Below are 57,671 nucleotides of genomic sequence, written 5' to 3'. Positions count from 1 at the left end.
CGATTTCTCCTGCGAATTCATGTCCGGGGACATGGGGCAAATGAATGTCTGAATCATGTCCCATCCAGCCATGCCAGTCACTACGGCATAATCCCGTCGCTTTGACTTTTAGAATTACGCCGTCCTCCGGACATTCTGGATCAGCAACGGATGCGATTCTCGGGCTTTTTTTGAACTCCTCTACCAAAAGGGCTTTCATAGATTTTTAATTTCTTGAAAATTAATCCTAAGCCCTGAAAAAAGAAATGATCATACGGTAATCGCATGATCATTTCCACTTTTAATTCAACAAAATAGCCCTAAACCTCAAATCCTTGTCGGTATTGTCTACCTACAAATTGGTTGGCTTCTTCCAGGTTGGTGATTCGCATGTTTTCACCATCCCAAAGGAGTTTTTTCCGTGCAAAGAACTCTTGTTGACCTCTGCTATTCTCACGACGAAGCATGTAGCTTCGAATAGCAAGATTTCCCATCAATACCGTTTCCGTCATAGGGCCAGCATAATCAAAGGAGGAAGTTAAACCTTGATGTTCCGGTGAGTTGAATCCAGCCTTGCAAGCTTCTACCCAAAGTCGCTGATGTCCGTATTCACGCTCAAATCCTTCCTCACTTTGTGGGCCTTCTTCTTTCGTTCCATCATTTAGATAGAGTTTTGGCATGAGCGGTGAAGAGTCATTGATATTGGTAGAAATAATTCCTTTTTCTCCGATGATCAAAACTCCATTGGCAGAATTAGCTCCACCGATATCGTCATTCGCCGGAATGATGTCCGGATGAGAAGGTCGGATACCGCCATCCATCCAAGTCATTTCGATAGGGGACTTGCTCTTGGTAGTCGCATCAAAATGCAAAGTGATGAAGGAGGATGCTGGACAACCTTCCGGGTGGTAATCCGGAGTCCACATTTGACTGAAGACAGATCCTACACTACATTCTGCATCTTTTGGATAATGAAGACCTAAAGTTCGGAATGGGATGTCAATCAAGTGGCAGCCCACATCTCCCAGAGCTCCCGTTCCATAATCCCACCATCCTCTCCAGTTGAATGGGTGGAGGTTTGGGGTAAATGGAATTTCAGGAGCAGGTCCTAACCAAAGGTCCCACTCAAGGGCATCTGGTTTGGAGCTTGGATCAGCTTTTGGGAAGGCGCCTCCTTGAGGCCATACAGGGCGGTTGGTCCAGATTTGAACTTTGGAAACGGGGCCGATTCGATCTTCGTCAATCCATTGCTGAACCAACTTCAAGAGCGGGTTTGAACCACCTTGGTTTCCCATTTGAGTGACTACTTTCTGGGAACGGGCCATTTCGGTCAGCATTCGAGCTTCCCAAATATTATGGGTCATTGGTTTTTGGACATAGACGTGCTTGCCTCGTTCCATTGCGTATTTAGCAGCAGGACCATGGACATGGTCAGGAGTTGAAATAGTTACTGCATCGATGTCTTTTTCTTTGTCTAACATCTCACGGTAATCAGCATACAGTTTGGCGCTTGGGAATCGCTCGACAGACCGCTTGGCTGAACCGGAAAAATCAACGTCACAAAGTGCGGCTACCCGCTCTCTCCCTCCTACAGAGGCTAGCTCAATGTCGCTTGCGCCTTTTCCTCCTGCGCCAATTGCTGCAAGCACGAGTTGATCAGATGGAGCTATGAAGCCTACACCTCCAAGGACATTTCGTGGTACAATAAAAAAGGAAGATGCAATGGCTGCATTCTTTATGAACTCTCTTCTGGATTGTCCAGAATTGGGATTTTCGGGTTTTTTCATTAGTAATGTTATTAGGGTTTAAGAGTCATTTTGATTGAATTCTTAAGATAATTGCTCCTGCTCAAATTCTAAAATTTTATAATTTAAATGGTATATGAAAGCTTTTTTGAATTTGAGAGGGAAAAAGGTCTGATCTTTTCGTGATAGTTATCTAAAATGGTAAAAGGCTTTTTTGACAAACTCCAGGAAAATACTCCAATCCTCCCAAGTAAGGCCATGTTCTCCTTCCCTAATGTGATATCCTAGATTTTCGGAATGGATAGGGCCTTTGAGTTCTTCAAATGAAGTTTTAAATGGACTCTCTTGGTCATAAATTTGAGAAAATACCTGACTTCCTATCTGCAAGCTGAGATATTCACCTTTGGGATCTGCCCATTGATCATCTTTGGAGCTTGCAAAATAGACAGCTCTTGGGGCAATCAAAGCTGGAAGCATGTGCTGATCGAGAGGTAATGAGTCTTCAGAGCCATTGTATTTTTTGAAATTTTCGGCAAACCAATGTGGGAAGTTTTTATTGATGACTTCAACTGTTTCCCCAAATTTTCTTTTTGAAAGAGCTGCTCCGCCACAACCCGATTCGTTTGCATAAGTGATCGCCCAGCGAGGGTCGTTAGCAGATGTCCAAAGGGCAGATTTTCCAGACCGGGAATGTCCTACCAAAACAGATTTTTCCGCATTGATAGTTTTATGCTGCTCAAAATAATCCATAGCTCTCATGGCTCCCCATCCCCATGCACCAAGGGCTTTGAGTCCATCTTTTTGATCCAATTGCTCAGGGTAAAGATTAGTCAAGACTCCTTCGGTAAACCTTACTTTATCATCAGGTGCTACGGTCTCTGCGTGAAAAGAGGCTGTTGCAAATCCTCTTTGAATCAATTCTGCCACGGGCCAATAGCCTTTTTCTGCCAAAGAACCGTCTTCTGATTTTTGACGATGGTTGATGAGCAAAATGATGGGAAAAGGTCCATTGATGTTTTTGGGTAAAAATACATTCAGTCTCATGGTGTGACTTTTTTCACCTCGCATGATTTTAATATCAACCTCCTCTAGATACGCGATTGAGTCAAATTGATGATTTGGGATTTTGGAAACTTCAAAACTTACTTCATCTAAATCTTTTGGGATTTGACCATAAACCTCACCTTTGAAAAGCCTGAAAATCTCTGGTTTTCGGATATTTTCCCAGTCCTCTTTTGATGTGATGATTTCACCTTTTTCACTGATGAATAGAGAAGGCAGATGTAGGGGTGGAACCTTACTTTCGTCGTAGTTTATCTGAGATTGGGCCATGGTTGTATTAAATGAAATTAAAATACCGAGTGCCAATAATTTCCAGCGTGCCTTCATTTCATCTGAGTTTAGTTTACTGCAGCTTCAACCCGCTGTGGTTCAAAAGGCTCATAAGGATAGTCGGTAGGTAGAATTTCTATTCCGGATGTCACTTTTAGAGGAGTTTCTCCTGCAAATGTCAATTCAACAAAGTAGCCTCGGAATCCTTCTTCAGGCTCTTGCATGTTCACTGAAAGTTCTCCGCTGGCAGGCATAGGAATTTCTTCTGCTACCCAATTCGGGCCAAATTCATCCACTCTGAAGTCCCGGGCAAGTGGGTTGTAGGCAGACCATAATTTGACGGAAATAGGCATTTTTTCAGGATTTACCTTCACATGGATTGTGTTTCCTTCCACGTTCCAGCTGTAGTCTGGTCTAGCGGTGTTTTCCAAAACAGAATTATAAAAGGAAATCAAATTGGGTAAAGCATCGGATTCACTTAAATCGTGCCCAAAGTTTGGAACGTATTGAATATGCTTTTCACCTTTCAGGTCATTCCAGTAAAACTCCCAGCTATCGGGTTGGAAAAATTGATCCCCTGCGGCGTTTATCAGAAGTTTTGGGATATCCAGTTCATCGACAAAGGAATAAGGTTCGGTAAGTTCCAGCATTCTGTCAAATTCAGGGGTTCCCATCCAGTTCATGACACCTTCCCGCACATAATCAGTCACCGCTGGAGCCCAAAAGCCATAGTTTCGCCAATGGTGCATGAATGACGGCTCAATATTCAACAAATCAATTACTACTGGCGCCATGGCAATCACCCGATCATCCGTAGCCGCAGTAGTCCACGTGGTCCAACCTCGCTTCGAAGCGCCAGCCACAAAGAAGTTCTTCAGGTCTTTATTATAATTTTCTTTGGCTACCTGCTGAACGGCATCCATAGCCAACTTCACAGCTTTGGTCATGGGGAATCTGGCTAACCAAATCGCATCTTCATCCTTTGCCCCTCCTTCCAGGAATTTTCGCCAACCATAGGCGATGATTGCATCTTCATAGCGCTCTCCAAATTCATCATTCGCAAAGGTCAACGGTTGAAAAGGAACATTGTGGATTTCAGCAACAATGGAGTTGGTCTGGGCTGCAGCGGCTTCCAGTAGAGGGGATGGCTTTTCAGGCATTTCAGTGTCTCGGCTCCCTCCGCCTATCCACATCATTCCTGTTTGATAGGGACTGTTTTTTGGTACGATTATCGAAACCCAATGCCACCACAAGGTTTCGTCCACGATACTATCCGCAAGCCATCGCTGTGAATACATTTTCAGCACATGAAAATCAGAGTTTTCTCCAGGGACAGAATGAACAATTTCAAAACTAAAATCCGGTGAGGGAGCTTGAACATAAGCTTTTAATAAATCATCGGAGGAAGCAGTGCTCACATTTTCTTCAGTGGATTTGGTGTCAGGGTTTTGACATCCGACTGCCAAAAAAATCCACATTGCTGATAAAAGGAGCAGGGATCTTGGGTTTGATTGATTCATGATTTGTATTTCTTCGTACAATAAATTCTGTAAAAACTAATAATTTTAATTTCGGTCGGCAACATTGCCGGTAAAAAGCTTTTCTGAAATTGAAAATTTATTAATTAATCATGCATTTGAAATACCGTTTTTTACTCCTTTTCCTTGGTTGGTTTGGGTTTGTTTCGGCTCAGGAAATTTCTTCACCCAATGGGGAATTACAAATGGCTTTTGGGCTGGATGCCAGTGGAGCGCCAACCTATCAGCTTTCTTATAAAAATCAAGCTGTTATTCAATCAAGTCGATTGGGTTTTGACCTCAAAAATGATTCGATAGACCTCATTCAAGGTTTTCGAATGGTAGATTCTGAAGAATCACTGAAAGATGAAACTTGGAAGCCGGTGTGGGGAGAGGAAAGTAGTATCCGTAACCATTACCGGGAATTGATCGTCCATCTCGAACATTTGGCCAGTAAGCGGAAACTGAATATTCGATTCCGACTTTTTGACTCAGGTTTGGGGTTCCGATATGAATTTCCGGTGCAGGAAAATATGGGGCACTTCGTAATCATGGAGGAGCTGACTCATTTTGCTATGAATGGCGATCATACAGCTTTTTGGATTCCAGGAGATTACGATACGCAGGAATACGATTATACGGAATCCAAGCTCTCCGAAATTCGTGGATTGATGGAAAAAGCCATCACCCCCAATGCTTCACAGACGCCATTTTCGGATACTGGTGTCCAGACTGCCTTGATGATGAAATCCGCTACTGGATTGTACATCAATATTCACGAGGCGGCTCTGATCGATTATCCGGCGATGCATTTGGAATTGGATGATGAGCGAATGGTTTTTGTAAGTCATTTGACCCCGGACTCACAAGGGGATAAGGGCTACTTGGTAACCCCTGCCCAGTCTCCATGGCGCACGGTATTGGTGAGTGATGATGCTGGAGAAATTCTTGCCTCTCGCATAACCTATAATTTGAATGAACCCTCCAAAATCGAGAACACTTCCTGGATTAAGCCCATGAAATATGTTGGAGTTTGGTGGGAAATGATTACGGGTCAAAGTTCCTGGTCGTACACCGATGAACTAAAGGCGGTAAAATTAGGAGTGACTGACTTTTCCAACGTAAAGCCGAATGGAAAGCACGGAGCTTCTACGGAAAATGTGAAGAAGTATATTGATTTCGCTTCAGAACATGGGTTTGACGGGGTATTGGTTGAGGGTTGGAATGTTGGCTGGGAAGACTGGTTCGGCAACTCCAAAGATTATGTTTTTGATTTTTTGACTCCTTATCCCGATTTTGACTTGAGGGGAATTGCTACCTATGCAAAAGAAAAAGGCGTGCAGATGATTATGCATCATGAGACTTCTTCCTCTGTTCGGAATTATGAGCGGCACCTGGATCAAGCCTATCAGTTGATGAAAGATTATGGATATCCAGCTGTAAAAAGTGGCTATGTAGGAGACATTATCCCAAGAGGGGAGTATCATTACAGTCAATGGCTGGTTAATCACTACCAATATGCAATTGAAAAGGGGGCTGAATACCAAATCATGGTTAATGCCCACGAGGCTGTTCGTCCTACGGGGATCGCTCGAACTTGGCCGAATTTGATTGCTAATGAATCTGCACGAGGAACAGAATATCAGGCTTTTGGAGGGAATAAGGCAAACCATGTAACGATTCTTCCTTTTACCCGTCAAATCGGAGGTCCAATGGATTACACACCGGGGATTTTCGAAATGGATGTTTTCAATGGTTCTCATGTAAATAGCACCTTGGCCAATCAATTAGCCTTGTATGTAACCATGTATTCTCCACTTCAAATGGCTGCTGATTATCCGGAAAATTACATGCGCTTCCCTGATGCCTTTCAGTTTATCAAGGATGTGGCCTTGGATTGGGAAAAGAGCATTTACCTTGAAGCAGAACCAGGGTATTACTTGACGATCGCTAGAAGAGCTAAGGATAGCGGGGAATGGTTTGTAGGAAATGTAAATGGATTTGAAGGGCGCACAGGTGAGGTGAAATTTGACTTTTTGGATGAGGGGAAAACTTATTTGGCGGAGATCTATTCAGATCAAGCAGAGGCTCACTTTAAAACCAATCCGCAAGCCTATGAAATTCGGAAAGTCGCTGTAGATTCAAAATCAGTTTTGAAGCAATATTCTGCTCCGGGAGGAGGTTATGCTATCCGAATTCGTGAAGCGAGTAAGGAAGAACTAAAAGGAGTCAAAAAATTGAAATAATCAGGTCAGAAAGGGGAGCTAAGCTTCCTTTTTTCTTTTTCCAAAAAAGGAAAAGCCATGCTAAATGGGTAAATTCAAGTATTGCAATTCTATTTCCCATGCAGCAGCTCAGCGAAAATGCGATCAGAGTTTTGGAGGAGCGATACTTGGTTCAGGATCATTCCGGAAAGGTAGTCGAATCTCCGGAAGAATTATTTCATCGGGTTGCTAAGAAAGTCGCCAGCGCCGAATTGAACTGGGGAGGAAAAGCAGAAGTAGAATATTGGGAAGAGCAATTTTTTAAAATGATGTCCGAATTGGACTTTTTACCCAATTCAACCACGTTGATGAATGCAGGAACCGGATATGGACAGTTGAGCGCCTGTTTTGTTTTACCGATTCGGGACAGTTTGGGTGGAATTTTTGACACCCTAAAAATGGCTGCTTTGGTGCAGCAAAAAGGTGGAGGTACCGGCTTTAATTTTTCAAAACTTAGACCTAAGGGAGATCGGGTTAGTAAGCATGGAGGTACTTCTTCAGGTCCTGTTTCATTTCTGGAGCTTTTTAATTTTTCCAGTGATCATGTCAAGCAAGGAGGGAAGCGCTTGGGGGCAAACATGGGGATTCTAAATGTCGATCATCCCGATATTTTCGAGTTTATCCGCTTGGGATCCAATGAAAACCGAGTAAGGCATTTCAACTTGTCAGTAGGTATTTCGGATCGCTTCATGAATCATCTTGAGACCAACAAACCTTGGAGTTTGGTAAATCCTCGCATTGGGCAGGTTTTAAATCAAGTTTCTCCAAAAGCAATTTGGGATGAATTGGTATTTCGAGCATGGGAATCAGGAAATCCTGGAGTTATTTTTTTAGACACAATTAATTCCAAAAATCCAACTCCAAATCAAGGAGAGATTCAAGCCACAAACCCATGCGGGGAGGTTCCATTATTACCTTATGAATCTTGCAATTTGGGATCCATTAATCTCTCGCATTTCTTAAAAAAAGAAAAAGGGATCCAACAACCTGACTGGGAAAAACTGGGAGCAGTTATCTCTCAGGCAATTCGCTTTTTGGATAATGTAATTGAGGTAAATCATTTCCCTAATGCAAAAATTAAAAAAGCAACCCTTTCAAATCGTAAAATTGGATTAGGAGTAATGGGATGGGCGGACTTTTTGATTCAATTAGGCATCCCATATGCAAGCCAGGAAGCGGTGGATTTAGGGGCCGAATTGATGCAGTTTATCAATGAAAGAAGCTATCAGGCTTCTCAGGAATTGGCGAAAAAAAGAGGGAGTTTCCCAGCTTGGGATCAAAGTGTTTTTGCTCCTTCTACTCCCATTCGAAATGCAACATTGACAAGTATAGCACCGACCGGTACCATTTCGCTGATCGCTGATACTTCGTCCTCGATTGAGCCACTTTTTGCCCTTGCCTTTGAGCGGAGAAATGTATTAGGAAAGCAAACGCTTCCTTCGGTCCAGCCACAAGTTTTGACTTATTTGAAACAAAAAGGACTTTTCACCAATGAATTGTTGGAAAAAATTACTCATGCTGGATCCTGTGCCGGCTGTAAAGAATTGAGCGAGGAAGTGAGAGCCATTCTATTGACCGCAACTGAAATTGATCCCATCTGGCACCTCAAGCATCAAGTTGCCTTTCAAAACTATACGGATAATGCCGTTTCAAAAACCATCAATTTGCCTGCTACTACCACCCCTGAAGAAGTGGGAGAAATATATCTCAAAGCCTGGAAACTAGGCGCGAAGGGGATTACAGTTTTCCGCACGGGATCCGGAAGGGAACAAATGCTTTACCCCGGTGTAAAAACCGTCAAAGACAAGAGTTTTTCCTGCTGATAGACTCGGGTTTTTACTGAAAATGATCTTTGATCATGGCAAGCAACTGATTGAAGGTCATCTTATCCGCATCTTTCAGGAGGATTTTCATTTCATTAAAGTGTTTGTTATCCCGAATTTGCTTGAAGAATTGGCCTTTTGTTATTCCAGGACCCATTAATAGGAGGTCTTCAATTCCTTGGATTTTATCTTCCAGAAGTTTGAAATACTTTCTCAACTGGGCCTCCTCAATGTTATTCTTTTTCTTTTCGTTGTTGGATGATCCTCCTTGAGAATTCATGAAGCGGGTCTTATCGCTTGTTTCTCCTTCATAGCGAACATGACTTTCGATAGGGGAGTCAATTTGTTCCACGACGAAGGGTTTGTTTGGGAAATAGCCAATCAAAATCGCATGTTCTTGATCCATCCAAATCCCTGCTTGTTTCATATTTATAGTTTCCATTTTTTTAGTATTTGGGTCTGTAAATTGTTCCATCTTTTGCTTCGACTTAAGAAGCTTTATTGGGTGTTAAATTCTTGTTCATATTTTTTCAAGAATTCAAGCGTCTCTTCATCGCTCAAATTTGAAAAGCTGACATATCCCTGGGATACAGCCCTGAAATCCTCGGGTGTCTCTAAAATCAGGACTTGGTCTGCGAGTTGTTTCAATTCCCTGCATGCGTGCATTCCCGAAATCGGGGCGGCTACCACGAGTTGTTTGGGTTTTTGTTTTTGGCAAAGTTCGAGAGTTGCAAAAAGCGTGGAACCGGTTGCAATTCCGTCATCAACGACAATGACTACTTTCCCTTCCATAGAAGGAAGCGCTTTTCCATTTCGAAGTAATTGCACTCTTCGGAAGATTTCTTTTTGCTCTTTGTTTTTTACTTCTTCTAGTTCCTCTTGACTGATTTCGGAGCGGGCCCAAGGTGCTAAGTAATAGCTACCGTCTTCAGCAATGGCTCCCATGGCATACTCGGGTTGCTGAGGATGTCCTAATTTCCTTGAAACAACAGGGATCAAGGGAGCGTTGAGCTCCTTGGCTACATAATAGGCGGTCTCAATTCCGCCTCTGGGAATCCCGATGACGATAGGGTGCTCATCTTTGTACTTGGCTAATGCTTTTCCCAATTCAATTCCGGCTTCTTTTCGGTCTTCAAACATGGCCGCTGGAGTTTGGTATTTTCTTTTTCTTGCCTGGATTTTTTGCATCCTGAAGCACTTTAAAAATCCAATCGGTAGATTCTTCCGCTACTTGTTCGAGTTTTCCAGGTTCTTCGAATAAGTGTCTGGCACCGGCAATTATGCGGAGTTCATTTCCTTCTGGAAAATGCTTGTAACAGGCCTGATTCAATCGCAAAACTTCATGATCCAAACTACCTACTAGCCATAACATGGGGCAGCTGACTTCAGGGATGTAATCCACCGCAAAATCCAATCTTCCTCCCCTGGAGATGATTCCCGAAATGACAGATTTTAGTTGGAAAGCAGCTGCAACCGCGACGGCAGCACCCGTACTTCCCCCAAAGTAAAAAATGGGTAGTTTTCCAACCTTCGAATTTTTTTGAAGCCATTGGGTCAACTGACTTAGGCGATTCGCGAAAAGGGGAAGTTCCAACTGACCCGTTCCTTTTTCGGAAGGGGTGTTAAGGTCGAATAAGAAAGTTGCTAGTCCGTTTTTATTGAAGAATTGCGCAATGAAATTATTTCGTGGACTAAAGCGTCCACTTCCGCTTCCATGTGCAAACAGAACGAGTGCCTTTGGGTAACTGGGGGTTACTAGTTCTCCCTCTAACACTACATCGGACAGCCTTATTTTTAGGATTTCCTTCATAGCTTTTGGGATTAAGGTTTAGTACTTAAGGAACCTATTATCATTGGATTTTCCAATGACTTTCATCAGCTAATTAGCTTTTAAAAATGGGAGATTGCTTTTTTAAAAATGATGAAGAATGTGTTTATCTCCAGGTAACCTTTTTGAAGATGATTTCATGGTAGTTAGCGCGCTCATACAGAATCCCCAATGAATTTTCATCCAACTTCACCAAATCAGAATAAGCTGTCCAAGGGAGCTTTTCAGAATCGCTGGTAAAATCCACAGGGATAATATGATTCCATGTTTTTCCTTCATCGTAGCTAATTTTGATGGTTAGGTAATTTCGTTCCTTTTCATCGGCTGCATTAGAATGGGCAATAATGGTTTTCCCATCCTTTTCTCCAATATTTAAAATGGACCCTTGACAAACAGGGTCTGGAAGTTCCTCTTCAAAATAGGCTTCATCCCAAGTTTCGCCGCCATCTGAGGAGAAGGCTAGAATCCGTTGGCGAACAGTCCCTTTTTGGTAGCGAGAGCTCAAAATCATCCGGCCACTAGAGAGTTCAGCGGCAATGGATTCATTACTTCCCGGGATTTGCACCGATTCAGATATTCCAAAGCTTTTGCCTTTGTCATCCGTGAAGAATCCATGTGCCTGATAGTCCGACCAGTCCTCTTTTGGACCGCCTGATGAATGATTGGCAGCTACATATATCCGACCCTTATGAGGACCTTCTTGGAATTGAAAGGCATGACCTGGAGTGTTGGCGTAGTGCCTCCAATCTGCTGGATTTTTATAAAGTTGATTAAAATCTGGATTGTTGGGTTTGTGGACTTCTTGGGTAATATTCTCCGGTTCCGTCCAATTCTTTCCCAAATCATAGGACTTTATCATCCAAACTTCACGAACGCCTTGGTTCATTCGAACATCATACTCATGATTGTTTCCTGTATTGTAAAAAAGGAAAATCACTCCTTCGGGATAGTTTGGGTCCAGTCGATCGACTACAGGTGCTGGGTTCCCAGCTTGGAGGCTGCCGTAATCAACCAATGTCTTGATGGGTGACCAAGTAAACCCTCCATCCAAACTCCGTTTCATGACCAAATTGACGTCTCCAAAATCATCGCTTCCATTCACTCTTCCTTCGGCGAAGGCCAAAAGCTCTCCATTAGGAAGTGAAATAATGGCAGGGATTCGATAGATGGCATGCCCTTCTTTTCCTGCTTCGAAGACCAAAGTTTCCTGGGCTTTGATTCCCTGGGAAAGTAGAAGAATGATTAAGAATGAAAATAGCTTTTTCACTAGGCCTGTTTGGATTTATTGATGGAGCCTTATTTTTCCCCGAAATATCGTTTTAGCGTGTAAGCAGGTTGCCATTGATCCGGTTTTCGCTGGAGCGTGTCGGGGTCATATGCCATGGGTTTGATAATGGCCGCGGTCAGGGAAACAGTATCACCAACCGCCTTTTGATTTTCCTGAAGTAAAGAAACCAATCGGGATTTTTCTTCGGAGAAATTAGGGTTATCTGCCAAATTATTGAGCTCCAAAGGATCATGTTCTAAATCAAATAATTGTGTGTAGTCCCGTTCCGGGTATCGAATCAGTTTCCATTTGTCTGTTCTGACTGCCCGAACTGTATGTCTATAGGCTGTAAAAAGGGCATCTCGAACGGATTCTTTTTCTCCATGGATGACGGGTACAAGACTCTTTCCATCCACATCTTCTTTTGGAGGTAAGCCTGCTAATTCCGCCAAAGTCGGATACAAGTCATGGATATAGGCAAAAGCATCCAATTCCTGATTGGAGGGAATGCCAGGGCCTTTGATGATCAGAGGCACTTTCATGCTGTGCTCATAGAGACTTTGCTTTCCCAAAAGTCCGTGACTACCCACGGCTAAACCATTGTCTGCGGCATAAACAATGATGGTGTTGTCCAATTTTCCGCTTTCCCGAAGGGCATCTAAAATTTTTGCTACTTGGGTGTCTAAATGGGTGATCAAGGCATAATAATCGGAAAGAATCATTTGTATGACTTCAGGTCTCCGTGGCCAACCTGTGAGATTTTCATCCCGAACGGTCAATTGGTCAAATTCAAATGGATGGTATGGCATGTAATTTCCAGGAAGTGGAAGTGTGCCATCAGGATAATAATTGATATAATTTCCTTCTGGAGAATAGGGGTCATGTGGAACAGTAAAAGCTACATAGCAGAAAAAAGGATTTTCGCTGTCTTTTTGGGATTGGATAAAATCAATGGCTGATTGGGCGAAAATTTCGGTTGAGTACCCCTTTTTAGTGGGTTCTCCCAACTTTCCATCAGCCTCATAATTCCGTAAGTCTATCTCATAATGGTTGGCCATCCCTCCCAAATACACATTGTTGGCTTGTTGGAAACTTGCTTCAAATGCTTCTTTCTCATTGTGCCATTTCCCCGTTCCAAATGTAGTATAACCTGCATTTGCAAAATCCATGGTCATGGTTTCTACTCCCTTCAATCGGTCATAAACCTTAAATAGGTTTTTACCACTAAAAAGCATGGCTCTGCTAGCCATACAGATGGCTCCATGATTTCCTCCCATTACATAAGCATTGGTGAAGCGGGTGCCCTCTCTTGCCAATTGATCCAAGGTGGGTGTTTGGATATAGGGATTGCCAGCAATGCCTAGGGTTTCGGCACGTTGGTCATCTGCAAAAAGGAATAATACATTTGGTTTTTTGGGCTCGGCTTTTTGGGTACAGGCCCATCCCAACAAGAGGAATAGGATTGGGAAAAGTTTTTTCATGGTCGGTATGTTTTTTCCAGATCATTTGTCTGGACTTCTTTGATTTTCTGATTTAATAGCTTTCTCATTTCTTCCACTTGGGGCTGAAAATAGTCATCGAAAGCAAGGTTTTGATATTGTTCTGGATCTTGTTCCATATCGAATAATTCCATTCCCTCTTCGGCATTTTCACCATATTGGATATAGGCCCAACGCTTTGTTCGGATCAAATAGGTAGCGCCTCCCTGGGTGACAGAAAAAGCAAAATCCCGAACCTCTGTGCTCGGATTTTGGAGAATGGGAACAAGACTTTTTCCCTGAAGTCTCTTCGGAATTTCAAAACCAGACAGGTCCAAAAGAGTAGGGTACAAGTCCACCAATTCTACAAAGGAATGGCTTTTACCCGGCGAAAAACCGGGAGCTTTGATAATAAACGGAACGCGAACGGATTCTTCCTTTAAAGACACCTTCATCCAAAAGTCATGCTCTCCCAAGTGGAATCCATGATCAGAAGTGAAAACAATGAGGGTGTTTTCACTTTGTCCGGATTGCTCTAGCGCTCGTAGAATTTTTCCCACTTGGGCATCCATAAATGCAACCGAGGCATAATACCCTGCAATGGCTTTTTGTTTATGGATATAATTCATTTCTGCGTTTTGGGTGGTCACGTAATTGATCCCTTTTTTCGGAATATCCTCCCAGTCATTTTCGACAACTGGCGGAGGGATGATCCCTTGCCAAGGGTATGAAGTGAAATATTCCTTTGGAGCAACGAAGGGGACGTGAGGCCTCACCAATCCAACCGCAAGGAAAAATGGTTTTTCTTGTTGGTGATTTTGGATGAGTTCGATTGCTTTTTGTCCCGTAATTCCATCAGATTGTCCCAGATCCCCACCTTCTGCCTGAACAATGGTCATGACATTACCGCCTTTACGCTCGATTTTTCCATCCGGATTATTTTGTACCAACTCTGCGAATCCTTCGGATTTCCATTCTGGTCCGGGTGAATTGAATCGTTCTGTCCAGGAATCCGGGTCATCTTGTCCGTCACTTCCAGTTTCAATATCAATAGGCACTCCCATGTGAAAGATTTTACTGACTCGAGCAGTGAAATAGCCATTTTCTTTAAAATGTTGGGGTAAGGAATGGCGATCTTGACCTACATTTTCTCTTCCGCTGGTATAGCCAAAAGTTTCTGTTGCTGTAGGATAATAGCCAAAAAGGAAGGAGGCTCTCGAAGGACCACAAACAGGATATTGCGAATAGGCATTTTGGAAAAGCATACCCTCAGAGGCGAGTCGGTCAATGTTTGGGGTGGAGACTACCTGATTTCCATAAGCTCCCAAAGCTGTTTGGTTCAAATCATCAGCGATTATCAATAGGATATTAGGGCGCTTTTGTTGAGCGGGAGCATTGAAAGTTAATAGGGGCAAAAAAAAGAAAAGTATTTTCTTCATGAGGTGCGGAGTTGGGAAGATCAAGATAAAATAATTTTTCCTATCCGGTTTGTGCCAACATGCCTTTATAAATTTTCGGCCCTAGTGAACTCATTTTAAGAGAGTTAAAAGTCAACTCTTAATTTTAATTAGATTTTATCTAAATAAATATTGTCTTGTATTCATTTGGGATATAAGTTTGCGTCATTATTTAAAATCAATCCAAATAAATATAATAGATGAAATTCGTTTATAGTTTGCTGATCTGCGCATTATTATTCTCTGCAGATGTCCTTGCGCAAAAGAATGTGTTGAAAGGAAGGATTTCTGACGAAAATGGTAATCCCGTTCAAGGTGCTTCTGTGCTTTTGGAAGGGACTGTTCGAGGTGTACAATCTGATTTGAATGGAAATTATGAATTGAAGGATTTCCCAAGTGGTTCCTATCAGCTTATTGTCAGTTTGGTAGGTTTTCAGAATTGGTCCAAGGAGTTTTCCATTGGAGATGGGGAAATCAAGGAGTTAAATATTCAATTAGCAGAAGAAGAATACTTATTGTCCGAATTCAGTATTTCTGCCAGCAGAGGAATTTTGGGACAGGATCGCCTTCCTGAAGTCTCTGATTTCAGAATCAATGCAGGGAAAAAGAATGAGGTCATTCGAATTGCTGAGATTGATGCGAATTTGGCCATGAATAATAGTCGACAGGTATTCGGTAGGACTCCTGGAATTTCCATTTGGGAAAATGACGGTTCAGGTATTCAGTTGGGGGTGGCTTCAAGAGGCTTAAGTCCTAATCGTTCTTGGGAATTTAATGTTCGTATGAATGGATATGACATTACGCCAGACCCAATGGGTTATCCAGAAGCCTACTTCACGCCACCTTTGGAAGTAGTAGAGCAAATCGAAATTATTCGCGGTGCATCTTCTTTGCAGTATGGTCCTCAGTTTGGTGGCTTGATGAATTTTGTCCTAAGAAAACCTGATAAATCCACTCGATTCACAGCCGAATCCATCAATACTGTTGGAAGCAATGGACTTTTCAGTTCCTTTAACTACATCGGCGGTACAGAAGGTAAATGGAATTACACGGCCTATTATCAGAAAAGAAGAGGAGATGGCTGGAGGGAAAATGGGTTTTTCAATACAGATCACGCTCACCTAGAAGTGAATTATGCGGCTAGCAACAGATTGAAATTGGGTTATGAAATGACCTACATGACAACTGAAACGCAGCAGCCTGGCGGTTTGACCGATGCACAGTTTGCTGAAAATTCACAGCAAAGTACCCGAAGCCGAAACTGGTTCAACACCCCTTGGTTTATCCCAGCTTTGTCAGCTGAATACTTGGTTTCTAAAAACACCAAGTTAAGCTGGAAAGTCTTCGGAACCTTTGCAGAAAGAAATAGTGTAGGTTTCATGCGTCCGATTAATCAGGAAGACGACTTGGGTAACCGTCAAGTGGATCGAGATTTCTACACCACCTATGGTTCAGAATTACGGATGAGTTCCACTTATGAGTTGTTTGGACAAGAGCAAACCTTGATGACTGGTCTTCGCTATTTTAATGGCAACATCGATCGAAATCAGCGAGGAGTAGGTACGACAGGTTCGGATATGGATTTCTCAGTGGCAGATGGAGATTTCAGCAGAAAGTTGGATTATAACAACCGAAATCTTGCGGCTTTTGCTGAAAATGTGTTCAGATTTAATGATCAATTTCTCCTTACAGCAGGTCTACGGGTAGAAAATATCCGATCTGAAAATCAAGGGCAGTTTAATGTGGCAAATGGTGTTCCTCAAAGTCTTGAACCAATTTCCAGAACCCGAAATTTTGTCCTTTTGGGATTGGGTGCTGAGTATCATTTGGGTAAAAACACTGAGTTTTATGCAAACTTTTCTCAAGCTTATCGACCTGTTTTGATTTCGGATTTGACTCCGCCAGCTACGACGGATGTAATTGACCCAAATCTCCAAGACTCAAGAGGATACAATATTGATTTCGGGTATAGAGGAAGTCTTTTCCAAACTTTAAAATTTGACTTAGGCTATTTCCGATTGAATTATCAGGACCGGATTGGTACCATTGCTCAACTTGATGAGGCTGGGAATAACTATCAATTCCGAACCAATCTTGGGAATTCCATAAGTCAGGGTTTTGAAGGCTATATAGAATTTGATCCAATAACCACATTTTTTGGAAGCTCTAGGGTAGGATATTTACATCTATTTACTTCCCTCGCATTTATTGATGCAACTTATGGGGATTTTGAAGTGACTACGGTAAGTAATGGAGAACTAGTAGTTCGTAATTTGGAAGGAAATCGGGTAGAAAATGCACCGAGAAAAATCAATCGATTTGGAGCAACTTATAGTCTGGGTAAATTTTCCATGACTTGGCAGCTAAGTGACGTGGGAGATGCGTTTTCAGATGCTTCTAACAGTGTAGAACCCAATGCCACTTCCACAGTAGGTTTAATCCCTGCTTATCAAGTGCAGGATCTTTCTGCCACTTGGAAAGTTTGGAAACAACACTCGATCAAGGCAGGTGTAAATAATCTCACCGATGAGCGCTATTTCACCAGAAGAGCAGGAGGATATCCAGGGCCTGGAATTATGCCAGCTGATGGAAGAACCTTCTACTTTACCCTTGGATTGAAGTTTTAATAGGAATAGTTCAAAAAGAAGCCATCCTAAATCGGGATGGCTTTTTTGTTGGTTAAGGGTAAATTTCTATGAACGGGTTTATTTCTGAGATGAAGTTTTTTACTTTTAAATTGATCCAAACTCATCAATACGCCCATTATGAAATTAGTCAGATCCTTTTATTTTTATATTCTTATCCTCCTTTTGGGAGTTTCTTGTCAAAGCAAAAAAGCAAAGCAGGAGCGTCCCAATATCATCTTTATCATGTCCGATGATCATGCCTATCAGGCCATATCAGCCTATAGTGATCACTTGATTGAGACTCCTAACATCGACCGTGTCGCAAAAATGGGTATGCTATTCACCAATGCCACTGTTACAAATTCCATTTGCGCACCCAGTCGAGCGACGATTCTTACTGGCAAGCATTCCCATTTGAATGGGAAAATTGATAATCATTTTCCTTTTGATACTACGAATGTGACCTTTCCACAACTTTTTCAGGATGCCGGATACCAGACAGCCATGTTTGGGAAGCTTCATTTTGGGAATAACCCGAAAGGCTTTGATCAATTCAAAATTCTTCCCGGTCAAGGTGCTTATTACAATCCAGATTTTATTACGAAAGATGAGGGTAGGATTACAGTTCAGGGATATGTGACGGATATCATTACTGATATGACCTTGGATTGGTTGGAAAATGAACGAAAGGAAGAAGATCCCTTTTTGCTCTTTTACCTTCACAAAGCCCCACATCGGGAATGGCTACCTGCCGAGCGACACCTAGCAGAATTTACCCAGCGGACTTTTCCAGAGCCTGCTACTCTTTTTGATGATTATTCAGGAAGAGGCCGAGCTGCCAAGGAGGCTGAGATGAATTTATTGAAGCATATGAATTGGGCTGGGGACTCCAAGATTTATCCGGAAGTCATGGATGAATTGGGAATTCCGGATGCTTCAGGTTGGGACAAGGGGGCTTTCGAACGGGAAGTCGGTCGGTTGGATTCTAGTCAGCGAGCTGTGTGGGATCAATACTATCAGCCTTTGAATGAGGAATTCAAGAAAAACTATGCCTCCATGTCTGAAGAGGATTTGATGCGATGGAGATATCAGCGCTACATGCAGGATTATTTGGGAACCATCCAAGCGGTGGATGAAAACGTAGGTCGTGTATTAGACTATTTAGAGGAGAATGATCTGATGGAAAATACCATTATCGTATATACCTCTGATCAAGGATTTTATTTGGGAGAGCACGGTTGGTTTGACAAGCGATTTGTGTACGATGAATCATTTAAAACTCCCTTAATGATCGCATGGCCAGGAAAAGTTGAGCCCGGTAGCAAATCTGATGAAATGGTTCAAAACCTGGATTTCGCCCAAACCTTTTTAGAAGCAGCAAATATTCCTGCTCCTTCTGATATGCAAGGGGAGAGCTTGCTGCCTCTTCTTACAGGCAATGAGGCGGAGTGGACCCGGGATGCTGTTTATTACCATTATTATGAATATCCATCTGTGCATATGGTCAAGCGACACTATGCAATTGTAACCAAGGAATACAAGTTGACCCATTACTATTTTGATACGGATGAATGGGAGCTGATTGACCGAATCAATGATCCACAGGAATTGACCAATGTGTATGATGACCCTGCTTATGCTGAAATCAAGGCTGAATTGCATCAAAAACTAGAGGGTCTTCGGGAAAAATATGGAGACAATTCAGAGATTTCTCAGCGCTACTTGGATGAATATTTGGATTACTTGGAAGAAACCCGACGTTTTGGAGGGGCAAACAAAGAGGTAGTTCAAGAGATTTTGGAAAACAGAATTAGCTCCAAAAAATAAATCAAGTCACCCATACTCAATTTCCATTAGCCCATGCCTAAATCCAGCACTTTCTACAAGTCCATTCTATCCCTGTCCCTGATTTTTGGGCTTGCCTATTTGAGTTCTTGCCAATCCGATGTAAAGCCTACTCAGGATCGCCCAAATATCATTTTTATCATGTCAGATGATCATGCTTACCAAGCGATTTCTGCTTATGACAATTCGCTGATAGAGACGCCGAATATTGATCGAATAGCTAAAATGGGAATGTTGTTTACGCAGGCTTCGGTCACCAATTCAATATGTGCTCCAAGTCGAGCTACCATATTGACAGGAAAGCATAGTCATATGAATGGAAAAATTGACAATCACTTTCCTTTTGACACCACGAATGTAACCTTTCCACAACTATTCCAGGATGCTGGTTACCAGACGGCAATGTTTGGGAAGTTGCATTTCGGGAATAATCCAAAAGGCTTTGATCAGTTTAAAATACTCCCAGGTCAGGGAGCTTATTACAATCCTGATTTTATAACCAAAAATGAAGGGAATATCCAGGTGAAAGGCTATGTGACGGATATTATTACCGATATGACCTTGGATTGGCTTCAAAATGAACGGAAAAAAGAAGATCCCTTTTTGCTTTTTTACTTACACAAGGCCCCCCATCGATCTTGGTTGATGGCTGAGCGGCATTTGGATGAATTTACCAACAAAACCTTTCCGGAGCCCCCCACTTTGTTTGATGACTATTCTGGTCGTACCGCTCCGGTTGCAGAAGCAGAAATGAGTATTCTTCATCACATGAGTTGGGCAGGGGATCACAAAATTTCTCCAATTGTGATGGATGAAATTGGACTGGATGAAATCGGTTTTGATAAGCCTCGCTACAATTACTCTTTCGAACGCTTTACTCCTGAACAGCGAGAAAGCTTTGAGCGCGTTTATGGGAAAATCGGAGAAGAATTGAAAAAAATCTATCCTACGATGACTGAGGAAGATTTAATGCGGTGGAAATACCAGCGTTATATGCAGGATTACTTGGGTACCATCAAATCTGTCGATGAGAATGTAGGCCGCCTATTGGATTATTTGGAAGCCAATAATATGATGGAAAATACCATTATCGTCTACACTTCCGATCAAGGGTTTTATCTGGGAGAACACGGGTGGTTTGATAAGCGATTTGTGTATGATGAATCTTTCAAAACACCGCTATTGGTCGCATGGCCGAGCAAGGTAGAGCCGGGAACCCGTTCCGATGCTTTGGTTCAAAATTTAGATTTTGCGCAAACATTCCTGGATGCAGCGGGAATCCCTGCTCCATCGGACATGCAAGGAGAAAGCATGATCCCAATTCTAACGGGCAATGAAGAGGAATGGACTCGGGATGCGGTTTATTATCATTACTATGAATATCCTGCAGAGCATATGGTCAATCGGCATTATGCTATCGTGACAGCAGATTACAAATTAATCCATTACTACTACGTGGAGGACGAATGGGAGCTGATTGATCGTAAAAAGGACCCTCTGGAATTGAAAAATGTATACAATGATCCAGCTTATGCTGAAATCCGGGAAGACTTGCATCGACGCCTGGAAGAGCTTCGGGTAAAGTACAAAGATAATTCAGCCTTAAGCCAAAAATATATCGATCAACTTCTATCGGATGCCGAAGCTGGGAAAGTCTTTGGAATTGATAGCGCCAAGGTTCAGGCGGTCAAAGCCCGACGAAGAGAAGTGGAAAATCGATAAGCATAAAACCCGGTTTTGCCGGGTTTTATTTTACCCCAAGCATTTTAAAAGGTAAGGCAAAGATATTTCGAACTAGGTCAAAAGAAATATCTACAGCCAAACCCAAAAGACGAAAAGGAAGCAATAGCAACCATACGATTGGGTATAGGACCAAAGCAATGATCGCAATGGGCCAGCATAAAACCAGCAAAATCAGCCAGAGCAGGAAATTTATCATGTTAAATACTCAACAAGATAAATGCCATCCTTGTAAGGGGTTGATTTTGTGTGGGTTTTATGATTTTTTATAGAAAGACTTGTTCGAATCCGATCAATAATCTGCTCGGTTTTTTAAGGAACTAATAAGTTCAGAACTCAAAGGGCTTCTAGAACTTTTGAAAATACAGGTGCCACTGCACTACCCCTCCAAACGGAAGAATAATTCGCTGCCATGAAGAGTTTTCTTTCGGGTATATAAAGTACTTGCGTGCCCCAGAATCCGGTATGGGTATAGGCCATCATTCCTTTGATTTGAACCCGGTACATTCCCATTTGGTAGTCCATGGAAGCCTTCGTTTCATAAGAAGCAGGTTCAAGCATGATTCCAAGTGTTTCCGGCTTTTCAAAAATTTGGTTTTGAAATAAGGCTTTGAAGAAATAGACCAACTCATTTGTTGTAGATAGGAGCCCTCCTCCGCCGTAGTAATCTAGCGTAGGGCTAAATCCATAGGTGTCCATTCCTTGAAAATATTGATGTATTCGAAGTGAATCGGTAACAGGATCTTTTCTTTCAAAATCAGTTCGTGATAAACCCAAATCCTCCAGCCTCAAAAGGTATTTAATCCCTTCGTCTAAGTCTTTTTGGGTGTATTTTTCAATGATTTCGCCCAATAGAATATAACCCGTATCGGAATAGCTAAACTGATCGCCGGGAGAACCGATGGGGTCACCTTTTTCCACACCCAGTTGGAGTTGCTCCGTGCGAGTCCATTCATGCTTGGGATTGGACAAGATGGTGTCAAAAAACTCAGGAGCATGGGTGTGATCAAAAAAACCTGCGGAATGTCTCAATACTTGTCGAATCGTAATTTGATCCATGGAGTAGTCTTCGGAAAGGATTTTATTATGCTCCGGACTGATATGTTCTGAAAGCAAATCCTCCAATTGAAGAGAATCCATTTCCATCAATCGTAAAATACTCGCCGCTACAAAGGTTTTGGTGACGGATGCAATGCGAAACGTTTGCTTAACTTTTAATTGCTCGCCACTTCCTTTTTCGGAAACTCCAGCAGCTCCAGACCAAGAAATTCTTCCATCTTCGGATAGAATAGTAAATAAGATCCCTGGCATGTTTTCTTGAACTTCACTCTCAAGAATATCCTGGAATTCTTGTCCTTTTCCTTGAAAGGGAAAATAAAGAATGAGCAGACAAACAATTAAAATTCTATTCATAACCCTGCTCTTTTCGATTCAATAAATTGACTCAATCGATTCATGGCTACATTCAAATCGAAATGGTTTAAGCTTGTCATGACAATCCGGTACCAACCTTTTTCGCTATGCCCAAATCCGTTGGTAGGGGTGACTAGAATTCCTGATTTTTTATAGATTTCCAGCCATAGCTTTTCTTCAGCCTCCGAGCTTTTCTCTTCCAAAAACTCAGATAAATCCATCCAAACGAACAGACTTCCTCGGGAGGGATGATAGGGGATATTCAGTTTTTTAAGTGCTCGGGTTACGATCAAATAGGATTCTGTCAGTCTTAGCTGTAATCTTTCAAAAAATTTTGACAAGAAGTCATGATCCAACAGTACCTCCTGCATTACCCACTGGGTATAATTCGAGATAGAGTGTCCCAAGCCTGCATTCCGATAAGCCTGAATCAAAGCCTCATTATGGGAATGAAGCAAGCCGATTCGAAACCCGGAAATACCAAAATCTTTTGAAAATGAGTACCAAAAATGAAGAAATGGACTTTGGTAGTCGGCCATGATTTTTCCGAAGGAAACAAAAGGAGTCGCCTTTACATAGTCTTTTTGGAGTTCCGGGTATTGTATGTCAATTTGGGACATTCCGTAGATTTCATTGACGATCAAATGAACTTGATTGGAAATGCACCAATCTGCGATGGATCGAAGAGACTCTTCCGAACAAATCCTCCCCGTAGGATTGTCAGGTTGCGTAAGAATAAGCATCCGAAATTCACTTCCCTCGGATTCGATTTTCTTTTTGGTCTGATTTAGCAATTCTAAATCAAAGTGGAATTCGGACTCGGTAGGATTGGAGGGTATCTGTAAGTCTACACGCCGGACTTCAGGTAGTGTTCCCATATCGCCTGTATAAACCGGATAACTTGGAGCGGGGATGACTGCGGAATCTCCCGGGTTGGCCAATAAAAAACTGGTCATCTCAATGACTGAAGTGGCTCCTCCTGAAAAGGCCAAACTGTCGGGGCTGATTGGGACTCCGGTTAAAAATTTGGATAAAAACCCGGCCACTGCCTCCCGAAAGCTAGGAGCTCCTGCAGGATCCGTATAGCTGGCCACCCAGTCGGGGATGTCATTTTCTCGGGTGACCTGTTGAATTCGATCCCGAAGCATCTCCCAACACAGATGGTTTTCGGCCACATTCATTGGTAAAGCTCCCGTTGGATTTGTTTCGGGATGATAGAGGTTTTCCATTGCCTCGTAGTAAATCTCCAAGTCGACCCGCATGGGGTTAGAAGCGGCAGCACTTCCTTTTTTGGAAAGAAAGGTATTTTCAGACATGATAATTCAGAAAAGATGAAAATTGAAATTACAGGATCGAGTAGAAAAAGCAGAATTCTTTTTGGTTAATTTAAATTCTTAATTCGAGACGTTTAATTCTATAATTGATTTTTGGTGATGCAGCGAGCTAAAATAAGTGCCTATTTAATCCTCCTTTTATTTTCTTTCATTTCCTGTCAAGAGCCTACTGAAGTTCTCGTACCAAAGGGAGACGATGGACAAGTGTTTGCCCTCGATGTGGGAGGCTCTGAAATCCCTTATTTGGTGATCACTACCGATGGGGAAATTCCTTATGAGCCAGGAGTTGCCGCCCGGATGAAAATTTATCAACAACAGAAACTCATTCAGGAGCAGCGAATAGATATAGAGTATAGAGGGAAGACCTCTTTTCGATTATCGGATAAAAAGTCCTTCAATTTTGAAACTATAGATGGAAGTGGTGAGGACATGGATGTTTCTTTTTTTGGATTGCCTGAGGAGGAAGATTGGCGGCTTATTGGACATGTGGTGAATCTGCAAGAAAAATATGCTTGGGATCGGTCCTTAATCTACAACCATGTAGCTTATCGACTTTCCTTAGAAATTGGGAAATATGCTAGTCGGGGGGTATTTGTGGAGTTGGAACTCAATGGAGAATATTTAGGAGTTTATTATTTCTGTGAAAAACTGAAACGGGATTCAGAACGAATCGATATTAAATCCATGAATGCTTCCTCCGAAAATTTCACCGGGGGATATATTCTGAAGATAGATAAATCTGATGCCGGCCCTGAACATGACAACAAGCCATTATCCTATTTCATGAGTAACTGGGATGATGATGCCCGCTATACTGCTTTCAATTCTTTTCGAAGCGATTTTGATATTTCCGGCCAGCCTTTGAACTTTTCCCCTTTTGGAGCTCCCTATCATCCTATGCTTTATTTAGAGACATATTTCAATTATGAATATCCCGATGCAGAGGACCTTACCACCGACCAAAAAACATATATTCAAGAATATGTAAATCAATTTGAAAAGTCATTTTTTCAAGAGAACATGCCGGGTGAGGATCCTGCTTATTTAGAATACATGGATTTGGATTCATTCTTGGATTACTTCATCATCAATGAGCTATGTAGGAATGTGGATGCCTACAGAATCAGTACCTTCCTGACCAAAGACCGGGATGGTAAACTGGCCATGGGGCCCGTTTGGGATTTCAATATTGGTTTTGATGAAGCAGATCGCATACCTGCCAACGATTGGGTGGTCAATTATAATAACTATGTAAGCGAAGATCCTTGGATGGTTCCTTTTTGGTGGTCAAAATTACTTCAGGATGAAACTTTCAGAAATGCGCTAAAGGAGCGATGGGCTTTTTTCAGAAAAGGACCCTTAAGTGAATCGAATATTCAAGGTATCATAGATTTCAGTGTGAATAAATTAGTCCAAAATGGGGCTGTTAAGCGTAATTACGACAAATGGGACCAGGGGATTGGGATCAATTATGATCAATCGATTTCAGATTTGAAATCTTTTTTAATCGACCGTCTCAGATGGATGGATTCAGAAATCGGAAGTCTTTAAGTCAATAAAAAAAGGTAATCCAATAGCGAGAAGCTATTGGATTACCTTTTAAAACTCAATGTTGTTGAAGTTTTACTTTTTTAATTATCGATTTGACTAAATCGAATCTCCACCTTTCTGTCTAGGCCATTTGAGCCTTTATTTCCTCCCCTTACAATCAATCCTCCCACATTGGTACTGATTTTTGATTCGGGTACTCCAATTTCCTGAAGAGCTACTTTTACGGCTTCTACTCGCCTTTCAGAAAGCCGAAGGTTGTATGAAATACTTCCAGTGTTATCTGCAAACCCGACAAGCTCTACTGAAATATTTTCATTCTGATCTAGGAAAGTTTTCACCTCATCTAGCTTTGTTCTTTCTGATGGACTCAGTGTTGTTTTATTTACCTCAAAATAAATTTCAATCTTGCTATGATTTACCAAAATGGGAGAAGGAACTGATTTGGTTATTAAAACAGAATCAGGATTTGACTCAGTCGCTAAGGAATCTGCCAACAGATTTTGAGATAGAATTACTTGCTGAAGACTATCTATCATTAAAGAATCCTGTTGAATCTTTGCCATGAGCAATGAATCACGCTGTGCCTGGGCGGCTGCTTCTTTTTTATCACCACTGTTTGCTATCGCAGCTGTAGTGGCAGCCGTTCCTCCAACCAATAAGGCATCTTTCAGGAGTTCATTGTTCTTTTTGTCTAGTTTTTCCTGCTTTTTCCTGTTCTTTTCCAGCTTCTTAGCTGTTTTTTCATCCACAGCTTCTGTGTTGATCAGTACTTCTTGTGGTTCAGGGGCGGTTTGTTCGTATTCGGAAGGTTCTGGGATTTTCGATGCAAAGGCCATAATCATAGCCGAATCCCTTTTTGCTTGAGCCTGTAACATTTCAGATCTGAAACGCTCCATTTCTTCTTCAAATTCTTCCCGAGTCATCATATTTGGATCGTTGCTCACAGATCGGGACTTAGAAACTGCGCTGCTATCCATGTAAACTTTTGTCTGGCCTTGTTCGGAATACATAATTCTGCCGATTTGGCCTGGTATGATAATGAGTTCTTTAGTAAGAGCTGCACTATCCATTGTTGCAACTTCAGGTTCGGCAGAATAAGAATTCAAGGAATCCATGTTATAAATTGCAAGTGACTCCTCTAAGCTCAGCCTAGTCAATGATTCATTTGCCAAGGTCCTTTCTTCACGTAAAGAACTTAATCTTGCCTCGGTTACCTCCGTCGAAACAGTTGTGTCTCGTTCAGCCAATTCAATGGTTTGGTCAATTTCAGCTATCCTATTTTGGGTCTGTAGCATTTCCCGTTGAATCAAGCCTCTTTGTAATTCCAAAGAATCCAGGACTATTTCTCTATTTGCCAAGGCGGCAGAGTCAAGGGCCATGCTATCAGAAGGTGTGACCTGATTTTTTCCCCAAGAAGGAAGCTGTATGACTGTAAAATAATTATTGATGGTGCTTGAAGGCCTGGTTTGAAGTCTAGCTGAATCTGCGGCCTCAAGCTGTTTTTTAGTTAGCTCATCCGGTACAAAAGTATACCGCTGGCTTATTACAGGAGGATTAAAGCTCTCTTTTCGGGCACCTAAGCTGAATTTGACCCCAATGCCATGATAAATGTACCAATCAGGTCTTCCGCTTTCAAATCCCCGATATGGGTTTTCAGGAGTTACCACGTTCGTGCCGGGCTGCGCTGCATAAGCTTGGAAATTATTATCATATCGCGTTCTGTATTGTCCAGAGACATCGTCCAAATAATCGGTCGCGGCACGTTTGAAATCAGACTGGGCAAAGATTTCAATCCCTTTTGCAATTCTAAACCGAAATCCTAAACCGATGTGGGTATATAAGGAAAACCTATTGTAACCTCCAGGTAATTCGGTTTCTACTTCCCGAAGGGATGTTTCAAAAACACCATCAGGGATTAAATCTGGATTTGAATAATCGTATCTATTCCCCTGCGCATCCAACAAATCTCCGTAGACATTGAAATATTGGTATCCAAATCCTAGAACCAAGTAAGGTGCGAAAAAGGATTTTCCGGAAAGCAACCAATTGTTATCCGGCTTAATGACAAAGGAAAGTCCCGTATCCCAAAGATCCGTTTGGAAGTTCAGTGCTCGGTCAAACCGGGGGCTTTCTGTATAAAGGGTTCCGTCGTTTTTGATAAATCGATCGGAAGAGCCAAACTGATAGGCACCTCCGGTCAGCATTAAACCAACTGATTTTCCAAGAGCATACTCAATTGAAAATTGATAGGATAAATTGGGAGAGTAAGTTTTGTATCGTCGGTAGAGTTTTGAAAATTCCCCGAAGTTGCGAATACCTAATGGTCGGATATCACCAAAATAATTGGTTGTCCCTGCGCTGAGCCCAAATCTCCATTTATAGCCATATTGCTGTGGATAGGCTATTGAAAACATGAAAATTGCAAAGAAGGTAAGTATGGACTTTTTCATGATCATCTCTTATTACCAAAGCCCAACCATAATTTAAACTCTAGACTTAATCCCACAAAAGGGGTGAAATAGTCTGTTTTGCCACCATTTTGTCCCTTGGATGTTATAAAGGTTCCTCCTGCATTTAATCTGACTATTTGGAAAAAACTGTATCCCAATCCTACATAGAGTGGACGGTCCAAAAATGGTCCACTGATTTGTTCATTGAGCGAATTTTCCATATTGCCTGAAAGAAAAAAGCCAGAACTGATGGATAAATTGCTCATAAACTTTGTAAACGACCGATTTCCTAATGGGAAAGAAACGCCTGCATAGGGACCGGTTACAAATTCCTGTTGGCTCAATCCCTGGGTTAAAGAGATTGCTCCATATCCTACATTGAGCGGGATAGAAGTCGACTTTTTCTCGGTAGGATAATTTTGAAAAATCTTTTCATCTACTCTGGCCAATAAGTTAGTGGAGAGGTATTGATCCACTTCTGAAAAAATAATTTGCTCTAATTCATCCAAGTATTGCCTTGCGTAAACTGCTCTCGCATTATCCCCTTCTTCCACTCCGGTAGCGTTAAATTTGGCCTTACCCATCTTTAACTTTTTTCGCTGCACCAATTTATTTCTGGTGAGATCAGAAAAACCCGGAAATTTCTGCGCTTGCGGAAGTTCAAAATAATAAGCACCTGCTTCTAAAATTCTGGTTAAGTTGGCCAAAATCTGCTCATCGGAATCCTCGAACTTGATTCCTCCCCTTTTTATAGTAGTAATGGTACTCAGGTAAGTGGATAAATTGTCATGAATGAGTTCCCTGACTTCTTCTACTTCCTGATAGCCGGCTTTTTGGTAAAATCCAAAATCCAAGTGGTAATCCTGGTTGGCGCGAAGCGGTTCTTCTACCAAAACCTGAAAGGCGAGTTCCTGATAGCCAAATGGCACTTTCCAGAAATAGGTATAGCCTGCTTTCGGGCTTTTCTTGGAAGGATAAATAGTCAGTTTGACCAGTTCAACCTTGCTTGGGATTGCGCCACGAACATAAAATTTTTCCTCGGAGGGAATGGGCATACCACCGTTAAGTTGATTCTGGATAAGGTCTAGATTGATGGTCGAGAATGCCTCTTGTGCTAAGCTGATTTTTAGACTAAAAAAGCTTATCAAAATTAAGGCAAAAAGTTTTTTCATCTGATTAAGGGTTTTGGGTATTGATTTTTAAAAATGAATTAGGTATTAAAATAATAACCATTAATAATTTAGATGTATTTAATGTTTTTCCCAAAATAAATTTTATAAATGGGATAAAGCACTATGTTTTAATTCTTTATTAATGATGACTTTATGTCATTTTTAAAATATCCATTCATTTAGAACCAAAAATGTTCTTACCTTTTTGATGAAATAGCCAAAAGTCATTTATGAAAAATCAACTGTTTTCTATCCGCTGGATTTTAGTCTTTTTCCTAACGGTTCTGTTTTCAGAATCATTTGCTCAATCTTTCAAATGGTCTAAAGTCAGGGATATCTATTATCAATATCAGGAAGGTGAAATTCTATCCTATTCCCTTCCTGGGAATGAGTCTCAAGTAATGGTATCCAAAGAAATGTTGTCCCTTCCTTCAGGTGAATACCTGACTGTTCGGGATTTTTCTTTTTCTGAAGATGGAAAGAAGGTTCTTATTTACACCAATACCAAGCGCGTTTGGCGATTGGATACACAAGGGGATTATTGGGTGCTGGATTTGGAAAGTAAAAAACTGCAGCAAATCGGGAAAGGTTTGCCCGAGTCTTCCCTTCGCTTTGCCAAGCTTTCTCCCGACGGGGAAAAAGCCGCCTATGTCAGTGAATACAATCTTTATGTAGAGGATTTGGATTCAGGGGAAATCACAGCCTTGACTACCGATGGCAACCGAAAGCTGATCAATGGAACCTTTGATTGGGCTTATGAAGAGGAATTTGCCTGTCGGGATGGTTTTCAATGGAGTCCGGATAGCGAGCATATTGCTTTCTGGCAGTTGGATGCGAATCAGATTCGGGATTTTTACATGATCAATAATATTGATTCAGTCTATTCGCAGATTATTCCGGTAGAATATCCTAAAGTTGGACAATCTCCTTCTCCAGCCCGAATCGGAGTAGTGAGCTTGGCCGATCAGGCAACTACTTGGTTGAATATTCCTGGAGATCCTGCACAGCACTATTTACCACGAATGGAATGGAATAATTCCGAATTATTGCTAGTGCAGCAACTGAATAGAAAACAAAATCACTCAAAAATCTTTGCCATAGATGTTCCGAAAAATGAAGCAGAGGTCATTTTTGAGGAAATGGATGAAGCTTGGATTGATGTACTTTCTCCTTGGGAAAATGTATATGCCTTGACCTACCGACATGAGTTTAAATGGATCAATGGAGGAAAGGAGTTTCTTTGGTTAAGTGAAAAAGACGGTTGGAGACATCTTTATCGAATTGGTTTAGATGGATCGGCTACTGAAATCACTACCGGAGACTACGATGTTATCAATTTGCTCCATGTGGATGAAAAAGGGAATCGAATTTATTTTCATGCTTCTCCCGAGAATGCTACCCAAAAATATTTGTATACCGCTCGTCTGGATGGAAAAGGAGAGGAGGAGTTAGTTTCTCCAGCTAGTTTAAAAGGAACGCATTCCTATGAAATTTCTCCTTCTGGTCGATATGCCTTTCACCAATTTCAAAATCATTACACCCGACCCGCTTCGGAATGGATTGAACTCCCTTCTCATTCGGCATTAAACGAATCCAAATCCATTGCTGCTAACTTGGCTTCCAATCAGCGGGAAAAGCAAGTTGAGTTTTTTCAAATTCAAACAGCAGATGGAACGGAAATGGACGGTTGGATGGTCAAGCCCCGGGATTTTGATCCTTCCAAAAAATACCCGGTGGTTTTCTTTGTTTACACCGAACCTTGGGGCGCCAACGTGAAAGATACCTATGGGGTAGGACGAAACAGGCTCTATGAAGGGGATATGGCTGCTGATGGGTATATCTACATTTCTATTGATAATCGGGGAACACCGGCACCTAAAGGAAGGGCATGGCGAAAAAGTATTTACCGAAAGATTGGGAGATTGAATATTTCCGATCAGGCAGCCGCTGCTAAGCAGATTTTAGAATGGGATTTTGTGGATCCGGAACGGGTAGCGGTCTGGGGTTGGTCCGGTGGAGGATCTGCTACTTTGAATCTGCTATTTCAATATCCTGAGATTTATAAAACCGGAATTTCGATTGCGGCAGTGGCCTATCAGTTGACTTATGACAATATCTACCAAGAGCGCTACATGGGTTTGCCTCAAGAAAATCTGGAGGATTTTATAGCCGGTTCTCCGATTACCCACGCCAAAAACCTACAAGGAAATCTGCTCTATATCCATGGGACTGGTGATGACAATGTGCATTATGCCAATGCAGATATGCTGGTTAATGAGTTGATCAAACATGGGAAACTATTTCAATTTATGCCTTATCCGAATCGATCCCATTCCATCTCTGAAGGTGAGGGGACCAATATGCATCTGCGAAAATTGTATACGGATTATTTGAAAAAGCATTGTCCTCCCGGAGGAAGATAATTTTGTTATAATTAGGAATTAGGAATTAGGAATTAGGAATTAGGAATTAGGAATTAGGAATTAGGAATTAGCTTATGTCTAAAGGCTTGTTGAGTTTGATCGGCTGTATGTCCTTGTTTTTTGGGTTGTTAAGCAGCGTATTTTCGCAGGATGTCATTACTAGGGCAGACACATTGAGAGGAAGTATTACTCCCGAGCGTGCATGGTGGGATTTGAATTACTATCATCTATCGGTTGAAGTTTTTCCTGAATCCCAATCGATCAAAGGGACAAATTTGGTTCGTTACCAAGTCAAAAATCCAGCTCAAACCCTTCAAATCGATTTGCAAGAGCCTCTCACTATCACTTCCGTGAAACAAGACGGGCTTGAACTTTCTTTCCGTCGAGAAGGTGCTGCACATTTTTTTTCCTTACAAAAAGAACAAAAGCAGGGAGAATTTGAAGAGCTGGAGATTCAATATGGAGGAAAGCCAAAAATTGCCGTTCGTCCTCCTTGGGATGGAGGCATCACTTGGCAAAAAGATAGCAATGGAAAGCATTTTATAGCTAACTCCAACCAAGGGATCGGGTCCAGTATTTGGTGGCCAACCAAAGATCATCCTGCCGATGAGGTGGATAGCCTTTTGATCTCGGTGACGGTTCCTAAAGATTTGATGGATGTGTCCAATGGCCGACTTCGAAAGGTTGATGATCATGGGGAGACCAAAACCTATCATTGGTTTGTTGCCAACCCCATTAATGACTATGGGGTGAATATTAGTATTGGGGACTATGTGCATTTTAGTGAGGAATATCAAGGTGAAAAAGGTCCTCTCACCATGGATTATTATGTGCTTCGGGAAAATTTAGAGAAAGCCAAAAAACAATTTGAAGATGCTCCTCGCATGATGAAAGCTTTTGAGCATTGGTTTGGCCCTTATCCATTTTATGAGGATGGATTCAAGCTTGTGGAGGCACCCTATTTAGGAATGGAGCATCAGAGTTCAGTAACCTACGGAAATGGCTATCAAAATGGCTATCGGGGAACAGATTTGAGCGGCACAGGATGGGGGATGAAGTTTGATTTTATTATCATTCACGAGTCAGGACATGAGTGGTTTGCCAATAACATTACCTACCGGGATGTGGCAGATATGTGGATCCATGAGAGTTTTACGAATTATTCCGAGAGTCTCTTTTTAGAGTATTTCTATGGGAAAGAAGCCGGACAGGAATATGTCCGAGGTACACGTGCCCGAATACAAAATGACCGACCTATTATCGGTACCTATGGAGTGAATAGACGAGGCTCGGGGGATATGTATTATAAAGGCGGAAACATGCTCAATACTCTTCGGGGGATTATTCAGGATGATGAAAAGTGGAGAGCTATCCTGAGAGGGTTAAATCAAGAGTTTTATCATCAGACTGTTTCTACTCGTCAGGTTGAAAATTTCATTTCGCAGCAGGCAGGAATTGATTTAAAACCCTTCTTTGATCAGTATCTTCGTGAGACTAGTATTCCAACTCTGGAATATTATTTTTCAAAAGACAATACCCTTCACTATCGTTGGATGAATTGTATTCCCTCTTTTGATATGCCGGTGGATGTCATGATCGGAGATAAAAAAATCCGGCTTCATCCTAGCACTGATTGGCAGGAACAAACCGGATTGAAAGGACAGGTTTTAGAAATAAACCCAAATTTCTACGTATCTCTTCTTCGGATGAATTAGAGGTTGTTTTGTCAAATCTGTCAATTATTTTTCTTCAAACTGGAAAATGGACTCGATCGGCAATCCGAAGAGTTTTGCCATTTTGAAGGCAGTGGGCAAACTTGGATCAAATTTTTGCTTTTCAATCGCATTGATCGTCTGTCGGGATACTCCAATGAATTCCGCTAATTCCTCTTGGGTCATCCCTTTTTGTTCTCGGAGGTCTCGGATCTTGTTTTTCATTTGAAGCGACGCGTGTTAATTAGTACTGCAGTGAGGTAACAGATACCCGTAAACATCACCAAATAGCCAATTTCCGCATCAAAAGGGATTAAATCTTTTTGGTCTAAAAGAGAAAAGGTCAAGCCTACCACTACCGTAAGACCAAGGGTGATTCCCATCGCTTCCAGATGAATTTTTCGCTCCAATTCATCGAAGTGATTAAATAAATCCCGATTTGCGAGAATCATTAGAATCCCATTTGCCAAGTTTACTATGATTGCAAATGGAGTCAAGAATGAGTGATTATCCCAAATAAATTCCGGTCCTAATGTCGCTATTGCCATAGTCGCTACCCAAGTCCATGTCCAGACTGCTAGCTTTCTAATTCGTTTTGTTCGTTCCAATTTCATGGTTTCCATAGTTCGTTATGTAAAGTTCACTTTACAAATGTAAATAAGATTTTACATATGTCAAGTTTTATTTACATTTTGTTTCAAATGATTTTGAAATTGAGATTGAATCTCATTTCAAATGGGATTGAAAATTAATTGGTGCTGGGAGGATTTAGGCGGGCAACCATAATTCCGGATTGACTGCGATTTCCAGCCAAGTAATCATGCAAAGGCTTTTCGGAAATTTCCACTTCTTGGTTTGCCGAGCTCGCATGCATGAGGTGAATTCTCCCGTTTTGTTCCACGGCAAATCCTACATGAACCATATCGAGATTGGAAATGGATGTCGTAATGGCAATGAGATCGCCAGGTTGGATTTGACTTTCACTTGCAGCGATTTTGTCTTTTGGAATGAAAAAGTATTTCCGAAGACGGATGGAGGCTTCGATATTTTGAAGCTGCTCTACATTTTCCCGATTGCTGAGTTGGGGATAGAATTGTGGGTTTTCAGTCATAAAAGTCGGATGATTTTCGTACGGGATTCCTCCGGTTTGCTTGGTAATATCTTTTAAAATTCCCTTTTCTTCATTGACAGCAATCCAGTCTGAGAAGTAGTGGAGGCGGGATGGATAGCCTTCATTTTTACCGTTCCGATAGCGGAGATTTTCCAGTTCTTCTTCGAAAGTAACAAAATCATTTCTCCCTTCTTTTGCCATCCGAGCTAAGGTTACCACCGTTTCGAGGTAGGTCGTGCAATCCACTCCCTGCAAGTCAATCACCAATTGCTCCGGACCAGGGATTTCTAGGGTCTTTTCTACATAGGGTGTTCCTTGAAAATGCTTTCCAATTTCAACAACAAGTTCATTGATCGTGAGCTGTTGAGAATCTAAATCTTTCAAAAAGTCGAGGGCTTTTTCTAATCTATCTCTACTTTCTGGTGTGCACACTGTTTGGGAGTGAACAATAAGTGGAAAGAATAGAATGGCAAGGATTACAAATCGCTTCATTTCGAAATCTAGTAAAAACTTCTAAGATTGAATTTTCGGTTAGGGTTAAAAAAATAAGTTCAGGATCAAATAGAAAAGAGAAGGACAAAGCAAGCAACCTACTCCCGTATAAAAGGTCGCGGTTACTGCTCCATAAGGAACGAGGGCCGGATCAGTTGCAGCTAATCCTGCCGCTACTCCACTGGATGTCCCCATCATACCTCCGAAGGCCATAGCTGATTCAGGACCATTCAGCCCGATCTTCTTGGCAGCAAGTGGAGTAAAGATCGTTACTGCGATGGTTTTGACTACTCCCGTTGCAATACTTAGGGCAATAACTTCAGAAGAAGCTCCCACAGCAGCGCCAGTTATGGGGCCAACAATATAGGTACAAGCTCCTGCGCCGATGGTGCAGAGACTGGCTGCATCCCGAAAACCCCAAGCATAGGCAAGTAAAACACCTAGAATAAAGAACAACACAATTCCTATCAAGAGAGAAATCAAACCCAACCAGCCAGCCTTTCGAATTAATTCCAAATTAGCTCCCAAGGCGGTGGCTACGATGGTGAAATCCCGAAACATGGCTCCCCCAAGCAATCCAACTCCCGCAAATAATGATAGACTGGCAAGGCCCTTTTCCCCGTCCGACCAGAGCCCACCTAAATAGCCCAAGAGCAATCCTAGAAAAATTGCGATGGCTGAACCTGGAATTTTAGAACGGAAAATGGTTTTAGAAAGAATTTCTCCCAAAAGGAAAATAACACCAACACATAAAAAACCGAAGATTAGCCCGTTCTTTTCGATCAATCTCACCAAGTTATCCATGATGTCGGGGATTGAATTTTTTCATAATCCATGGAAAAGCCAGGAAACCTGCCAAAACCGGGATAATACCTGCAAACAAAGCTAGACTTCCGGATGAAACAGCTGATTTCACGTTGAGACTGGCCGCCATGGCAATGACTACAGGGATATACATTTTACTCCAAAAAGCGATTCCTCCTGTCAATTCAGGAGTCATCTGTTTTTTCTGAACCAGCCATTCTTTACCGAGCATCAAAATAATCATAGCAAAACCAACCCCTCCTACATTGGCTTGGATTCCCAGCCAATCGCCCAAAAGTTCGCCCATCCACTGGCCGAGAAGAAAAGAAATTGCCAAAAGGGCTACGCCGTAAATGGTCATGAGTTAAATCGTTTTTTGAGTTCGTTTTTAGTCACTTTTCCTAATGCGTTGCGAGGTAATTCGTCCAGGAAGAGAAATTCTTTGGGAATTTTGTAGGAAGGTAATTGAGCCCGAAGCCAGTTCTTTAATTCGGAAATGTCAACATTTGGATCGGCAACCAAAGCAGCCACTACTTTTTCTCCCCATTCCTCATCAGGGATTCCTACTACGCCGCAATCCTTAACAGCTTCATGGGCTCGGATTTTTTCTTCTATTTCCAAGGCTGAAATTTTGTATCCGCCGGATTTGATAATGTCCACCGAATCCCTTCCCAAAATCCGATAATAGCCTTCTTCTACGATAGCAATGTCTCCTGTTTTAAACCATCCATCAGGTGTAAAAGCTTTGGCAGTAGCTTCCGGCTTACCCCAATATTCAGAGAAAACAGTTTCGCCCTTAACCTGAATTTCTCCTGCGGTGCCAGCTGGCACTTCCTTTCCATTTTCATCACAAAGCCTCACCGAAACACCTGGAAGAGGCTGTCCGATATGGCCAGGTCTTCGCTCTCCGTCATAGGGGTTGCTAATTGCCATGCCTATTTCAGTCATTCCATAACGCTCCAATAAAGTGTGTCCGGAAATACTTTTCCATTTTTCCATCACCGATACCGGCAGTGCAGCAGAGCCGGAGACCATAAACCTGAATTTTTTCAGCGCATTTTGGATCTCTTCCTGCTTGGAACTTGGGAGGGTTTCATAGAAAGCAATCAACTTGAAATAAATCGTGGGAACAGCCATAAAGACATTTACCTCTCCTTGGCAAAAGATTTCAAAGACTTTGGCGGGATCAAATTGTGGTAAAAACTCGACTGTTGCACCGGACCATAAAGCACAGGAATTGACATTGATAATTCCGTGAACATGGTGCAAAGGGAGAATAGATAAGATGTGGTCTTTCTCTGACCAATTCCAAGCTTCTACCAAGCTTTTGATTTGGGCGGAGATGGTTTGGTGCGTACTTAAAACTCCCTTAGGCAAACTAGTGGTGCCACTCGTATACAAAATCATCGCTCCCCGATTTGGATTAATATCCGGTAATGCCCCTGTTGGATAATTCTGAAGGTCCCTCGTTGATAGGTATGTTAGAGTTTGACTTTTTTGGTAGGGGGAGAGAGTCTCTTCAAATTCTGGTGCAACGATCAAAAAGCTGGCTTGGGTATCTTCAATGACATATTGCAAAGAAGGAAAAGGGTAGGAAGTACAAAGCGGCACTGCTATTCCACCTGCTCTCCAAATTCCCCACTGAACCGCTAAATAATCATAAGAGGGGTTGACAATAAAAGCGACTCTTTGTTGGTTTAAATCCTTTTGCTCACCTAAAAGAGACTGGGCTATTGCCGCACTTCGCTCGAGTAAATCTTGATAGTTGAATTTATTTCCCCTGTCAACAACAGCTGTCCGGGAAGGAAATTGAAAGGCTCTTTCAATCAATGGGATCATAAGGGTGATTGCTTGAATATTCTCTAATTTATGCCTTTGGGCTTAATATATAGAGCCTTTTCGAAATTTTTTGATAGCTGGAAATGGGAATAGAATCATGTAAAATAGAAAAGGGTCGGCTCAAACTGAACCGACCCTTTTGGGTAATCTTTGAAAAGAAATTATTTCTGAAAGGTCAAATCAAAACGGTCTAGATTCATGACTTTAGTCCAGGCATTTACGAAGTCATGGACAAATTTTTCTTCATTATCAAATTGACCATATACCTCTGCCAAAGCTCTTAATTCGGAGTTTGAACCGAAGATCAAGTCTGCTCGAGTGGCAGTGTATTTCACTTCGCCCGTTTTTCTATCCTGACCTTCAAAGATCTCTTTGGAGTCGTCGATGGCCTTCCACTCAGTACTCATGTCCAACAAATTCACAAAGAAATCATTAGTCAATTGGTCCTGCTTATCTGTGAAAATTCCATGCTTGGAACCATCATAATTTGCATGAAGGGATCGCATTCCCCCCACCAAAACAGTCATTTCTGGAGCTGTCAATCGTAAGAGTTGTGCCTTGTCCACCAACAATTCTTCGGTAGAAAGGGTGTACTGAGTTTTCAGGTAGTTTCGGAATCCATCAGCCATAGGCTCCAATAAACCGAATGATTCTACATCGGTTTGTTCTTGCAAAGCATCCATTCGGCCAGGAGTAAATGGAACCTTCACGTCAGTGTGTCCTGCATTATGAGCTGCTTTTTCTACCGCTGCCGTTCCAGCAAGCACGATCAAATCAGCCATGGAAACTTTCTTGTTTCCAGTTTGGGCACTGTTGAACTTATTTTGGATTCCTTCCAATACAGCAAGAACCTTATTCAATTGTGCTGGATTATTTACTTCCCAATTTCGCTGGGGTTCAAGCATGATTCTCGCACCATTAGCTCCACCTCTGCGGTCAGAGTGTCTGTAGGTCGAAGCAGAAGCCCAAGCCGTTGTAACCAATTCAGATATGCTTAAACCGGAGTTTAGAATTTCTGATTTCAGGTTTTCAATATCCTGAGCATTGACTACTTCATGGTTCAAAGCAGGAATTGGATCTTGCCAGATCAAGTCTTCGGTTGGAGCTTCAGGGCCCAGGTAGGTAGTTTTTGGTCCCATGTCTCGGTGAGTCAACTTGAACCAAGCCTTCGCGAAAGCCTTATTGAATTCTTCTGGATTCTCATAGAATCTGCGGGATATTTTTTCATATACCGGATCAAATCGCATGGATAGATCCGTTGTCAACATGGTAGGCTTGTGCTTTTTGGTAGAGTCAAAAGCATCCGGATACAATACTTCAGGATCTTTGGCTACCCACTGATGTGCACCCGCTGGGCTTTTGGTCAATTCCCATTCGTTTTCGAACAAGCTTTTGAAGAAACCTTGGCTCCACTCAGTTGGGGTAAGTGTCCAAATTACTTCCAAACCAGAAGTGATGGCGTCAGCTCCTTTTCCGGACTTGTAAGAACTTTTCCATCCCAAGCCTTGCTCTTCTATAGGAGCAGCTTCTGGCTCAGGGCCGACATGGTCAGCAGGGCCAGCACCATGAGTTTTTCCCAAAGTGTGACCACCAGCAATCAAAGCGACGGTTTCCTCATCATTCATCCCCATTCTTCCAAAAGTTTCTCGGATATCATGAGCTGCTAGTACAGGATCAGGGTTTCCATTTGGGCCTTCTGGATTTACGTAGATCAGACCCATTTGAACTGCTGCCAATGGATTTTCTAATTTTCTACCTTCAGAATAGCGCTTGGAATCATCCAACCACTTTCCCTCAGCTCCCCAATAAACGTCCAATTCTGGTTCGTATACATCTTCACGACCACCTGCAAATCCATAGGTCTCAAATCCCATGGATTCCAAAGCCACATTTCCGGTCAAGACCATCAAATCGGCCCAGGAGATTTTATCTCCGTATTTTTGTTTGATAGGCCAAAGTAATCGACGTGCCTTGTCTAGGTTAGCATTGTCAGGCCAAGAGTTCAATGGAGCAAAACGTTGCTGTCCTGATCTTGACCCGCCACGTCCATCACCAGAACGGTAGGTCCCAGCACTGTGCCAAGCCATTCGGATGAACAAACCTCCATAATGTCCAAAATCGGCTGGCCACCAATCCTGGGAATCTGTCATTAAGGCTCTTAAATCACTTTTCAATGCTTCATAATCCAAGCTGTTGAACTCCTTGATGTAATCAAAGTCAGGGTCCATTGGATTAGATAGCTCGGAGTTTTGTCGGAGAATCGAAAGATTCAACTGGTTTGGCCACCAGTCCGTATTGCTTGTAGCACGCATGGCGGTACTACTTTTTTTCTGTGTGGCACCTGAATAGGCATCCACTTCAGTTCCCCCTTGATGCTTTTCTTGAGCATTTGCTGTAAGGAATGAACCCAAAATCAACGCTAGTGCAAGGATTTGTTTATACATGGTTTTTGAATTTGATTTCTATTCGAAATTAGATCCTATTAAATCTGTAAAAAAATAGATTGTTTCTATGAGGTTTTTGAATTCAAGTGTAAAATGATTTAATTATTTGAATATCAATAAATTAATTTAAATAAATTAAAAATCAGATTTGGATTTGCTGATAAAAATCAGTTGAATTATTGCGTTGAAAAAACCTTGACATTAGAAGATAACTAAAAAAAGAGACTCGCTGGTATGGCGAGTCTCTTTAGGTTGGAGTGATTTTGACTTTAAGTAGTGTAGTCGACAGTATTATCCAATAAAATGGCATCTAAATCTTCTCCCGGAAGCGCGATTACCTGTTCGTTTTCGGCATCCCATTCGATTCTTCTTCCAATTTTATAAGAAAGTCCTGCCATATGTGCGGTGATGGCTTCTTCAAAGCCTTCATTAATGCCGCAACTTGGATTACCACCATTTCGGATACAGCTGAGCCATTCACGCAAGTGGAGGAAGGTTGAATCAACCCGCTTTCCATCCCGATAGGTCCATAGAAGTCCTTTATTGGCAAAGTACTTCGCGGTTGCGGAAGTCACGGCGTCCACGCCATCTGCACTTGGGTCATACTGGTAAATTGGTACTGATGGATCAATTCGACCTTCCTGAATCATATCCTTGTATTGGCTAGATCGAGGATCTGCGTAGATGGTCAGAATATTTCCTAGCTCCATAGAAGCATCATGTCCCATAAGAACGGTACCTCGGTCAAATTGATTTCCAAGTGTCGCACTATAAACCAAGGACATTCCTTTTTCTTTTCCAGGTTCTTGACTGGAGCCAGTACTGAAATCAGGGAAATCCATATTGACTTGCATGACATCCGGTACATTACGGCCATCTCGGTGGGTGTAAATTCCTCCGGAAGCAGTCACATATTTCGGAATACCCATATTCAACACACAGTTGATTCGATCGTAATCATGAGTCAAAAGGTCTCCGGATAAACCCGAACCATAAGCCCACCATTTTCTCCAGCGGAAGAAATGCTCTTTATTAAAGGGTTCATAAGGGGCATTGCCTAAGAATGCATTCCAATCAATAGTCTCTGGAGAAGCATCCGGATGGATTTCATATTGCCAGGCGCCATTATCATCGTTTCGATTGGTATTGGTAACGACCAAAGAAACATGTCCCAACGTATTTTTGGCAATAGCATCTTGGGCAGTTAAGAAGCTAAGTGTTTGTCGGTGTTGGTGCCCCACAGCTAAAACAGCACCTGGATTATTGCGAACTGCTTCCCGAAGCGTGTAGGTTTCGGAAATCGTGTGGGTCATGGGTTTTTCTACATACACATGTACTCCGGCCTCAATAGCTGCCTTCGCCATAGGAGCATGCCAATGATCGGGAGTTGCAATAACTACCGCGTCTACATCGCCGCTATGAATCAAATCCAGATAGGTATCATAGCGTTTGACAGGGTTGTCTGGTGTATTGAAAGAGTTTAGTGCTTTTTCAGCTCTATAATCAAAAATATCACAGATTCCGGTCAGCTTGATGTTTAGGTTCTCCTGAGCCTGAAAATCGGCCAGTCGATTATCATTCGGGTTTTCCTGACTGGATTTTGCCATGGCCTCTAGCCACTCTTTCGTTGCGAAGCCTAAGGCACGCATAAGTTGTTCTCCTCGAATACCAAACCCGATCAATCCCACCCGCACGGGTGCTCCTTCCATGGATCCTGATGGAGGTGGAGGACTTGCCTTTATATTTAATCTTTCAAGTAGTAATTCTTTTTCTAGTTTGGATTTTTTGGTAGTGTCCAATCCAGCCGCCCAAACTGTTCCTAGGATAGGAAGGCCTGCCAGACTTTTTAACCAATCTCTTCTCGAAAATCCGCTAAATAATTTTTTATCTGTTGACATGAGCTTGCTGGGTTTAATGGGGTTGGGTTTGGAGTTCTTTTTTATGGAATATTCTTTCCAGACCAAAGGCCAAGGAGGTTGGGAACTGGTAAACCACCAGAAGCGCAGCAGCTTCAATCAGGTTTTTATTCACGATCCAATAACTTCCTTCAGTGATTCCTTGCGGATGTCCCGGGAATGGGGGATGCGCAAGGTAATACAGCAACAAAAGGCCAATTCCCAAGATACTTGCCAGTTTGGTTCGGAATCCCAAAACCAAGGCAGCGCCCACAATAATAAGTGTGGCGATGTTTAGGGTGTCCACTATGGAAATCATGGAATCACTTGCTAACCAATGGAAAAAGGACTCCATGTACGTGGCACTAAGTAAATAGCCCTTGGCAGTCCAAGAAGGGGTATAAAGCTTGATGACACCTTCGTAAAGAAAATGCCATCCTACAAATAGCCTCAGTAAAACCAATGCTGTGGTTTGGGCTGAAGATAAAGGGTGAGGTTGCGACATAACTTCTGGGGTTAAGATTTGAATGTCCGATAATAGGACATATCCTTTTAAAAAATCATGAGGAAAATCAGTAAATGAGCTGAGGTTTATCGGAATGTTAAAATGGGAGGAATTGTTGCCGATTATTTGGTTAATTTATTTTTTGATAAATTTTATTTTACTCGATAGTATTTTTTTGAAACTAGTTTTAAATTTCATTAACAGTGATATCTAGTTTGATGAGTCATCATGAGGACACCTAATCAAGGCAAACGATTGTTTAAAAATCCAGTTCTGGAATGGCTTTCCAGATCCAGTGCGCCTTTGGTTATTTCCTCACTTTTTATAGTTGCTCTTGCGGTTTTTTGCCTAGGGATTTTTCAAATGAGGATCTCATTCTGGAAGCTAGCTTTTCTGTTTTTGGTAGGACTAGTGCTATTTTCTTTAGCGGAATATTTGATCCACCGCTTTGTATTTCATGACGGGGATTATAAGGCTGGGAAAAGTTGGAAAACCAAAATTCATGCAATCCATCATGATATTCCCACAGACCCGGAACGACTGACCTTACCGCTTCCAGTCGCGCTATTCGCCTCGTTTTTGGTGTTTTTCATTTTTAAAATCATTTTAGGAAATCTAGCCTTTGGGGTTTTTCCTGGTTTTATTTCAGGATATGCTTTTTACCTTTTGGTCCATTTTTTAATTCATACTCGTAAGCCACCGCAAAATCACTTGAAAATCCTTTGGAGAAACCATCATATCCATCACCATTTGAAAGAAGACAAAGCCTATGGTGTTACCACTCCTTTCTGGGATTGGGTATTTGGTACGCTTCCTTAAGGTTTTGATGAACAACCCTAGCACCTGAATTTATGTCTTCTCAAACTGGAATCGCAATTGCCATAGCCTGGCCGGAATTTGTAGGGAAGCAGACCGGAACTTGGTATGATAAGCCCATGACCTTTCTTGGATTTAATAAGGAATTCCATTATCGGGTAGGGCATGCCTCTTTGGTCCTAATCCAAAAAGAGGAGGGAGTTTGTAGGTATTTTGATTGCGGACGTTACCATGCGCCTTACCAATATGGGCGAATCCGTGATGAATCTACGGACGCTCCCTTACAAATTCAGACTCGCGCACTCTGGGACGGGAAAGCTTTGAAAAATTTCAAGGAAATTCTCCAGGAAATTCAATCGAACCCTTGGACATTCGGCATGGGGCCTTTGACGGCTTCTTATTGTGAGGTGAATTATGAGTCTGCTTTTGAAAAAGTGAAATCCATGCAGGGAATGGGCTCTATTCCCTTTGGACCTTTTACCCTGAATGGTACCAATTGTTGTCGCTTTGTAAGAACTGGTCTTTTGGCAGGAGCTCCAAAGCTTCCTTGGTGGAGAAAAAGTCTATTGAATTACTTTTGGCACCTTAAGCCCATGCCCATTACTAATGTGGACCTTCTCATGAACAAGCACCTGATTCCCTACGACGAGAGTGTTTCATCCGGTAAATATCACAGCACAGGAGCCTATTCTTGGGATACAGTTCATGGTACGCTACCTCAGCCTGCCAAACCTGAATCTATTCCGTTCCAAAGCCAATGGTTAGCCGGTGAGGTGGCTGGTTCCTGGTTCAACTTGCAGGAAGAACCCCATGGATATCGGATCTCTCGATTTTCCCCAGAAGGAGTTTTGGAATGTTCGGGGATTTTTGAAAACAATAGCATTCACTCGTTTTCAATAGACGAACCCTATGAATTCACTCATTTGTCCCATTGCAACCAAGTTACTGTTATGCAAAAAGGACATGCTATTGTGATGCAACGAATTCAATGATTCATTTTTTAAGATAATGTGAATCAAAACTTAAAGAACCCTTTTGGTTTGCTCAAAAAGGTCATGGTTTTTAATCGATGACCAGATCCCTACGTGATTTTTATCATAGTTTATCCAAGCTATATTGGCTTTCTTTCTTAAGATTTTTGGCAAAATAAACCCCAAAAGCCATGCTTAAGCTAAAAAGTAACGTCGCCATCAGCGAGTCTGGTTTTGTCTTCGATGCGGGGACAGGAGATTCTTTTTCTCTGAATTCGACCGGGCTTGAAATCGTTCAATTGATTCAATTAGGAAAAGATCTTCAAGAAATTCTGGAAGAGTTCAGCGAAAAATATGAATTGGATTCCGAGAGTTTCGAACGCTACTTCTATGATTTTGTAGCCACCTTAAAACAGATGAACTTAATCGAAGCAGATGGAGAAGATTAAGGTTACAGTAGCCCTTTCCGGATTGAATAATATAGACAGTCCGGGGCCTGGCGTTCCAGTCATTAGAGGATTGAGGGATTCTGAGTTACTGGATGTCCGAGTGATAGGTCTGGCCTATGAAAACTTGGAGCCGGGAATTTACATGCATGATTTGGTGGACAAAACGTACAAGGTTCCCTATCCTTCAGACGGAGTTGAGCCTTTTTTAGATCGGATTCGATATATCCATTTTCAGGAGCAGATTCAGGTCTTGATCCCCAATTTTGACTCTGAATTATTTACGGTGATGAAGTCCGAACGGGTCCTTCAAGAAATGGGGATTCGGACCTTCCTACCCCCTCTGCAACAGTTTGAGGAACGCCACAAATCCAATTTACCGGAGTATGGTAAAAAATATAATGTGAAGGTCCCGTATAGCGAACCTATTACAAGTTTGCACGATTGGCGTGAAATCGAAAAAAAGTTTGATTATCCTGTGGTGGTAAAAGGAAAGTTTTATGATGCCCACATCGCCTATGATCGGGAGCAGGTAGCTATCTTTTTCAATAAGATCGCGGCAAAATGGGGGCTACCCATTGTCATCCAAGAATTTGTCAAGGGTACTGAGGTTAACGTGGTAGCCATGGGAGATGGTAGAGGAAATACCGTTGGTGCTGTGCCCATGCGGAAAACCTACATTACCGACAAAGGGAAAGCTTGGGGAGGGATCACATTGAAAGATCCAGCAATGCTTGAATTAACACATCAAGTCATTTCCCAAACCAAATGGCGAGGAGGAATGGAGTTGGAATTGATTCGTACTGCCAAGCAGGAATTGTACTTGATCGAAATTAATCCCCGCTTACCAGCTTGGGTGTATTTGGCAGTAGCGGCAGGGCAGAATCTTCCCGAAGTATTGGTCTTGCTAGCCCTAGGGAAGGAAGTGAAGCCTTTTGAGGACTATGAGGTTGGAAAGCTATTTATCCGCTATTCCTATGATATGATTTGTGATTTGAAAGCATTTGAACAGTTTTCTACCCGAGGAGAACTTTAACCTAGAAGCATTATGCGTAAGCTAACTTTTGAACGGCCAATTATCCAGCGAATTAATGCGGGATTGCCGAGTAAATATGGAATGCCAAGACGGTTGGAACCACTCAGCCATATTGATGGGGTTTCTATTCAAACCCTTTTGGAGGAGTTTGGCTCGCCTTTGTTTATTATTTCAGAGCAAACCATTCGAAAAACCTACAAAGAAGCCTATAGGGCTTTCAGTTCCCGCTATCCAAAGGTTCAGTTTTCTTGGTCCTATAAAACCAATTATCTCAATGCAGTTTGCAATATTTTTCATCAGGAAGGCGCTTGGGCTGAGGTGGTATCTGGATTTGAATATCAAAAAGCTTTAAGCAATGGGGTACCCGGTGAACTGATCGTATTTAATGGTCCTGATAAATCCCAGGAGGATTTAAGAATTGCTATCCAAAATCATTCACTTATTCATATTGACCATTTTGATGAACTCTATGAATTGATTCATCTAAGTAAGGAGTTGGACGAACGCCCAAAAGTCGCCATCCGGGTAAATATGGATACGGGTATTTATCCTCAATGGGATCGCTTTGGATTTAACTTTGAAAACGGGGAAGCTTGGGATGCTCTAAATCGAATTATGGCCAGCAAGAGGCTTGACCTTTTAGGATTGCACACCCATATAGGTACTTACATGCTTAGTACAGACGCTTACCGAGTAGCGGCTACTAAATTGGCAAGCTTGGCAGTTAAGTTAGAACGAAAATATGGTCATATCCTGCAATACATTGATCTAGGAGGAGGTTTTGCCTCAAAAAACACCTTAAGAGGAGCCTATTATCCAGGAACGGACACCGCTCCCTCCTTTGATGATTTTGCGGAAGCCATTACCTCAGCTTTGATAAGCTCCGATATCAAACCGGATCATTTGCCACTCTTGCTATTGGAAACAGGAAGGGCTTTGATTGACGAGGCAGGTTACTTGGCAGGGACAGTCCTCGCTACCAAACGACTTTCCGATGGTCGAAGGGCAACTATTATCGATGCCGGAGTCAACCTGATGTTTACCTCTTTTTGGTATGAGCATGATTTGCGCCCTATCGCTCCCGTGTCAGATCAATCGGAGGACACCACTATTTATGGTCCCTTATGTATGAATATTGATGTGATCCGTTCAAATATGATGTTCCCTCTTCTCAAAAAAGGAGATCAGTTTGTGATTCGTCGGGTGGGTGCCTACAATATGACGCAATGGATGCAGTTTATTACGTATCGACCCAATGTGATTTTATTGGACAGGGAAGGGAAACCACATATTATCCGGAAAAAAGAAACCTTGGAAACGCTGAATTCTCAGGAAGAATTACCGGATCATTTGAAAAAATTTGATCTCTAACTTTTATCCCCAATGCTTTGAAACAGCTCATCAAGCGACTCGAATGGTTTGGGGTAGCCGTATCCAATAGCTACGCCCAAGTTTTTTTCTCCGATCACAAGGGGTTTGGAGTCGCTTTGCTTATCGTAACCTTTATAGATCTTTATGTTGGATTATCTGGCTTTCTCGCTGTTTCCACTGCATTGCTAACAGCAAAAGTGCTGGGGTTTGAAGAGAGCTTGATCCGGAAGGGCTTTTATGGCTTCAATGCCTTATTGGTTGGAGTAGGATTGGGGATTTATTTTGAGCCGGGAATTATTTTATTTCTTCTGGTTTTCCTTGCGGGGATTTTAGCAGTTCTGTTATCTGTCGCCTTTGAGGGCGTTTTCGGAAAATATGGACTTCCTTTTCTCAGCCTTCCCTTTGTTTTGATTTTTTGGATGCTTCGGTTAGCAGCAAAGCAATTTGAAGCCTTAGGCCTCAGTGAGCGTGGTGTTTATTTTTTGAATGAATTGTACACCTTGGGAGGGAAAAACCTGATTGTATTCTATGAATGGGTTCAGAACTTGGCAATTCCCGATTCTTTACGGTCCTATTTTCTTTCTTTGGGCGCTATATTTTTTCAACAGACTATCCTAGCGGGGATGGTGGCAGCACTTGGATTATTGGTTTATTCCCGAATTGCTTTCACTCTTTCCTTGATCGGTTTTTACATCGCTTATTTATTTTATGGAGTCCTAGGGATTCCGTTTTCAGAGGTTGCCTTCAGTTACATTGGTTTCAATTACATTTTGACGGCCATCGCAATAGGTGGCTTCTTTATCATTCCCAACCGAAGCAGTTACCTGCAGCTCTCGCTAGTTATTCCATTGGTTGTTTTGATGACGGTTTCATTGCAGCAAATTTTAGATTCTTTCTACCTACCTGTTCATGCTTTTCCATTCAATTTAGCTACTCTTTTGGTTTTGTATGCCTTGAAATTTAGGGTTGATAATCGAGTGGGACTAAGTACCATTTTTTGGCAGCAAAATGCCCCTGAAAAAAACCTCTACACCTTCAGGAACTTTATGAGAAGATTTGGGAAAAATAGCCCAATCCCGATTTATCTTCCTTTTTTCGGTGAATGGGCTGTTACCCAAGGGCATCAGGGAGAATACACCCATAAGGGTGACTGGAAGCATGCCTGGGATTTTGAAATCAAGGATGAAGAAGGGAGAACCTTTAAAAATGAGGGAGATTATCCTTCAGATTATTATTGTTTTGATAAAAATATCCTTGCGCCGGCCAAAGGGGTTGTGGAGAAAGTAGTCAATGATGTGGAGGACAATGTGGTAGGCACCCGAAACCTCGAAGAGAATTGGGGAAATACAGTGATTATTAAACATGGTGAGTTTTTATACTCCAAACTTTCCCATCTCAAAAAAGGATCTATTTCGGTCAAACCGGGCCAAGAGGTGGAAAAGGGACAGGTCATTGGTAAATGTGGAAATTCTGGAAATTCCCCCTATCCCCATCTTCATTTTCAAATTCAAGCCAGTCCCTACATAGGTTCGGCTACTTTGGATTACCCAATTTCAGATGTTTGGATGCGATATGGAGGAAAAGAAGAGTTGCAATCCACTTCTAATCCTCCCAAAGATGCTGTGGTTTCTTCTTTGACACCTAATCCAGAAGTGAAAAAGGCGTTTTCCTTTGTGGTAGGAGAAACCATTCGTTTTGAGACCTTCGATGGAGAGGAAGAATGGGAAGTCAAGCGGGATTATTTCCTCAACAAATATTTGTATTGTGAGAAAACGAAATCAAAAGCCTTTTTTAAGACGGATGAATTGATGCTTCATTTTACCCATTTTGAAGGCAAGCGGAAATCCCTGCTCTATCTATTTTTTCTTTCTGCCTACAAAGTCAGCTTTGGGTTTACTCCCGGATTGAAATTGCGGGATACATTCCCAATTCATCAGATATTTCACCCCAAGCGAATCTTTATCCAGGATTTTATCGCGCCATTTTATGAGTATTTGCGTGCTGATTATGAGTTGGGATATCCACTAGCCCAACGGGGATTCTCCAATTCCCCTATCTCCTTGAAAGGATCAATTCGGAAGTCCAGTTTTGGAAAAACGCTGGAGGTCAGTCAGTTTGAATTTGTGATTGATGCAGGTGGCATTCGTTCATTTGCTTTTGAAAGAGGAAAACAAACCGTCAAAGCCCTATGCAAAAGCGAATAATCCTCTTTTTTTTCGTTCTCCTTACTGGTTTGGGAACCATTCAGGCTCAGGAAAATTGGAATGTTTCCCGAGTTGATTCCGAAACCTATTCCTTGTTCCAAGCTAAGGATTGGGAAGGATTGATTCAAGTGGGCAGAGAGGCATTGAATCGACAGATTGATTTTTACTACCTCCGTGTGAGAGTAGGAATTGCCTTTTTTGAAAAAGGAAATTATCGAGAAGCTGCCCTTCATTTTGAGAAAGCCCGGGAAGTAAATCAAGAGGAGGAATATGTGAAGGAGTACCTTTATTATTCCTATCTCTGGTCTGGAAAAGAGGAAGAGGCGGAACTTTTGGTTTCGGTATTTTCATCCGAACTTAAACGTAAAACACAAACTTATCGAAGAGGTTCTTTGAGAGGCCTGGATTTCGCTTATAATTACACGGGATCTCTTGATCCCCAGATAATTAATGAATTCTCCGGACCAGCTGATGTCGAGGCAATTGGTTATCAATATATTCCTCGATTTCATCATTATGGATTTTTTGGAGTGGGTCTGCAATTGAGTCCTCGATGGACTTTGTATCAAGGGTTAAGTTATCTGCAGGCTACGCAATTCTATTACTCTCAGGAAAACGGACTTTCACTTCAAACCCCGACCAATGGCTCAACGAGTTGGCAATACGTAGCCAGTGCGGGATACTATATTGGAAAAGGGTGGAGCGCATCTTTTGGAGGCCATCTTTTGCAGCTCGCTTATGATGTTCCATTTATTCAATCTGTTGGCAATAGTCCCCAAACACAGGTGGAAACTGATCGGGTTCAGGCTTTTGATTGGTTGGTATTTGGGGCGCTGTCAAAACGATTGAATTACCTTGATTTAGGTGTCAATTTATACATGGGGAAAATCAATTCAGGAAATCAGCTTCAGACAGATTTTCAATTGAGTTTTTTCCCGATGGGGAATTTAAATCTCTACACCTACTCGGTACTAAGCTATCAGAACCAAGGTTTTGACGGAGTTGCATCTACCAATCGAATAATTTTCAATCAGGAAATTGGACTGAAACTCACTCATTTTCTTTGGCTTGAAGGCTATGGCACCTTTGGCGAACTCCAAAACTACATCAGCAAGCAGGGGATTGTTGTTTTCAATCGACTTGATCAAATCGATCAGCGTTGGGGAGGTCGCCTATTGCTTGTTCCTAATCCTTCCTGGAAGTTGACCTTGGACTTTACTAATTTTTCAAATAGCAGTCGGTTCCAAGCTAACCCTGCTATTTCTGATCAAAATTTAAAAACCTATTCTATTCAATCCTTAACTGCAATCCTCTCATGGAAATTTTAGCCGAATTCAATCGATTTTCTCATTCTGTAGCCTCTAGAATAGGGATTCTTTTCCTAGGTACTTTTCTGGTATTCTCCAGCTTTGCTTGGGCCCAAGAAGATTTAGAAAAGGCCTTTCAGGAAAGTTATTCCTTGGAAAATGCAGGTAATTACCAAGGGGCTATCCAATCAATTCAGACTGTTTATAAGTCTGATTCGTACGAGATGAACCTCCGCTTGGGTTGGTTGCATTACCAAGCTTCACAGCTAGAGGAATCTTTGGGATTTTACCGGAAAGCGGTAAGTCTGAAGCCCTATGCCATAGAACCTAAACTGGGTTTGGTGCTGCCACTGTCTGTTCAGGGGAAATGGATGGAAGTAGAAGATGTTTATCTCAAAATACTGCAAATCGATCCCCAAAACACCTTGGTGAATTATCGCCTGGGATTGATATACTACAACCGAGGGAATTATGAAAAGGCAGAACCCTACTTGGAAAAGGTGGTGAATCTCTATCCCTTTGATTATGATGGATTACTGTTGTTGGCTTGGAACAAACTTCAACTTCAGAAAAACAGAGAAGCCACAGTTCTTTTCCAGAAAGTTTTGCTTTTCAATCCCGGAGATGCATCGGCAAAAGAGGGATTAGCCTTGCTAAAATAGCATTGAGGATGAGGTTCCTGGGGAATATTATTATCAACTGAGCCTTTGTCTGGATGAGGTGTATATAAATAGCAAGTCATCTGTTTTATCCTTTCATTTTAAGATTTTCCCACTAAGTTTCTGAGCTAACTAAATCGAATTAAAAAAATGTTTTAGAACTTGAAAAATTTGATTTCAAGTAAGGGTAGACAGTTTTCACTTCCAATCAGCTGGTTTGCTGATATTTGTCAGCCAGTTTCTTAGTTAATCTTTCTAGCTTTCTAAAACTATATGAAATTGATGGAAATCCATCTATAGGAAAAAATTCTAGGACCTTAATTAGTACTGTAATGAGAACGCTTCAAAGTCTACTTCGGGAAATCATGCAATTGACGACTAATATCGAGAATAATTTCCCGGAACTCTATCGCAAATTGGATGAAAATCCCATAACCATTCCTTCTGAATCCCATCCCGAGATCAACCAAAAAGTTTTGGAAGACTATTTGGAAAGCCTCAAAAAAATGCTTCGGGATCAACTTGAAGAAAATGGAATGAATTGAGATTTGATTTCTTTAAAAAGTTTTTTGGTTTCATGTAAGTGACCGACAATGGCATCATGGATATTTCTTGGCTAAAAATTGAGGATCCTATTTTTCTTGCTTTGCTGGCAACCTTATTTACCTGGGGGGTAACGATGGCCGGTGCTGCCTTGGTTTTTTTCTTTAAGGATATCCATCGTCGGGTTATGAATTTGATGTTGGGATTTACAGCAGGGGTCATGATTGCGGCTAGTTTCTGGTCTTTACTAGCACCTGCTATCGATTTAGCTTCCAAAGATGATCCTGATTTTGCTTGGTTTCCGGCTACAATAGGGTTTTTGGCAGGAGGTGTATTTTTGTTGCTTATTGACAAGTTATTACCCCATTTGCATCGAAGGCAGCCGATTGAAAATGCCGAAGGTATACGTACCTCTTGGGAGCGAAGTGTATTGTTGATATTAGCGATCACTTTGCATAATATTCCCGAGGGACTTGCTGTTGGTGTTGCTTTTGGAGCCTATGGAGTCAGCCAAGACCCGCAAATTCTCACGGGAGCGATTCTTTTGACGATCGGGATTGGACTCCAAAATTTCCCAGAGGGTACCGCGGTTTCAGTGCCTTTGCGCAGGGAAGGGTTTTCGAGGCGAAAAGCATTTTTCTATGGTCAGTTGTCTGGAATTGTCGAACCCATCGCAGGAGTCTTAGGAGCCTTAATGGTGATTAGCATGTCTCATTTATTGCCTTATGCGCTTTCCTTTGCGGCAGGGGCAATGATTTTTGTGGTTATCGAAGAACTGATTCCTGAATCCCAACAGGGGAATGAGACAGATTTGTCGACTATTGGAGCGATGATTGGCTTTGCGGTGATGATGATGCTGGATGTGGCTTTGGGCTAATTACTCCCTAGGAAGTTTGATTTTTCAGAAAATACTCTTTGGTAAGCTCTTTATACGACCTGGAAATTGGGATTATGTGATCACCATTGATTTCGATCTCCTGTCCTTTGTAGATCGCATATTCCGGATTAATTAAAAAGGATCGATGCACTCTTAGAAAATCCGGTAAACGATTAGTCCATTCGCTGATTTTAACCCCGTTTTTTAATGATTGCCCATTTTGAAGTTGGACGGAAGTGTATTCACTCAAGCTTTCAATAAACAGAATATCTTCTGGCTTGAGGGAGACTAACTTTCGGTTGCTGTAGAAGCTGATGGTTTCAGGAAAGGATTGGGATTCTTGTTTTTTTCGGAAAAGGAAAAAATACAGTCCGGTAAAAAAGCCCATGATTACCCATAAGAGAACAGGATTAATGATGGATTTCTCGAAATAGTCGGAATTGAAGCCAAGAAAATACCAATACACAAATGCAATGGCCAAGTAAGCTAAATAAAGAGATGAAACACCAACTAAAAATAGACGGGCCAATCGTTTTATTCCTGAGAAATTCCAGGCCCAGGCAATTCCTTTTTGCAAGGTCAAGGTTGGGATCAATAATAGGCATCCTGCTAACCAACTTCCTTGTGAACTGGAAAAGGCATCCTTAACTAGTAGCCCCATTAGAAAAGCGGTCACTAACCAGAAGGTAATTTCGAGTCGGATTTTTTTGGACATGCCTAAAATTAGGGAAATTGATTGGAGAAGCCGTTTTTGCTAAATCCCGAACTTCTCAAATCCTGTTTTTGACTTGTCTAGCAGGGTTTTTTACTTACCTTTTCGAGGCCATTCGAGGTAATTTTGGTCTGTACCAAAACCAAAAAATTATGATTGATTTATTCTTTGCAGGAGGGCCCATTATCATGAGTATTTTGACTCTCCAATTGATTGCAGTAGTGTTTTCAGCCTTCAAGTTTCCAGAATGGACCAAGGAGTTAGGACTATTTGCCTTAGCGACTGGTATTCTCGGGCAGGTAATCGGACTCTATGGGATGTTTGAAGGAATCGAATCCTTTGGAGGCAACGTGAATCAAGCGATGATTGCCGGCGGCTTAAAGTACAGTACCATCTCGACCATCTATGGGATCCTTATCTTTATGGTTTCCCTGGTTATTCGGGTGATTCAGAAGCCACGGTTTATTTGAAATAAAAATTTGGCTGTCTCAATAGTCATTTTTTGTCAGGCTGAGCGACTGCCTGCCGGCAAAGGCAGGAAATCGAAGCCTATTTTTGTTGATTTAACAACGTTTCGACTCCGCTCAACGTGACAGAAGGTATTTATGAGATAGCCTCATTTTTTACCTGAATCCTTCTATTCCTAAATTCCTTACATTTTTTCTTAAATTCAATGGATTGTCTCAACAGCCAATACCATGAATTATCCCAGTATTTTCAACGATGTGGTCGGTCCAGTAATGCGAGGACCCTCCAGTTCCCACTGTGCAGCTTCCCTGAGAATTGCACGGATTTGTCATGATCTGATGGGAGGAAGGATTTCTTCCATTGAAATTGATTTTGATCCGGAGGGTTCATTAGCTACAACTCATAAAGATCAAGGTTCGGATATGGGACTTTTTGGAGGTTTCCTGGGTTGGGAGGCACATGATGAGCGATTGGTAGATTCCGAAATGCATCTAAAGGGAGCCGGAATTTCCTATTCCATTCGAATTATTGAATTGGAAAACAAGCATCCCAATGCCTATCAAATCTCCCTTAAAAATCCTTGGGAGACACATAAAGTAGTGGCCATTTCTACCGGAGGGGGGATGATCGAGGTGGTTGAAATCGATGGGGCCAAGGTTTCCTTGGCAGGAGATCGATTCATGACTTTAGTCTATGCTGATTTTCAGGACCAAGTCATGAATTACCTGAAACAAGCAGGAGATTGGGATAGCCTTGAAGCGCTTAGCGGGACTTCCAAAATGGTTCTTCTGACCGCTCAAAAACCCATAGATTCAATTTTAAAAGAAGAATTAACTCAAATAGAGGGGGTGAATATGATCAAAGAAATTCGCCCAGTCTTGCCTGTTCTTTCTTCCAAAAACACCCAGGTTCCCTTTATTACTGTAGAGGAAATGTTGGCCTATAATGCGGATAAAAATCTTTCATTGTGGGAACTGGCAGTTCGATATGAAAGTCAGCGTGGAAATATATCCGAAGAAGAGGTGCTCGCGAAAATGGAACAGATCCGGGTGATTCTGAAAAATGCAGTCGAGACAGGTTTAAAAGGAACACATTTCGAAGATCGGATTTTGGGTCCTCAATCTGTAAAGTTCAAATCCATGATGGAGGAAAAGCGATTGGTTGATGGAGACGTACTCAATCGGATCATTATGTATGTTTCTGCAATCATGGAAGTTAAAAGCTCCATGGGAGTAATTGTGGCGGCACCTACCGCAGGCTCTTGTGGAGCTATGCCAGGAGCTGTTTTGGGAGTAGCCGATTCGTTAGGACTTTCTGAGGAGGAAACCGTAAAAGCACTCTTGATTGCCGGGTTGATTGGGGTTTTTATTGCCGCCCATTCGACTTTTGCCGCGGAAGTTGGAGGCTGTCAGGCAGAGTGTGGCTCAGGGGCAACAATGGCTGCCGCTGCTTTGGTTTATTTGGGAGGTGGAAACTTGAACCAAAGTTTATCTGCTGCCTCCATGGCCTTACAGAGTTCACTAGGAATGATTTGTGATCCGATTGGCAATCGGGTGGAAGCCCCTTGTTTAAACCGAAATGTGATGGCAGCATCCAATGCGCTTTCCTGTGCGAATATGGCTTTGGCAGATTATGATCATTTAATTCCCTTGGATGAGGTCATCGAAACCATGTATGAGGTTGGAAAAAGTATCCCTAATACACTTAGATGTACGAATTTAGGTGGTCTTTCCATTACCAAGACTGCTAAGGAAATCGAAGGGAAATTAGCTTCGAAGCAGTTTTTTAAGAGTTGTTAGAAAATAATAAAGAGGTCAAAAATGACCTCTTTATTTTGGGAAATAGGTAGTTATTACAATTCTCTGTAGAAAAATAATCGAGTTATAAATATCCCTTGGCCATCTTCGCTTCCTGAATCACTTTCCACTCCGGAAGTGACATAGGTAAGTTTCCAGCCTTGGGCAAGCATGCTGTTGATTTTTGAGGCGATGACAGCATCATTGGATGCAATATTTTGGAAATTAATCCCCGTTGCACTGAAGAAGTTTAGCAATTTGGTTTCTTCCAGTTCATCAACCTTAATATCGGATCGGCTGATTTCTTTTTGATTACTCTTTTTCCCATCTGTTCGCTCGGTTGTAAAAATAGAAGCATCCACTTGGGTTTGACTGTCGATGATTCTAGAACGACCTATACCCATAGGTACGATGGATTCGACTATGGTCACTACTTTAAATTCCCCTTGAGAGGAACTTGGACTTGTTTCTTGAGCTTGAGCGATTAGAGTAATTGCTGAGACTAAAAACAGGGTAAGAAAAATGGATTTTTTCATAGTAGGATTATGTTAAACTTGATGAGTAAAACGAAACAGGCGAGCCTGGGTTTTCTTTGAATATAAAGGCTAGAAAAGACAAGATAAAACAGAAAGAGGAGTGTTTTGGGTTGAAGTTGAGGTAGAAAAACAAAACAGCCCCTAGAATTAAATCTAGGGGCTGTTTTTTTATGCTCCCCCTATTGACAAAAGCTGCAGCTGGGACTAAAAGTTATGGGGATTTTTTATGAGATAAGAAATCTGAAAAAGAGGGTTTGTTCGCTATTGATTTATTTCTATTACTCTTGGTAAATCTTATCATAATTTCACAAGACTTTTTCAGCTCTCAATTTATTATCTTGAATTTGTATGAATTCGCTTAAACCACTCTTTTCCTTTTTTCAAGAACTTCAACCCATTTCTACCCAAGCAAGATCTGATTTAATTGAGCTTTGTACGGTAATAGAATATGATAAAAATGAAGAAATTCAGGCAATTGGGGCTACCTGTAAGACGATTTATTTTATGGTCTCAGGAATAGGGAGGATTTTTTACCTAAAGGGAGGTGTCGAGGTTACGGAGTATTTTGCCTTTCCCAATGATTTAATTGTAAGGGCAGAAAGCTTATTTACCAAGAGTCCTAGTAATAAGGCTATTCAAGCTTTAGAGCAATCGAAGGTAGTTGCTATTCCAGCAGCGGCCTTGTTTGGGCTATTTGATGAACATCATGATTTGGAGCGCCTCTTTCGGCTACTTATACAAAATGCTTTTGTAGAAACGCTAAGGCGTTTGGAGAATATCCAGTTTTTAACAGCTGAGGAAAGATATGAGAAGCTGTTGGAGGAAAAACCTGAATTGATTCATAAGATTCCTTTGAAGCATGTGGCTTCTTTTTTGGGGATCACCCAGGTAAGCTTGAGTCGAATTCGAGGACAGAAAAGATGATTATGAGATTATAAGAGGTAGTCTCATTTTTTTAACAAATGTAAAAGTTTTCGGATTCGAACAATCTCAGTTTTGTATTCAAGTTGGATAAAGGATGAATGCTGAACTCGGATTAAAGAAAAATAGGAAACAATTCGCGCTTCTGGTCTTGATCAACGCATTTGTAGGCGGAATGATCGGTATGGAGCGAAGTATTTTTCCACAATATGCCGAGGTTGAATTTGGAATAGCCTCCAAAACAGCCATTCTTTCATTCATTGTAGCATTTGGAATTACTAAAGCTATTTCAAACTATTATGCAGGTCGGCTGGCAAATATATACGGGCGAAAAAGGCTTCTTGTAGTAGGCTGGCTGATAGTCATTCCAGTGCCTTGGATTTTGATATTTGCTCCTAGTTGGGCTTGGGTCATTGCAGCAAATATTTTATTGGGAATCAGTCAAGGCTTCACCTGGAGCAGTACAGTGGTCATGAAAATTGATTTAGTCGGAGAAAAAGACCGGGGTCTTGCGATGGGTATCAACGAATTTGCGGGGTATCTAGCAGTAGGAATCATTGCTTTTTTGACTGGAGTTGTTGCCAATAGTTATGGGCTTACTCCTTATCCTTTTTACATTGGAGTGGTACTATCTATGATGGGTTTATTATTTACCTGGCTATGGGTAAATGATACCCGACACTTTGTGAAGATGGAAAGTGCGGCATCAAAAGTTCAGCTACTTGATCAAGTTTTTTTACAGACAACATTTCAGCACAAAGTACTGAGCTCAGTGACTCAAGCTGGACTTGTAAATAACCTGAATGATGGGATGATATGGGGATTATTACCAGTCTATTTGATCTCTTTAGGATTTGATTACGAAAAGATTGGGATTTTGGCAGCTATTTATCCTTCTATCTGGGGGATTGGGCAATTATTCACCGGAAAAATGTCAGATCACTATTCCAAAAAGAAAATG

48 protein-coding genes (1 of these 48 running past the window's edge) are annotated in these 57,671 nt (G+C 41.8%); 22 read left to right on the top strand and 26 right to left on the bottom strand.

All coding sequences use genetic code 11. From position 1 onward, the window contains the following. The 4 genes from HWE15_RS00240 to HWE15_RS00225 form a co-directional block, all read right to left on the bottom strand. Nucleotides 1-199 carry the beginning of a zinc-dependent alcohol dehydrogenase family protein gene (locus HWE15_RS00240; protein WP_290505486.1) on the bottom strand. Its footprint begins 839 nt before the window's first position, so the window shows 199 of its 1,038 coding nt (coding positions 1-199); the start codon lies at nucleotides 197-199; the stop codon falls past the left edge of the window. A 100-nt stretch (nucleotides 200-299) separates the two neighbouring features. Beyond that, a complete protein-coding gene (locus HWE15_RS00235) occupies nucleotides 300-1,766 on the bottom strand; it encodes a Gfo/Idh/MocA family oxidoreductase (protein WP_290505485.1) in 1,467 nt (488 codons plus the stop codon). A 147-nt stretch (nucleotides 1,767-1,913) separates the two neighbouring features. Continuing rightward, entirely contained in the window at nucleotides 1,914-3,113 is a 1,200-nt protein-coding gene (locus tag HWE15_RS00230) for an acetylxylan esterase (protein WP_290505484.1), read from the bottom strand. An 11-nt stretch (nucleotides 3,114-3,124) separates the two neighbouring features. Next, entirely contained in the window at nucleotides 3,125-4,576 is a 1,452-nt protein-coding gene (locus HWE15_RS00225; RefSeq protein WP_290505483.1) for a PhoPQ-activated pathogenicity-related family protein, read from the bottom strand. A 110-nt stretch (nucleotides 4,577-4,686) separates the two neighbouring features. Here HWE15_RS00225 and HWE15_RS00220 point away from each other — a divergent pair, with 110 nt between their 5' ends. Both HWE15_RS00220 and HWE15_RS00215 read left to right on the top strand, forming a co-directional pair. Then, nucleotides 4,687-6,819 (top strand): glycoside hydrolase family 97 protein, encoded by a 2,133-nt coding sequence (locus HWE15_RS00220; RefSeq protein ID WP_290505482.1) that lies wholly within the window; start codon nucleotides 4,687-4,689, stop codon nucleotides 6,817-6,819. A gap of 98 nt (nucleotides 6,820-6,917) precedes the next feature. After that, nucleotides 6,918-8,660 (top strand): adenosylcobalamin-dependent ribonucleoside-diphosphate reductase, encoded by a 1,743-nt coding sequence (locus HWE15_RS00215; RefSeq protein ID WP_290505481.1) that lies wholly within the window; start codon nucleotides 6,918-6,920, stop codon nucleotides 8,658-8,660. Nucleotides 8,661-8,673: 13 nt separating this feature from the next. Here the strand turns inward: HWE15_RS00215 and HWE15_RS00210 are convergent, their stop codons facing one another. The 6 genes from HWE15_RS00210 to HWE15_RS00185 form a co-directional block, all read right to left on the bottom strand. After that, nucleotides 8,674-9,102, bottom strand: a complete 429-nt coding sequence (locus HWE15_RS00210; RefSeq protein WP_290505480.1) for a hypothetical protein — start codon at nucleotides 9,100-9,102, stop codon at nucleotides 8,674-8,676. 56 nt (nucleotides 9,103-9,158) lie between these two features. Further along, complete coding sequence (locus HWE15_RS00205; RefSeq protein WP_290505479.1) at nucleotides 9,159-9,848, bottom strand: phosphoribosyltransferase; 690 nt, start codon at nucleotides 9,846-9,848, stop codon at nucleotides 9,159-9,161. After that, the gene (locus tag HWE15_RS00200) at nucleotides 9,793-10,470 is read right to left on the bottom strand and encodes a dienelactone hydrolase family protein (RefSeq protein ID WP_290505478.1); all 678 of its coding nucleotides are present in this window, start codon (nucleotides 10,468-10,470) and stop codon (nucleotides 9,793-9,795) included. Before HWE15_RS00200 ends, HWE15_RS00205 begins: the two co-directional genes overlap by 56 nt. Before the next feature lie 124 nt (nucleotides 10,471-10,594). Further along, entirely contained in the window at nucleotides 10,595-11,755 is a 1,161-nt protein-coding gene (locus HWE15_RS00195) for an exo-alpha-sialidase (protein ID WP_290505477.1), read from the bottom strand. Between the two features lie 29 nt (nucleotides 11,756-11,784). Continuing rightward, entirely contained in the window at nucleotides 11,785-13,236 is a 1,452-nt protein-coding gene (locus tag HWE15_RS00190) for a sulfatase-like hydrolase/transferase (RefSeq protein WP_290505476.1), read from the bottom strand. After that, on the bottom strand, nucleotides 13,233-14,672 hold the full coding sequence (locus tag HWE15_RS00185; protein ID WP_290505475.1) for a sulfatase: 1,440 nt from the start codon (nucleotides 14,670-14,672) through the stop codon (nucleotides 13,233-13,235). The genes HWE15_RS00190 and HWE15_RS00185 overlap by 4 nt, the downstream gene beginning before the upstream one ends. A gap of 218 nt (nucleotides 14,673-14,890) precedes the next feature. On the opposite strand from HWE15_RS00185, the gene HWE15_RS00180 reads away from it, so the two are divergent. The 3 genes from HWE15_RS00180 to HWE15_RS00170 all read left to right on the top strand — a co-directional run bounded on the left by HWE15_RS00180 (nucleotide 14,891) and on the right by HWE15_RS00170 (nucleotide 20,884). Continuing rightward, a complete protein-coding gene (locus tag HWE15_RS00180; protein ID WP_290505474.1) occupies nucleotides 14,891-17,317 on the top strand; it encodes a TonB-dependent receptor in 2,427 nt (808 codons plus the stop codon). A 138-nt stretch (nucleotides 17,318-17,455) separates the two neighbouring features. Then, nucleotides 17,456-19,144: a sulfatase gene (locus HWE15_RS00175; RefSeq protein ID WP_290505473.1), complete on the top strand. Its 1,689-nt coding sequence runs from the start codon at nucleotides 17,456-17,458 to the stop codon at nucleotides 19,142-19,144. A 33-nt stretch (nucleotides 19,145-19,177) separates the two neighbouring features. Then, on the top strand, nucleotides 19,178-20,884 hold the full coding sequence (locus HWE15_RS00170; protein ID WP_290505472.1) for a sulfatase: 1,707 nt from the start codon (nucleotides 19,178-19,180) through the stop codon (nucleotides 20,882-20,884). Between the two features lie 25 nt (nucleotides 20,885-20,909). Here the strand turns inward: HWE15_RS00170 and HWE15_RS00165 are convergent, their stop codons facing one another. The 3 genes from HWE15_RS00165 to HWE15_RS00155 all read right to left on the bottom strand — a co-directional run bounded on the left by HWE15_RS00165 (nucleotide 20,910) and on the right by HWE15_RS00155 (nucleotide 23,631). Then, complete coding sequence (locus tag HWE15_RS00165; RefSeq protein WP_290505471.1) at nucleotides 20,910-21,101, bottom strand: hypothetical protein; 192 nt, start codon at nucleotides 21,099-21,101, stop codon at nucleotides 20,910-20,912. Nucleotides 21,102-21,238: 137 nt separating this feature from the next. Further along, nucleotides 21,239-22,315: a serine hydrolase gene (locus HWE15_RS00160; RefSeq protein ID WP_290505470.1), complete on the bottom strand. Its 1,077-nt coding sequence runs from the start codon at nucleotides 22,313-22,315 to the stop codon at nucleotides 21,239-21,241. Beyond that, nucleotides 22,312-23,631 (bottom strand): aminotransferase class I/II-fold pyridoxal phosphate-dependent enzyme, encoded by a 1,320-nt coding sequence (locus tag HWE15_RS00155; protein WP_290505469.1) that lies wholly within the window; start codon nucleotides 23,629-23,631, stop codon nucleotides 22,312-22,314. The genes HWE15_RS00160 and HWE15_RS00155 overlap by 4 nt, the downstream gene beginning before the upstream one ends. A 117-nt stretch (nucleotides 23,632-23,748) precedes the next feature. Between HWE15_RS00155 and HWE15_RS00150 the strand changes: the two genes are divergently transcribed. Then, nucleotides 23,749-25,200, top strand: a complete 1,452-nt coding sequence (locus tag HWE15_RS00150; RefSeq protein WP_290505468.1) for a CotH kinase family protein — start codon at nucleotides 23,749-23,751, stop codon at nucleotides 25,198-25,200. Nucleotides 25,201-25,280: 80 nt separating this feature from the next. Here HWE15_RS00150 and HWE15_RS00145 read toward each other — a convergent pair whose 3' ends face one another. After that, nucleotides 25,281-27,650, bottom strand: a complete 2,370-nt coding sequence (locus HWE15_RS00145; protein WP_290505467.1) for an OmpA family protein — start codon at nucleotides 27,648-27,650, stop codon at nucleotides 25,281-25,283. Between the two features lie 2 nt (nucleotides 27,651-27,652). Beyond that, nucleotides 27,653-28,822, bottom strand: coding sequence for a hypothetical protein (locus tag HWE15_RS00140; protein ID WP_290505466.1), 1,170 nt, complete (start codon nucleotides 28,820-28,822; stop codon nucleotides 27,653-27,655). Nucleotides 28,823-29,052: 230 nt separating this feature from the next. Here HWE15_RS00140 and HWE15_RS00135 point away from each other — a divergent pair, with 230 nt between their 5' ends. Both HWE15_RS00135 and HWE15_RS00130 read left to right on the top strand, forming a co-directional pair. Next, the gene (locus HWE15_RS00135) at nucleotides 29,053-31,245 is read left to right on the top strand and encodes a S9 family peptidase (RefSeq protein ID WP_290505465.1); all 2,193 of its coding nucleotides are present in this window, start codon (nucleotides 29,053-29,055) and stop codon (nucleotides 31,243-31,245) included. 107 nt (nucleotides 31,246-31,352) lie between these two features. Continuing rightward, entirely contained in the window at nucleotides 31,353-32,960 is a 1,608-nt protein-coding gene (locus HWE15_RS00130) for a M1 family metallopeptidase (RefSeq protein WP_290505687.1), read from the top strand. Between the two features lie 24 nt (nucleotides 32,961-32,984). On the opposite strand, the gene HWE15_RS00125 is transcribed toward HWE15_RS00130, so the two are convergent. From HWE15_RS00125 to HWE15_RS00085, 9 genes are all read right to left on the bottom strand, one after another. After that, nucleotides 32,985-33,182 carry a helix-turn-helix transcriptional regulator gene (locus HWE15_RS00125; RefSeq protein ID WP_135073969.1) on the bottom strand — a complete coding sequence of 66 codons (198 nt, stop codon included), beginning with the start codon at nucleotides 33,180-33,182 and terminating at the stop codon, nucleotides 32,985-32,987. Further along, nucleotides 33,179-33,571 (bottom strand): hypothetical protein, encoded by a 393-nt coding sequence (locus HWE15_RS00120; RefSeq protein ID WP_290505464.1) that lies wholly within the window; start codon nucleotides 33,569-33,571, stop codon nucleotides 33,179-33,181. Before HWE15_RS00120 ends, HWE15_RS00125 begins: the two co-directional genes overlap by 4 nt. Nucleotides 33,572-33,705: 134 nt before the next feature. Beyond that, nucleotides 33,706-34,560 carry an N-acetylmuramoyl-L-alanine amidase-like domain-containing protein gene (locus HWE15_RS00115; RefSeq protein ID WP_290505463.1) on the bottom strand — a complete coding sequence of 285 codons (855 nt, stop codon included), beginning with the start codon at nucleotides 34,558-34,560 and terminating at the stop codon, nucleotides 33,706-33,708. A 45-nt stretch (nucleotides 34,561-34,605) separates the two neighbouring features. Next, a complete protein-coding gene (gene madM / locus HWE15_RS00110; protein WP_290505462.1) occupies nucleotides 34,606-35,364 on the bottom strand; it encodes a malonate transporter subunit MadM in 759 nt (252 codons plus the stop codon). After that, nucleotides 35,357-35,725: a malonate transporter subunit MadL gene (gene madL, locus HWE15_RS00105; protein ID WP_290505461.1), complete on the bottom strand. Its 369-nt coding sequence runs from the start codon at nucleotides 35,723-35,725 to the stop codon at nucleotides 35,357-35,359. The genes madM and madL overlap by 8 nt, the downstream gene beginning before the upstream one ends. Next, on the bottom strand, nucleotides 35,722-37,203 hold the full coding sequence (locus HWE15_RS00100; protein WP_290505460.1) for an acyl-CoA synthetase: 1,482 nt from the start codon (nucleotides 37,201-37,203) through the stop codon (nucleotides 35,722-35,724). The genes madL and HWE15_RS00100 overlap by 4 nt, the downstream gene beginning before the upstream one ends. A 161-nt stretch (nucleotides 37,204-37,364) precedes the next feature. Then, a complete protein-coding gene (gene katG, locus HWE15_RS00095; protein ID WP_290505459.1) occupies nucleotides 37,365-39,647 on the bottom strand; it encodes a catalase/peroxidase HPI in 2,283 nt (760 codons plus the stop codon). Nucleotides 39,648-39,916: 269 nt separating this feature from the next. Beyond that, nucleotides 39,917-41,545 carry a Gfo/Idh/MocA family oxidoreductase gene (locus HWE15_RS00090; protein WP_290505458.1) on the bottom strand — a complete coding sequence of 543 codons (1,629 nt, stop codon included), beginning with the start codon at nucleotides 41,543-41,545 and terminating at the stop codon, nucleotides 39,917-39,919. A 13-nt stretch (nucleotides 41,546-41,558) separates the two neighbouring features. Beyond that, entirely contained in the window at nucleotides 41,559-42,047 is a 489-nt protein-coding gene (locus HWE15_RS00085) for a DoxX family membrane protein (protein WP_290505457.1), read from the bottom strand. Between the two features lie 228 nt (nucleotides 42,048-42,275). On the opposite strand from HWE15_RS00085, the gene HWE15_RS00080 reads away from it, so the two are divergent. From HWE15_RS00080 to HWE15_RS00035, 10 genes are all read left to right on the top strand, one after another. Continuing rightward, nucleotides 42,276-42,866 carry a sterol desaturase family protein gene (locus HWE15_RS00080; RefSeq protein WP_290505456.1) on the top strand — a complete coding sequence of 197 codons (591 nt, stop codon included), beginning with the start codon at nucleotides 42,276-42,278 and terminating at the stop codon, nucleotides 42,864-42,866. A 32-nt stretch (nucleotides 42,867-42,898) separates the two neighbouring features. After that, nucleotides 42,899-43,855: a DUF6695 family protein gene (locus HWE15_RS00075; protein WP_290505455.1), complete on the top strand. Its 957-nt coding sequence runs from the start codon at nucleotides 42,899-42,901 to the stop codon at nucleotides 43,853-43,855. 170 nt (nucleotides 43,856-44,025) lie between these two features. Continuing rightward, a complete protein-coding gene (locus tag HWE15_RS00070; protein WP_290505454.1) occupies nucleotides 44,026-44,283 on the top strand; it encodes an HPr-rel-A system PqqD family peptide chaperone in 258 nt (85 codons plus the stop codon). Continuing rightward, the gene (locus HWE15_RS00065) at nucleotides 44,270-45,316 is read left to right on the top strand and encodes an ATP-grasp domain-containing protein (protein ID WP_290505453.1); all 1,047 of its coding nucleotides are present in this window, start codon (nucleotides 44,270-44,272) and stop codon (nucleotides 45,314-45,316) included. Before HWE15_RS00070 ends, HWE15_RS00065 begins: the two co-directional genes overlap by 14 nt. A gap of 12 nt (nucleotides 45,317-45,328) precedes the next feature. Then, nucleotides 45,329-46,687 (top strand): alanine racemase, encoded by a 1,359-nt coding sequence (locus tag HWE15_RS00060; RefSeq protein WP_290505452.1) that lies wholly within the window; start codon nucleotides 45,329-45,331, stop codon nucleotides 46,685-46,687. A 17-nt stretch (nucleotides 46,688-46,704) separates the two neighbouring features. Then, nucleotides 46,705-48,891, top strand: a complete 2,187-nt coding sequence (locus HWE15_RS00055) for an urea transporter (protein WP_290505451.1) — start codon at nucleotides 46,705-46,707, stop codon at nucleotides 48,889-48,891. Continuing rightward, nucleotides 48,876-50,219, top strand: coding sequence for a hypothetical protein (locus tag HWE15_RS00050; RefSeq protein WP_290505450.1), 1,344 nt, complete (start codon nucleotides 48,876-48,878; stop codon nucleotides 50,217-50,219). Before HWE15_RS00055 ends, HWE15_RS00050 begins: the two co-directional genes overlap by 16 nt. Beyond that, nucleotides 50,207-50,860 carry a tetratricopeptide repeat protein gene (locus HWE15_RS00045; RefSeq protein ID WP_290505449.1) on the top strand — a complete coding sequence of 218 codons (654 nt, stop codon included), beginning with the start codon at nucleotides 50,207-50,209 and terminating at the stop codon, nucleotides 50,858-50,860. Before HWE15_RS00050 ends, HWE15_RS00045 begins: the two co-directional genes overlap by 13 nt. A 329-nt stretch (nucleotides 50,861-51,189) precedes the next feature. After that, entirely contained in the window at nucleotides 51,190-51,402 is a 213-nt protein-coding gene (locus tag HWE15_RS00040) for a hypothetical protein (protein WP_290505448.1), read from the top strand. 56 nt (nucleotides 51,403-51,458) lie between these two features. Then, nucleotides 51,459-52,277, top strand: coding sequence for a ZIP family metal transporter (locus HWE15_RS00035; RefSeq protein ID WP_290505447.1), 819 nt, complete (start codon nucleotides 51,459-51,461; stop codon nucleotides 52,275-52,277). Nucleotides 52,278-52,284: 7 nt separating this feature from the next. Here the strand turns inward: HWE15_RS00035 and HWE15_RS00030 are convergent, their stop codons facing one another. Next, complete coding sequence (locus tag HWE15_RS00030; protein ID WP_290505446.1) at nucleotides 52,285-52,992, bottom strand: LytTR family DNA-binding domain-containing protein; 708 nt, start codon at nucleotides 52,990-52,992, stop codon at nucleotides 52,285-52,287. Nucleotides 52,993-53,141: 149 nt separating this feature from the next. On the opposite strand from HWE15_RS00030, the gene HWE15_RS00025 reads away from it, so the two are divergent. Further along, on the top strand, nucleotides 53,142-53,459 hold the full coding sequence (locus tag HWE15_RS00025; RefSeq protein ID WP_290505445.1) for a MotA/TolQ/ExbB proton channel family protein: 318 nt from the start codon (nucleotides 53,142-53,144) through the stop codon (nucleotides 53,457-53,459). Between the two features lie 228 nt (nucleotides 53,460-53,687). Beyond that, nucleotides 53,688-55,256 (top strand): L-serine ammonia-lyase, iron-sulfur-dependent, subunit alpha, encoded by a 1,569-nt coding sequence (locus tag HWE15_RS00020; RefSeq protein ID WP_290505444.1) that lies wholly within the window; start codon nucleotides 53,688-53,690, stop codon nucleotides 55,254-55,256. A 53-nt stretch (nucleotides 55,257-55,309) separates the two neighbouring features. On the opposite strand, the gene HWE15_RS00015 is transcribed toward HWE15_RS00020, so the two are convergent. Beyond that, nucleotides 55,310-55,789: a hypothetical protein gene (locus HWE15_RS00015; RefSeq protein WP_290505443.1), complete on the bottom strand. Its 480-nt coding sequence runs from the start codon at nucleotides 55,787-55,789 to the stop codon at nucleotides 55,310-55,312. A gap of 348 nt (nucleotides 55,790-56,137) precedes the next feature. Between HWE15_RS00015 and HWE15_RS00010 the strand changes: the two genes are divergently transcribed. Beyond that, entirely contained in the window at nucleotides 56,138-56,713 is a 576-nt protein-coding gene (locus HWE15_RS00010) for a Crp/Fnr family transcriptional regulator (RefSeq protein WP_290505442.1), read from the top strand. A 94-nt stretch (nucleotides 56,714-56,807) separates the two neighbouring features. Then, the coding region (locus HWE15_RS00005; protein WP_290505441.1) for an MFS transporter at nucleotides 56,808-57,671 on the top strand (864 nt) is incomplete at its 3' end.

It is taken from the genome of Algoriphagus sp. (genome assembly GCF_013373065.1).
GTDB lineage: Bacteria > Bacteroidota > Bacteroidia > Cytophagales > Cyclobacteriaceae > Algoriphagus.
This window is presented reverse-complemented; position numbering and strand designations above follow the sequence as displayed.

Coding starts and splice junctions, on each gene's coding strand:
- HWE15_RS00235 (WP_290505485.1), bottom strand. CDS start 1,766: ATGAAAAAACCCGAAAATCCCAATTCTGGACAATCCAGAAGAGAGTTC.
- HWE15_RS00230 (WP_290505484.1), bottom strand. CDS start 3,113: ATGAAGGCACGCTGGAAATTATTGGCACTCGGTATTTTAATTTCATTT.
- HWE15_RS00225 (WP_290505483.1), bottom strand. CDS start 4,576: ATGAATCAATCAAACCCAAGATCCCTGCTCCTTTTATCAGCAATGTGG.
- HWE15_RS00220 (WP_290505482.1), top strand. CDS start 4,687: ATGCATTTGAAATACCGTTTTTTACTCCTTTTCCTTGGTTGGTTTGGG.
- HWE15_RS00215 (WP_290505481.1), top strand. CDS start 6,918: ATGCAGCAGCTCAGCGAAAATGCGATCAGAGTTTTGGAGGAGCGATAC.
- HWE15_RS00210 (WP_290505480.1), bottom strand. CDS start 9,102: ATGGAAACTATAAATATGAAACAAGCAGGGATTTGGATGGATCAAGAA.
- HWE15_RS00205 (WP_290505479.1), bottom strand. CDS start 9,848: ATGCAAAAAATCCAGGCAAGAAAAAGAAAATACCAAACTCCAGCGGCC.
- HWE15_RS00200 (WP_290505478.1), bottom strand. CDS start 10,470: ATGAAGGAAATCCTAAAAATAAGGCTGTCCGATGTAGTGTTAGAGGGA.
- HWE15_RS00190 (WP_290505476.1), bottom strand. CDS start 13,236: ATGAAAAAACTTTTCCCAATCCTATTCCTCTTGTTGGGATGGGCCTGT.
- HWE15_RS00185 (WP_290505475.1), bottom strand. CDS start 14,672: ATGAAGAAAATACTTTTCTTTTTTTTGCCCCTATTAACTTTCAATGCT.
- HWE15_RS00180 (WP_290505474.1), top strand. CDS start 14,891: ATGAAATTCGTTTATAGTTTGCTGATCTGCGCATTATTATTCTCTGCA.
- HWE15_RS00175 (WP_290505473.1), top strand. CDS start 17,456: ATGAAATTAGTCAGATCCTTTTATTTTTATATTCTTATCCTCCTTTTG.
- HWE15_RS00170 (WP_290505472.1), top strand. CDS start 19,178: ATGCCTAAATCCAGCACTTTCTACAAGTCCATTCTATCCCTGTCCCTG.
- HWE15_RS00165 (WP_290505471.1), bottom strand. CDS start 21,101: ATGATAAATTTCCTGCTCTGGCTGATTTTGCTGGTTTTATGCTGGCCC.
- HWE15_RS00160 (WP_290505470.1), bottom strand. CDS start 22,315: ATGAATAGAATTTTAATTGTTTGTCTGCTCATTCTTTATTTTCCCTTT.
- HWE15_RS00155 (WP_290505469.1), bottom strand. CDS start 23,631: ATGTCTGAAAATACCTTTCTTTCCAAAAAAGGAAGTGCTGCCGCTTCT.
- HWE15_RS00150 (WP_290505468.1), top strand. CDS start 23,749: ATGCAGCGAGCTAAAATAAGTGCCTATTTAATCCTCCTTTTATTTTCT.
- HWE15_RS00145 (WP_290505467.1), bottom strand. CDS start 27,650: ATGAAAAAGTCCATACTTACCTTCTTTGCAATTTTCATGTTTTCAATA.
- HWE15_RS00140 (WP_290505466.1), bottom strand. CDS start 28,822: ATGAAAAAACTTTTTGCCTTAATTTTGATAAGCTTTTTTAGTCTAAAA.
- HWE15_RS00135 (WP_290505465.1), top strand. CDS start 29,053: ATGAAAAATCAACTGTTTTCTATCCGCTGGATTTTAGTCTTTTTCCTA.
- HWE15_RS00130 (WP_290505687.1), top strand. CDS start 31,353: ATGTCCTTGTTTTTTGGGTTGTTAAGCAGCGTATTTTCGCAGGATGTC.
- HWE15_RS00125 (WP_135073969.1), bottom strand. CDS start 33,182: ATGAAAAACAAGATCCGAGACCTCCGAGAACAAAAAGGGATGACCCAA.
- HWE15_RS00120 (WP_290505464.1), bottom strand. CDS start 33,571: ATGAAATTGGAACGAACAAAACGAATTAGAAAGCTAGCAGTCTGGACA.
- HWE15_RS00115 (WP_290505463.1), bottom strand. CDS start 34,560: ATGAAGCGATTTGTAATCCTTGCCATTCTATTCTTTCCACTTATTGTT.
- madM (WP_290505462.1), bottom strand. CDS start 35,364: ATGGATAACTTGGTGAGATTGATCGAAAAGAACGGGCTAATCTTCGGT.
- madL (WP_290505461.1), bottom strand. CDS start 35,725: ATGACCATTTACGGCGTAGCCCTTTTGGCAATTTCTTTTCTTCTCGGC.
- HWE15_RS00100 (WP_290505460.1), bottom strand. CDS start 37,203: ATGATCCCATTGATTGAAAGAGCCTTTCAATTTCCTTCCCGGACAGCT.
- katG (WP_290505459.1), bottom strand. CDS start 39,647: ATGTATAAACAAATCCTTGCACTAGCGTTGATTTTGGGTTCATTCCTT.
- HWE15_RS00090 (WP_290505458.1), bottom strand. CDS start 41,545: ATGTCAACAGATAAAAAATTATTTAGCGGATTTTCGAGAAGAGATTGG.
- HWE15_RS00085 (WP_290505457.1), bottom strand. CDS start 42,047: ATGTCGCAACCTCACCCTTTATCTTCAGCCCAAACCACAGCATTGGTT.
- HWE15_RS00080 (WP_290505456.1), top strand. CDS start 42,276: ATGAGGACACCTAATCAAGGCAAACGATTGTTTAAAAATCCAGTTCTG.
- HWE15_RS00075 (WP_290505455.1), top strand. CDS start 42,899: ATGTCTTCTCAAACTGGAATCGCAATTGCCATAGCCTGGCCGGAATTT.
- HWE15_RS00070 (WP_290505454.1), top strand. CDS start 44,026: ATGCTTAAGCTAAAAAGTAACGTCGCCATCAGCGAGTCTGGTTTTGTC.
- HWE15_RS00065 (WP_290505453.1), top strand. CDS start 44,270: ATGGAGAAGATTAAGGTTACAGTAGCCCTTTCCGGATTGAATAATATA.
- HWE15_RS00060 (WP_290505452.1), top strand. CDS start 45,329: ATGCGTAAGCTAACTTTTGAACGGCCAATTATCCAGCGAATTAATGCG.
- HWE15_RS00050 (WP_290505450.1), top strand. CDS start 48,876: ATGCAAAAGCGAATAATCCTCTTTTTTTTCGTTCTCCTTACTGGTTTG.
- HWE15_RS00045 (WP_290505449.1), top strand. CDS start 50,207: ATGGAAATTTTAGCCGAATTCAATCGATTTTCTCATTCTGTAGCCTCT.
- HWE15_RS00040 (WP_290505448.1), top strand. CDS start 51,190: ATGAGAACGCTTCAAAGTCTACTTCGGGAAATCATGCAATTGACGACT.
- HWE15_RS00035 (WP_290505447.1), top strand. CDS start 51,459: ATGGATATTTCTTGGCTAAAAATTGAGGATCCTATTTTTCTTGCTTTG.
- HWE15_RS00030 (WP_290505446.1), bottom strand. CDS start 52,992: ATGTCCAAAAAAATCCGACTCGAAATTACCTTCTGGTTAGTGACCGCT.
- HWE15_RS00025 (WP_290505445.1), top strand. CDS start 53,142: ATGATTGATTTATTCTTTGCAGGAGGGCCCATTATCATGAGTATTTTG.
- HWE15_RS00020 (WP_290505444.1), top strand. CDS start 53,688: ATGAATTATCCCAGTATTTTCAACGATGTGGTCGGTCCAGTAATGCGA.
- HWE15_RS00015 (WP_290505443.1), bottom strand. CDS start 55,789: ATGAAAAAATCCATTTTTCTTACCCTGTTTTTAGTCTCAGCAATTACT.
- HWE15_RS00010 (WP_290505442.1), top strand. CDS start 56,138: ATGAATTCGCTTAAACCACTCTTTTCCTTTTTTCAAGAACTTCAACCC.